The organism is Aurantiacibacter odishensis (assembly GCF_003605195.1).
GTDB classification, from domain to species: domain Bacteria; phylum Pseudomonadota; class Alphaproteobacteria; order Sphingomonadales; family Sphingomonadaceae; genus Alteraurantiacibacter; species Alteraurantiacibacter odishensis.
On the sequence record NZ_QYOS01000024.1, the window covers coordinates 273,858 to 327,283 of the forward strand.

Genomic DNA, 53,426 nt, shown 5'->3' on the forward strand with positions numbered 1-53,426 from the left:
CAAACGAATTCGCCATCGTCGCCCCCCAGGCTGATCTCGCCGTCGTCGGCCAGCTTGCGCGCGATCTTCACCACGGCGTCCTGCGCGGCGATAACCTCGCTCTTCTTCAGGCGGCCGCGTTCCTCGATCTCGTCCTTCACGCCGTCGGCGGCGCGGCTGGACATGGCGGCGAAGAACGGTTCGCGTTCGTTGTCGGGCAGCCCCTTCAGCGCATCCACCAGCACTTCGTTCTCCACCTCGCGCAGCAGCTTGCCCATCTCCATCGGCTCCAGCGTGAAGAGCATTTCGAAGGTGAACATCTCCGCCTCGATCGCGCGGGCGAGATCGGCGTCCTTCTGCGTTATGGCAGGCATGACGACGCCGCTGACCGGGCGCGCAGCCATGTTGATGAGCTCCGCTGCCTCGCGCGCGCCGCCCATCGACAGCGCGGCCTTGCCGAACCGGTGGGCGATCCGCTGCGAGAGCACGTCCTCCAGCATGTCCATCGCATGACCCGAAACCTGCCGCATCCGCGCGATCCGTTCCACCAGATCGGGCTGAAGCGAGGGCGGCAACAGCGATAGCAGTTCGGCGGCGGGCTCTGCGTCCAGCAGCAGCAGCAGCACGGCAATGGCTTGGGGATGCTCACCCTCCACCAGGGGCAGCAGCACGCCGGGGGCCAGCCAGCGGGCCAGTTCCAGCGACGGGGCAGGCCCTTCGGGGACGATGCGCTGCATGATGGAATCGGCCTTGATCTCGCCCAGTGCCTGCGTCATGCGCTGGCGCACCTGGCGGGGCCGGTCATGCGCGGGCAGGGTGCTGTCGTCGGCCAGTTTCACGAAGCCTTCGATGGCGCCGGCAATGCGCACCGGGTCCACATCGCCCAGCGCGATCATCTGTTCGCCCACCCGCTGCAATTCGTCGGGTTCCAGACTGCCGAGGAGCTTCGCCGCCTCGGCATCGTCCATCAGCATCAGGATGACGGCGGCGCGTTCGGCATTGTCGAACGATTCCAGTGCGGTCATTGGCTGGCTCCTGCTTCGGGGGTTGCCAGCATCCGGCGCAGCGCGACAACGGCGCGCTCGGGCTGTTCATTCGCCAGGCGGCGGGCCAGCGCCACCTGTTCCTGCAGGTCGTCACGTCCGCCAGCGGCTGGCACGGGATGCGGCGCGATGAGGATTTCCTCGCCCTCCTCGCCCGCCGGGAGTGCGGGAACATCGTCGCTCCCGGCCTCGTCCTGCTGGCCGCGCAGCGCCTTCAGGATCGGACGTACGCCCAACAGCAGGCCCAGGATCACCGCGATCAGCGCGGTGCCGTAACGCAGTACCATGGCGAACCAGCCGGTTTCGTGGAAGGGCGTTTCCACCGCCTCCACCGGCTCGAACGCGCCGGCGACAACCGTTACCTGATCGCCGCGCTGCGGGCTTGCGCCCACGGCGGCAGTGACAAGCTGCTGCACCTGCTGCGCGGTGGCAGGCGCGATGGCTTTCAGCGCCTCGTCACTCAGCGCCACGGCCACGGAAATGCGTTTCACCGTGCCGGGGCCGGAGGATGTGACGGATACCTCGCGCCCCACTTCGAACACGCGGCTGGCGCTGGTCTGTCCGCTTTGCGGCGTGGTGGCGGCATTGGCCGCGCCCCCTTGCGGAGCGCCCTCTTCCAGCTGCGCGGGATCGGGCGGAGTATTGGCCGTCACGCCGGGCACGCCGCCCGCCAGCATTTCGCCGCCGCGGGTGGATGTCGTCTCGCTGACGGAGCGGACGACGCCGTCATCGTCGTAACTTTCGCGGGCGCGGGTTTCTTCCGACAGGTCCAGTTCCACCTGCACCTGGCTGGAGAAATTGCCCTCGCCAATCATCGGCGTGAGCAGTTGCGCGACCTGCAATTGCAGCTTTTCCTCGAACTGGCGTTGCAGGTCGAGAGTGTCGGTGGGGCTGGCTCCGGTGGAAGACAGCAGGCGACCCGACTGATCGGCCACGCGCACAGCCTCCGCCGTCAGCCCCGGCACAGAGCCTGCGACGAGGTTCACGATGGCGCGCACCTGATCTTCCGAAAGACTGCGACCACGCGCGAGGCGAAGCATTACCGATGCACTGGGTGCCACGTTGTCGCGCACGAAGACGGAGCGTTCTGGCGCGGCGAGATGGACGCGGGCGCTCTCGACGCCGTCGATCTCCTCGATGGTGCGCACCAGCTCGCGCTCGCGCACGTTGCGCAGCCGTTCGCCTTCCAGCGTGCGGCTGGAGCCGAGCGGAATGGAATCGAGCAATTCGATGGTGTTATCGGGGCTTGCCAGCGAACCGTCGGACGCGACCAGCATCCGCGCGCGGTAGACATCGTCTTCCGCGACCGAAAGCATTCCGGTGGAATTGTCGATATCGTAGGCGATGCCAGCGCCGTCCAGCGTCTGCACCACGCTGGCGCGCTCCGCGTCGGAGAGTGTGGAATAGAGCACGCGTTGCGGTCCTTCGGCCAGCGCAAGGTAAAGCGCGCCGATGGCGGCCAGCGCAGCTACGCCGCCGATGGCGGGCAGGGCGCGGCGGACGGCAGGCTGGGCGATCAGGCCGCGTGCGCGTGTGGCAAGGTCCGTCCCGCCGGTGGCGGCGGGATCGAGGGGGAGGGCCGTTTCAGCCATCTATCAAACTCCCATCCGCATGATTTCCTGGTAGGCGCTCAAAAGCTTATTGCGCACCTGCAGGGTCGCCTCGAAAGCGACCGAGCTTTCCTGCCGCGCCATCATCACCTGCGCCACGTCGGTCACTTCGCCGCGCTCGTACGCCTCGGTGATCGCGCCGGAACGGGCCTGCGCCTCGTTCACCGCGTCGAGCGTGGACTTCAGCGTGTCGGCAAAGCCGCCGCCCTGCGCCTCGCCAGTCCGGGTGGGCGCGGCGGCGGCATCGGGGCCGCCCGCCGCGCCCGCCTCGCGCAGGGTGCGCAAGGCATCGGACTGTTGCATCACCTGCTGGCGGATCTGCATCACCTGGTGCAGCGCGCCTGCGCCGCCCGCGGGACCAATGGTGCTCATCGCGCACCGACCGCGGCCAGCAGGCCGGCTTCACGCATGGAGGCGAGGCGGTAGCGCAGCGTGCGCTCCGAAATGCCCAGCGCCTTTGCCGTGGCGAGGCGATTGCCGCCGTTGTCGTCCAGCACGTCGAGGATCACCTGCGCTTCGGACTGGCGGACGACGGCGGAAAGCTTGCGCTCGCCGCCGCGCGGAGGGGACAGGTTGGCGGGGGCTACAGTCGTGCCCACCACGGGCGTCGCCGCGTTGTCGAATATGATGTGCTCGGCGGTTATCACGGGCTCATCGCCAGCCAGAAGCAGCGCGCGTCGGATGACGTTTTCCAGTTCGCGCACGTTGCCGGGCCACTTGTGCGCCTCAAGCTTCGCCAGCGCCGCGTCGTCTATCCACAGGCCGCGCGCCGGGTCGGGCGCGTGGCGCAGCAGCATGGCAACGGCGAGCGGGGCAATGTCGTCGGTGCGCTCGCGCAGCGCTGTCAGGCGCAGGGGGAACACGTTGAGACGGTAATAGAGGTCTTCGCGAAAGCGGCCCTCGGCAATCTCGCGCGGCAGGTCGCGGTTGGTGGCGGCGATCACGCGCACGTCCACCTTCACCGGCTGTGTCGCGCCCAGCGGCACGACTCCGCCTTCCTGCAGGGCGCGCAGCAGCTTTGCCTGCAGGCCCAGCGGCATCTCGCCCAGCTCGTCCAGCAGCAGGGTGCCGCCGTCGGCCGCGCGGAAGAAGCCCTCGCTCGCCTCGGTCGCGCCGGTGAAGGCGCCCTTGCGGTGGCCGAACAGCAAGGCTTCCAGCATGGCTTCGGGCATGGCGGCGCAGTTGACGGCCACGAACGGGCCATCGGCGCGGGTGCTTGCGCGGTGGATGAAGCGGGAGAGCACTTCCTTGCCGGTTCCGGTCGGCCCCTCGATCAGCACGGGGATGGTGCTGGCAGCCACACGCTCTGCCAGCATCATCAGCGCCTGCGATCCGGCATCGGCCACGATCGGCCCGTCGGTCTCGGTTGCGGCAACCATCATGGCGGCGCGGGTCATGCGCGAATGGGCATCGGCGTAATCGAGGCGCAGCATGTTCGCACCCAACCGCGCCAGCGCCGGAGCGGCGCAGCGGCTGACGGCCAGCACGCGGTCGTCCCGGCGGCGGGCGGGAACGTCCGCCCCTGCCTCGCAAAGCTGAAGATCGGCCGCGCCCGGCACCCCGCACAGCCATGCCTCGGCTATGCCTGCCAGTTCAGGATGATTTTTTTGCAGCCCCTGCGTGCCGATTGCCCGTGCCATTTCGAAACCCCTGTTAACGCTGTTTGCAAGAGGGGAAATGGCCCGCCAACGGCCAAGGAACGCTGAACTTAATCCCTCGTGCAAACACCTATGTTTTCAGCGGTCTGAGGCAGATGGAGGCGCTTAAACATTCTCGCCGATGGCCGCTCTTGGTGCTGGCAGCCGCGCCAATTCCAACGAATGCGGGCTGCGGCTGACGAAACGAAGACCAGGAGAATTCAACATGGGTGTTATCAATACGAACATCAGCGCACTGCGCGCCACCAACGCCTCCTCGCAGGCAGACCGCATGCAAGGTCAGGCAATGGAACGCCTTTCCACCGGCAAGCGCATCAACGGCGCGAAGGACGATGCCGCCGGCCTCGCCATTTCCACCACCATGACGGCCGACATCCGCGCCATGAAGCAGGGCGTGCGGAACGCCAACGACGGTATCGCTCTGGCGCAGACCGCCGAAGGCGCGCTGGACGAGGTCAGCAACATGCTGCAGCGCGTTCGTGAACTGGCCGTGCAGTCGAAGACGGATACCTATTCGGACACCGATCGCGGCTACATGGATGCAGAAGTCGACGAACTGCAGGCGCAGATTAGCGACATCCTTGCCAACACCGAATTCAACGGCGTGTCGGTCTTCTCGACCACGTCGGGTTCGGACGTGACTTTCACCATCGCCACCGACGCTACGAACGAAGTAACGCTGACCAGCAAGGCCATCAGCGGCACCAACATCTCCGCCACCGCGCTGGACGTGACGACCTCGGCCAATGCCGACACCACGATCGGCAACGTCGATCTCGCTCTGGCTGACATCAGCTCCACCCGGGCTTCGCTGGGTGCAGGCCAGAACCGCCTGGAATCGGCGATCAACAACCTGAACACCAACTCCACCAACCTCTCCGATGCGCGTTCGCGGATCGTGGACACGGACTATTCGGAAGAAACGACCGCTCTCGCCAAGGCACAGATTTTGAGCCAGGCATCGACGGCGATGCTGGCCCAGGCGAACCAGAGCCAGCAGAACGTTCTCTCCCTGCTGCGTTAAACCCCAGACCCGTCCCACGGGCCACAAAGGAAGACGGCCCGGAGCATCCCCGCTCCGGGCCGTTTCTCTTTTCTGAAGGTGGATGCAATCAGGCCGAAAGTGCCTGCGTCAGGACCTTGCCTTTGCGGCGCCGGACCAGCGGGCGAAAGGTGCAGGCGAGCAGCAGCGCATTTTCGCCATCAATCTGAGGGGGCGGCACCAGCATTTGCGCGGCGGCATCGCGGCAATCGAGCAGGCGCCCGCCCTCGCTCGCCATCGCATCGTAGTGCGGGTGGGCCGGCCACTCGCAGCGCAGTTCCTCGTGCGTGCCGGAAATGAACTGCTTCACCGGCACGAAGGCGAGGCGTTCCAGCTCGACCCATTCGAACAGCTCGGCAAATTGTGGGGCGACGGCAAAGCGCGCCTGCCCCACGGGAATGGCGGCGGTGTAGTATCCGTCGTGCGTCGGGCGCGCCTCCACCAGGCGGCGCGAGGCATTCTGCCCGTCGTGAAACACCACCGGCAGTTGCAGCGCCTCGCCCGCGCAATCGGCAAAGGTGAAAGGCAGGTTGAACCGCCGCTGGGCGAGCAAAGCCAAACGCGTTTCCATCGCTTCCCCCGCCACTTCGGCGGGCAGGTACATGCGCTGCGAACCGTTCATGTAGAACAACCCGCGCTGCCGCAGCCCTTCACCGGCAATCGCCCTATCGAACAGCGGCACGACCCTGTCGGTGCCAAGGTTCACGTCATGCTGGAACTGGTCCACCACCTGCAACTCTGCGGGTGTCGGCAGGTACATCACGCGCATCAGTACCGATGCGGCGGCCTCGCGCCACATCTGCGCGGCATGCGGCGCGGCGGTGCGGATCGTGCTGGCCTCCGCCCATCGCTGGAACGCGAGCGCGCCTTGCTGGGCCGCCTCACGCACAGCGCTCTGGGCGTGATCGATGTCGTTCTCGCCGCGAATGGGGGTGCCGTCCTCAGCATAGTCCCTCACCGATCCACAATCCTTCGAACAAAGCTGTTCCAGCAGCGCTACATTGGCGCACATGGCCTCCAGCAGTTCGGGCGGATAATGGCGCGCGTCGATCAGGCCGGTCTTGTCGAGGCCGGGACAATCGCGCTCGCGCAGAAGCAGGTATCGGCCCGCGACATGCACGCCCAGCCGCTCCTCCAGCAGGGCGGCAACGCGGTTCTGCACCGTGCCGTTGTAGCCAAGGTCCACCAGCATCAGCACGTCGCCTTTCGCCGGATTGCAAAGCTGGCGCACGTGCGCCTCAAGCCGGTCCGCCATGGCGCGCGCCTTTCGCCGCGTGGCCTTGCGGAACGGGCCGGTGCGGCTCTCCTTCAGCAGCGCCCTGCTGCCTTCTTCCATATCGAGGCCGCCCAGGAGGCTCTCGATCCGCGCTTCGTCCATCAGCAATTGCCGGGCGAGGCTTTGCGGACGCTGGCCCAGTTCCTCGGCAAGGAAAGTCTCCAGCGCGCCATCCTGCGCAAGGTGCGCGGCGGTGGCAGTGAAGCGGCTGATCTCGGCGGCGTGGACGTTATCGCCAGCGCCGTTTTCCGTGTGCACGCGTTGCGGCAGGTGCCCGTCGCGCATCAGGAATAGCCAGTGAACCTTGCCGCCGTGCTTGGCCTTCAAAGCGTCTGCCTCGCCGCGCAGCCACATGTCATAGGCGTGCAGCACCGACCCCAGCACGCTCGCGCCCAGCCTTTGCGCGGGGCAGGCAAGCTGCGGCAGCCCGAAGCCCAGCGCCGCGCGGTGCGGCTGGTAGGGTCGCGGCAGCTTGTCGGAGCCGGTGTGCACCATGGCATCGACACCGGCTTCCAACCGCTGGGCGGCGCGCGCATCGTCGTCGAACTGCACCAGGTGCACGGCCTGTACGCCGAGAGGGGCGACCCCGCCTACGTCGGCCGTGAAATTGTCGCCCAGGTGCACGACCCCCTCCGGCGGATGGTCGAGCTTTTCGAGGACCGTGCGATAGAGTCCGCCCGCTTTCGAAACGCCGTGCGTGCTGGAAGCGAACAGCGCGTCGATCATGGCCGCAACGTCTTCACCGGCCGACAGGGCGATCAGGTTGCGCAGCTGCGTCTCGTCGAAATATGTGTCGGACACGATGATGATCTGCATCCCGCGCGCCCTGGCCGCGCGCATCAGGTCCACCGTGGGCGCAAAGGCTTGGCAATGGCGCGCCTCGGCGTCGAGTTCCGCCGCGATCGCAGCGTCGCGCTCGGCCGCGGAGGCGTTGGGCATGAGCGTGGCATAGATCTGGCCGATCGTTACCTCGGTCCCGCGCCCGGCCAGCGCCTGCGCCTTGCGCGCGCGCCGTTCCGCATCGGCGCGCTGGCCGCGATTGATGCCGGGGAGGGCAGCGAAAAGGTCCGCCGGGGCATGGCAATCGCGCCATAATAGCGTGTCGAAGCAGTCGAGCGACAGGCAGGTCGCCTGCGGGAAGCGGTCGAGCAACTGCCCGATTTCGTGCGGGTGGATGGCGATGGTCACGTGTCTTGTCCCCGTTCCTGGAAGTGATCGGGGTCAAGGCCTAGGCAATCGTGGTTAAGCGCGCCGTCCGGCTCGCCTAGGGGTTCGCCCCTAGGGAGCGCGCCCGTCCTTCCAGCAGCAGGATGGACATGCGGCGATTGCGCGGGTCCGCGGGGTTGTCACGAATCAGCAGTTCGCGGTCCGCCACGCCCTCGATCCGGTCGAACCGGCGCTCCGGCAATCCGGCGCGCAGCAGTTCCTGCCGCGTCGCTTCTGCCCGCCCTGTGGAGAGCGACCAGTTATTGGCGGCAACGCCCGAACGCCAAGGCAGCGCGTCGGTATGGCCGCGCACGATCAGCTGTCCGTCCTGCTCCGCCACGGCACCGCTGATCACGCCCAGCAGTTCGCGCGCATCGGGCGTCAGCACGGTGGAGGAGAGGTGGAACATCGAGAAATCGGCATCGTCCACCAGGTCTATCCGAATGCCTTCGGGCGTGTCGACGACGCGCACCTGTCGCACCAGCCTGGCCAGCCGGGCGCGCTGGGCCATGGCCTCGGCGATCTGTTCCGCGATCGCGGCGCGGCGGCGCTCGGTATCGGGCGCACCGCCTTCGGTGGGGCCGCCTTGCGTGTCACGCGGGATGGTGATGGCCTCGGTGCCGGTCTGACCGGCGGCGTGGGGGTAGTTGTCGGCGTCGACCAGAGACGAGCCACCGAGCAGCCCGTCTGCCCCGGCGCTTTGTTCACGCATCTTCACCAGCGTGGGGGTGAAGTAGTCCGCAAGCCCCTTGCGCTGGTCCTCAGTGGTGGAGCCGAGCAGCCAGAGCAGCAGAAAGAAGGCCATCATCGCAGTGACGAAGTCGGCATAGGCCACTTTCCACGCCCCGCCGTGGTGCCCGTCGCCGCCCTGGACGATCACCTTCTTCACGATGATCGGTGCCGGGGGAGGCGGCAGCGGTTCGGGCGCTGTCTCGACGGGTTTCAGCGCGGCGGAGCCCATGTCACTTGCCCCGCAGCGCGTCGAGCAGATCGGTCAGCGCCGGGCGATGCGCGGGCGGTAGGCCGGAGCGCGCGCTTTCCACTACCAGCGGCTGCGGATAGCCGTGCAGGGACGCAATCAGCACCTGTTTCACCGAGTGAAAAATCTGCGCGTCGTGCGCGTTCACCTGTTTGAGGCGCCCCGCCATCGGGCCGACGAAGCCATAGGCCAGCAGCACGCCGAGGAACGTGCCGACGAGGGCAGAGCCGATCATGCCGCCAAGCACGGATGGCGGCTCGTCGATGCTGCCCATGGTCTTGATCACGCCCAGCACGGCGGCGACGATGCCAAGTGCGGGCAGGGCATCGGCCAGCGATTGCAGCGCATGCTGCGGCTCTTCCATCTCGTACAGCTGGCTCTTGATGGCATTGTCCATCACGTCCTCCACCGCGTGGGTGTCCAGCGAGCCCGAGGATACGACGATCAGCGTCAGCGTGTCGCAGATGAGGCCGGTGAGCGCGGGATCGGCCAGCAGCGCCGGATACTCGGCGAACACGGTCGATTCTTTCGGGTTGGTAACGTGGCTTTCCAGTGCCACCGGCCCTTCGGTCTTCATCATCTTCATCAGCCTGGAGGTGAGCGCGATGGCATCGATGTGGTCCTGGTCCGAATAGCGCGGCCCGCCGAAAACCTTTTTCAGCCCGCTGCCCAGCAGCTTCAGCTCGTGCATGGAATTGCCGATCACGGTGGCGCCGATGGCGGCCCCGCCGATGATCATCATCTCCAGCGGCAGAGCGGCCAGCACCGGACCCAGCGAGCCGCCCGCGATCACGAAACCGCCGAACACCATGAGAAGCAGGATGATGATCCCGATGGCTGCAAACATTGTCGGTCCTTCGAAGGGGTCAGATCTGGTTGAACAGGCTGAGATTGGCGATGCGCGAGAAGCTGGCCTGGCTGGCCTCCAGCACGGTAAGAAGCTGCTGCAATTCTGCGATGGTGGAGGCGAAATCGACGCCGCCGGTATCGGCGATCTGCTGGGAGCGGGCGAACGACTGGTCCACCTGCCTGTCCTGCACCACGTCCAGCCACGCCACGCGCGCGCCGGTAACGGTCTGGGCACGGGTGACGCTCTCCAGCGCCTCGTCCAGCCCGCCCATCGCGTCGCGGGCGGCAGCGGCCGGATCGGCCGCACCGCCGCGAAGGGCGCTGGCCAATGCGGCGAGGTGGGCGAACACGTCGCTCGCCGTACCGCCGTCGTTGAGATCGAAGACTTCCGGCCCGGTGAACCCGCGGATCACGCTCTGGCCCTGGCCAAGATCGATGGTGCCGCTGGTGGCCGTGCCGACATAGGTGATCGCGCCCGTGCTATCGACGTCGTAAGCGCGCCCGCTGCCTTCGCCGCCGAACACGGCGTTGCCGCTGGAATCGAGCGCGTTGGCGGCAGCGAGCATTCGCAGCCGCAGTGAATCGATCTCGGTCGCGATGGCATCGCGCTCGGTCGCGCCGATAGTTTCGGTGGCTGCCCACACGGCCAGTTCGCGCACCCGCACGAGATCGTTGGCGACGGATTCCAGACTTCCGGCCGTCACCTGCAGGTCCTCGCTGGCGCGGCGGGCGTTGGCGGCGTCGACCTTGCCCAGTTGCTCGGCGCGCTGGAGCGTGCGCAGGCGCGATGCGGCAACCGGATCGTCGGAAGAGCGCGACAGCTTCTCGCCGGTCGAAAGCTGGCCCTGCAAGGTCTCCGCCTCCTGCCGCAGGCCGCCCATCTGCAGGCGGGAGCGGGCGTAGAAGGCGAGGGTGGAATTGGTGACAACGCTCATCAGCCGATCCCCAGGATAGTGTCGAAGATGTCGCTGGCGGCCTGGATCACGCGGCCATTGGCCTGGAATGCCTGCTGGTAGCGCAGCAGGTTCGTGGCTTCCTGGTCGAGATCGACGCCGGTCTCTGTGGCAAGGGCGACCTGGGCTGTATCGGCAATGGTCCGCAAGACGTCTCGCGTGACGGAGCGTGCATCGATGGCGCTGGAAAGGCCGAACAACAGGGTGTCGGCGCTTTGCGCGGGGCCGCCGTTGCTCAGCGCATCGCGCAAGGCCTGTAAGTTTCCGATATCGCGGCTTCCGGCAGGCGAACCCGCAGGCGCGGTGGCAATCTGGCTGCCGCTGGTGAGCGCCAATGCCATATCGGCAGCGCCGGTGCCGCTGAAGAATGGCTGGCCTGCAGAGCCATCGGGGGCGGTGCCATTAGCCTGCGCGGTGTTGAGCGTGTCCATCACCTGCACGGCGACGTCGTTCAGCTGCGTGCGAAGGCCGCCGATGGCCTGCATGGCTTGCGATCCGCCCAGCAAGCTGCCGGACCGCAGCGTCACCGCATTGCCGCCGACAGTGAAAGCAAGGCTGCCATCTGTATTGGCGCTGGCGGCGAGCGAGTTCGCCTGCGTGACCTGCACCAGAACTTCGCCGCCCAGCGTCACCGTGGCGCGGCCAAGGCTATCGAGGCTGGCGCTGCCGCCGGTCAGATCGGCAAGGTCGCGCAGCAGCGCATCGCGCCGGTCGTGCAGAACGGCCATGCCGCTGGTGCCCGGCTGGGCGCGGGCAATGCCGACATTGGTGCGCGCCAGTTCGGCGGCAAGCAGGTTGACCTGCTCCACGCCAGCCTCGGTCTTCAGCCGTGCATCGCTTTCCGCCACGTCCAGCGCATTGCTCGCGACGTGGAATGTCTCGGCCAGCCGCCGCCCGTCCTCCAGCGCGGCGGCGCGCAGCGCCCCGCCAAGCGGATCGGAGGCAAGGCGCGACAGGCTAGCCTCGAAATCGACGATCGCGCCGTAGATACCCGCCTGCTCGATCGCGCTTTCGGCGTGGGTGAGGCCCGCAAGTTCCGCATCGGCGCGGGCAAGGTCGCCCGAAGTGCGGCGCGCCTCGTTCTGCAGAAACAACGAGTCCGAACGCAACACCCGGTCCACCCGCACGCCCGAAAGCGCGGTGCCCGGCTCCACCCCGATGCCGCTGGTCGCGGCGACTTCGGCCATGGCCAGCGAGCGCCGGGCATAGTCCGGATTGCCCGCATTGGCGATGTTCTGCGCCGTCAGGTCCAGCGCGGCCCGCGCGGCCATCGCGCCGCTCTTCCCGATGTTGAGCAGGTTCGACATGGCCTAGCTGCCCCCGTTATCTACGAAAGCGGCCAGTTGCCGTTCGATGGAAGCCGCAAGGCCAAAGGTGCCCTGCTTCGATGCGATATCCGCGAAATGCTCGTCGCGCATGGCGGTGAACTGTTCGAGGCCGGGACCGCCGAACAGCTCGCTTCCGCCAAAGTCGCTGGCGCGGGCCGAGGCGAGCAACTGGCGCACGAAGATCGCCTCGAACGCCTGCGCCGCCTCGCGCAGGTCCTCCCGCGGCGTGGCCTGCACGCCGAGCGATTGCATGGGCGAGGTGGGCAGGATCGCGGTCACAGGATCACCATCTCGGCCTGCAAGGCGCCCGCCTGCTTCAGGGCTTCCAGGATCACGACGAGGTCCGACGCGCCCACGCCAAGCATGTTGAGCGCATCGACCACCTCGGAAAGGTTCGCCCCGCTATCGAGCATGGCAAGCCGCGTTTCCTCGGCCTCGAAGCTCACGTCGCTCGCCTGTTCGACGGCGGTCACGCCGCGGCTGAATGGCTCTGGCTGGATGATCCGCTCGTCCTCCTGAATGCGCACCACCAGCCGTCCGTGGCTGATCGCGGCGGGCGACAGGCGAACGGCGGAATTGATGACGACGGTGCCGGTGCGGCTGTTCACGATCACGCGAGCGGGCGTTTCGGCAGGCGTCACGTCGATCATCTCGATCGCTGCGATCATCTCCGCGCGGGCATCGCCCCCGAACGGCATGACGATGGAGAGCGTCACGCCGTCCACCACGCGGGTGGAGCCGGGGAAGCGATAGTTGATGGCATCGCGCATCCGGCTCGCCGTCTGGAAATCGGCGTTGTGAAGGTTGAAGCGCAGCTCGCCTTGGCTGTCGAAACCGGTGGCAACGGCGCGTTCCACGGTCGCGCCATCGGCGATGCGGCCCACGGTGGGTACGTTTACCGTCACCTGGCTGCCGTCGCGGCCCGATACGCCGAGGCCGCCCACGGCAAGGTTGCCCTGCGCCATGGCATAGACCTGCCCGTCCGCGCCGTAGAGGGGGGAGAGCACCAGCGATCCGCCGCGCAGCGAATCCGCGCGGCCGATGGTGGAAACGGTCACGTCGATGGTCTGCCCCGGCTTGGCAAAGGCGGGCAGTTCGGCGGTGACGATCACGGCGGCGGCGTTCTTCAGCCCCGGCGAAACGCCCGGCGGCAAGGTGAGGCCCAGCCGCCCGGAAACGCCGCGCATGGCCTGCGTCACATATTCGAAGTTGTCGTCGCCCGAACCGTCGAGGCCCACCACGATGCCGTAGCCCGTCAGCTGGTTGGGCCGCACGCCGTCGAACGTGCCGAGATCGCGCACGCGCTCGGCCTGGGCGGGCAAGGCGGCGAACATCGCCAGCGCCGCGAGAAGGAGAGTGAGAATACGCATCAGAACGGGCTCACCATGTTGAAGAACCGGCCCAGCCATCCGGGGCGGCTGGCCTGCTGGATCGCGCCCTGTCCGCCGTAGATGATCTGCGCATCGGCGATGCGGGTGGAGAGGATACGGTTGTCGACATCGATATCGGCCAGTCGCAGGATCCCTGCGAACTGCACCCATTCGTCGCCCTGGCTGAGTTGCATGTTGCGTTCTCCCACCACCAGCGCGGTGCCGTTGGGGCGGACTTCGGAAATCGTCACCGAAATCGCGCCGTTGAGCTGGCTGCGCTGGCTTGCAGTGCCCGAACCATTGAACGACGATTGCGACGATGCATTAAGGGCATCGGGGTTGAGGAAATCGAGCGGACCTGCACTGGGCGGGGTGATCGAGGCGCTGCCGTTGCGCCCAGTGGTGGCGCTGGTGGTCTTGTTGGTGCTGACGCTTTCGACAAGGATCACCGTGACAAGATCGCCCACCCGGCGCGCCCGCGTGCCTTCGTGCAGCGCGGCATAGCCGTTCGCCGCCTGGTAGATCGCGCCGTTGTGCGGGGTGGGCACCGCCGGGGGCAGCGGCAGGCTGGCGGAAAAGCCGGGAGCAGGCCGCCCGCCTTCCATGCCGCAGGCGGAAAGGGTGAGGGCGAGAAGACCCGCCGCAATTGCTCGGTTCATCGTGGTTCTCACAGCGTCTGGTTGGCGTTGCGCAGCATTTCGTCGACTGCGCTGATCATCTTGGAATTGATCTCGTAGGCGCGCTGTGCCTCGATCATCTCGACCAGTTCCTCCACAACGTTGACATTGGATGCTTCCAGCATTCCCTGCCGCAACTGCCCGCGCCCGTTCTCGCCCGGAACGCCCACCTCGGCAGCGCCACTGGCGCCCGTTTCTAGCAGCAGGTTGTTGCCGGTTGCCTGAAGGCCCGCCGGATTGACGAAGCTGGCAATGGTGATCTGGCCCAGTTCCGCAGGCGCGGCGTCGCCCGGCATTATCGCGGAAACGGTGCCGTCTGGCCCGACCGAGATCGACTGCGCGCCTTCGGGCACCTGGATCGCGGGTTGCAGGGCATAGCCTTGCGCGGTGACGAGCTGGCCCTCTGCCGACAGAGTGAAATTGCCCGCCCGGGTGTAGGCCGTCTGCCCGCCCGGTGTCTCGACCACGAAGAACCCGTCGCCGTCCAGCGCCAGGTCCAGCGAGTTGCCGGTGGTGGTCATGGTGCCCTGCGTGTCGATGCGGGTGGTGCCCTGCACCGAAACGCCGGTGCCAAGGTTCAGGCCCACGGCATAGGCTGTCTCTCCGGTGGAGCGCTGTCCGGCGACGCGGGCATCGTCATAGGCGAGCGTTTCGAAATTGGCGCGGTCGCGCTTGAAGCCGGTGGTGCCGATGTTGGCGAGATTGTTGGCGATCACCCGCATCCGGGTGTCCTGCGCCTCCAGCCCGGTGCGGGCGACGTGAAGTGCGGATGTAGGCATGGGTCTTGTCCTTTCAGGTCAGATATCAGCGCAGCGACATCAGGCTGGCGCTGGACTGGTCGAGCTGTTCGGCGGTGGAGATGATCTGCACGCGCCGTTCGAAACTGCGCTGCGCCTCGATCATCTCGACCAGGGTGCCGGAGGCATCGACATTGCTCGCCTCCAGTACGCCGGTAACGATCTGCGCTTCCGGATCGTTCGGCAAAACGCCGCCGCTACGCACGCGCAACTGGTTGTCGAGGTCCTTCACAACCGCGCTGCCCGCAGGGCTGACGAGGTTGAGACGGGCGACTTCCTCGCCTTGCGCATCGGGCGCGGCGGGGTCGGCGGCGAAGACGGTGCCGTCGCTGCCGAAGCTGACGCGCCAGCCGGGCGGCACGGTGATCGGGCCGTTGGTGCCCATCGCCTGCAAACCCTCGCCATTGATCAGGCGGCCCGTCGCATCAACTTCCATATCGCCGCGGCGGGAATAGACTTCCTCTCCCGCCGTGGTCTGGAAAGCGATCAGCGCTTCGCCGTTCACCGCCACGTCCAGCGTGCGGCCGGTGCGGGTGACTTCGCCCTGCGACAGGTCTGCCCCGCGCACCGCGCCTTGCGCATAGCCGCGCACGTCCATGCTCTCGGCCTTCAGGTGCCACGGGGTGGTGGCGAAGGTCTCGGCGCGGAAGCCCGGCGTGTTGGCATTGGCAAGGTTGCTGGCGACGGCGCGCTGGCGCGTCATCGCCGCATCCATCCCGGTCAGCGCGGTATAGATCATTCGGTCCATGACGAAGTGCTCCTGAACGGCCCGATTACGTGCGCAGGTTGATGATCGTCTGCGAGAACTGGGTGGCGGTATCGATGGCCTTGGCATTCGCCTGGAAATTGCGCTGGGCGGTGATCAGCCCCACCATTTCCTCGGCCAGATCGACGTTGGATTTTTCCAGCATTCCCGATAGCAGCTGCCCGTTGCGACCATTGGCAGGCACCTCGAAGGCGGGCGTGCCGGAAAAGCCGGTGGCTTCCCAGTTGGTGGAGCCGACCGACCGCAGGCCCGTGGGAGCGGCGAAACTGGCAAGGGCAACGCGGGCGATGGGTTCGCTGGTGCCGTCGGTGTAGGAGCCGTAGATCAGGCCGTTGCCCTCGATGGAAACGCTGGCGAGGTCTGCGCCTGCTCCGTTTGTCAGCGGAATTACGGCATCGATGGTGGCACCCGGATTCAGAACGTTGCCTGCGGCATCGATCTCGAAAACCTGCAGGGCCTTGCCCTTGAAGTCGGTGAGCGCGCCGGCGCCGTCCATCTGGAAGTTCCCGTTGCGGGTGAACAGCACCTGCCCGCTTTCCGGGTTGCGGGTGGCGAAGAAACCGTCGCCGTCGATCGCTATATCGAGGTTGCGCCCGGTCTGCTCGATCGCACCGAGGCCGAAGTTCTGGTTTACGCCTGCAACCGTAGCGCCAAGCCCCTGCGACATGCGCGGATTGGCGGCAGAGCCGTTGGCGACGAGATCGGCGAATTCCACGCTGCTCTTCTTGAAGCCGGTGGTTTCAGCGTTGGCGATGTTGTGGGCGATGGTGCCGAGATCGGTCTGCGAATTCTTCAGGCCGTTCAGCGAGGTGTAGAAGGACGTCATTGTTCGGGTACTCCTCAGGATTTGGCGGGGATGGCCGCGCGCTGCGCCTCGATCAGCGCGTCGAGCTTGGTGGAAATGTCGGTGAGCGTGGCGTTGGTTTCGGCAGAGCCGGCGAGGGCGGAAAACTGCGCCATCTGCGCCAGCATGTCCTTGTTATCGACCGGCGCGAGCGGGTCCTGCTGCTGCAACTGCACGGTCAGCAGGCGCAGGAAATCGCCCTGGTCCAGCGTGGAGATGCCGCTCGCCTTGGCGCTGGCCGCCGCCGCGATGGCGGGATCGCCGGCGTTGATATCCTTGATATTGACGGGCAGCGCCGTGGGGGCAGATAGCGTGGTCATCACTTGCTCCTGATCGTGTCGAGCATCAGCTGCTTGGCAGTCTGCATGGCTTCAACGAGGTTCTGGTACTGGCGGGCGCTTTCCATGATCTCGACCATCTCGGCGCTTTCATCGATGCCCGCTTCCCACACGTCGCCGTTCTCGTCGGCGAGGGGGTGGTCGGGGTCGTGGCGGCGGATCGCGGCGACATCGGACTGGCGCACTTCGGATACGCGCACGCTGGAGAGGCCCGATGCCTGGTCCAGCTCCTGCTGGAACACGGCGCGTACCGGTCGATAGGCTTCCGCCTCGCTGCCCGACACCGTGCCGGAATTGGCGATGTTGGAGGCGGCGGCATTCATGCGCACCATCTGCGCAGACATGCCGCGCTGCACGACCTGGAAGAGATTTACGGGTTCGGACATGACTTACTCTCCCTTCAGCGCGCGTTTCACGGTTTCGACGCGGCCGTTGAGGAAGGTGAGCGTGGCGGAATAGGCCACCGCGTTCTCGGCAAAGGCCATCTGCTCGTTCGCCAGTTCCACGGTGTTGCCGTCCATGCTGGCCATCGTCGGCACGCGGTAGCGGGTGGCGCTCTCGATGGCGGCATTGCGGTCGCCGCCGCCCATGCGCGCCTCCAGCGCGGAGGCGAAGTCGATATCACGGGCCTGGTATCCGGGCGTCGCCGCATTGGCGATGTTGGACGTCAGAAGCCCCATGCGGTGCGAGCGCAGTTCCAGCGCAGCGCCATGAATGCCGAATAGCCTGTCGCTCATCCTATTGGTCCTCACATTGCGGACGGGTGGGCCGTCCTCTCGCGGGCATGTTCAGCAAGCGGCGTGCCAGTTTCGCGTGTTGCCGGGGTTTACGGATGAAGCGGGCTGGCAGGCGGCAAGCGCTTGCCGGATGCGGCAATTTCGCGCCGCCCTAAATCCTCCGCCTTGCCGGTCGTCCTGTGTTTCGCAGGAAGGAGCAGGCGCGGCATGGATATCTCGGCATTGTGGGACGCAAACGGTGCGGGGATCGTGCTTGGCGGCACGCTGCTGGCGACGTTCCTCGCCTGCGGCAGGCGGGAAATCAGCGCCGCCATGCATTCGCTCGGTGCCCTCATGAAACCGCGTTTCGATTACGAGAAGGCCCGCGCCGAGATCGCCCGCGACGTGGAGGAAATCCGCCACGACGGGCTGCTGCGCGCACATCCGCTGCACACCTCGGACCGGGAGATCGCGCTCGTCTCCGATGCGCTGATCCACGACCGTTCGCTGCGCTCGCTGATCGCCACGCACGAACGGTGCCAGCGCCAGCGGCAGAGCAGTCGGTTGGCTGCGCTCGCCCCCATCCGGCAGGCCGCCGAGATGGCGCCTGTTTTCGGCATGGCAGGCACTCTGTTCTCGCTTTCGCAAATGCAGGTGGGTGATATGGGCGATGCGCAATTGCTGGCCAGCGTCGCCATGGCCATCGTCACCACGCTATACGGCCTGCTGCTGGCGAACCTTGGCTTCCATCCCCTTGCGCGGCTGATGGAACGCCGGATGCTGGCGGAGGACGAGGATCGTCAGCGCCTGATCGACTGGCTGGCGGCGCAACTGGCGCAGGGTACTCCCCACACGCGCACGAATGCGCCGCTGGAGCGGGCCGGATGATTGCCGGAACGCCGGGCAAGTGGCTGGTGCCGCTGGCCGACCTTTCGCTAATCCTGTTCATCGTGACTGGCAGTTCGCTTGCGGCCATTCTCGAGGGGAACAGGGAAGTCGCCCCGGCGCAGGGCGTGGCATCGGCGCTTTACGTTGACGGGCCGGGCGCTCCGCCGTTGCTGGACATGCTGGCGGTGCACGATCCGGCGGAAGGCGAGCAGTTGACCATCCACGCCTACTACGCGCCCGAAGAACGCGAGGCCGTGCATTCGCGGGCGGAGACGCTCGCCGAGCAGGCCATTGCTGCCGGGCTGCACCCGCGCGTGATCGTGCAACCGGCGGAGGAAACGCTGGTGATCGCGCGCTTCGCCCATGATGCTGACGCAGGCTTGGCACGCGCCTTGCAGCGCGAAGGGGAATGACAACCCACCGGAGCCACGGCCCATGAACCGCTTTCTGATCCTCACCGCCCTGATCGCCGCGCCAGTCACGGCGCAGCAGGGCGCTTTCGCCGACCCCTCCGCCATCGATGCGGAGGTCGCCGCGTTCACCGGGGCACCTATCGGCACACCGGGCGGCGCACGCCATCCGGTAGACCGTCGTCTGCGGCTGGCCGAGTGCCCGCAACCCCTGGCGCTGGCCTGGCACGGGCGCGGGGCGGACATGGTGCGGGTGGAATGCCCCTCCGGCGCGGGCTGGCGGGTGTTCGTGCCGGTCAATCGCGGCAGCACCACCGCGCCCGCAGCCGCCGTGCAGGCAGAGCCGCAGGTGGTGGTCGAGCGCGGACAGGTGATGACCGTGATCGTCGAAGGGCGCGGCTTTGCCGTCAGCCAGCAGGGCGAGGCGCTGGAGGACGGCGCGATCGGCCAGTGGATTCGCATCCGCCCCGAAGGCAACCGCGAAGTCATCCGCGCGCAGGTGCGCAACCCGCAGCGCGCGGTCATCCCTCTGGGATAAATTCCTGCCAGACCCTTAAACGCAGCATTCGTGTGCCGTTCTGCGCTTCAGGAATTATGACAGGAGCGACGACAATGTCCCTCTACGACGTATCGAAACTGAGCGGTATCGGCCCCTTGCGCCCGGCTGCGCGCGAGCTGGCGGGCGAGAAACCTGCCATGCGCGCCCAGGAAGCGAAAGGCGCAGTCGATCAGGGCGTGAGCGTGCAGACAGGCACGAAAGTGAGCGCGGGCGCGGCCCCGGTCGATGCAGAACGCGTGGCGGAAATCCGCCAGGCCCTGCGCGATGGCAATTATCCCCTTGTCCCCTCCAAAATCACCGACGCGATCATCGCCGCGCGCCACATGCTGAGCGACGCGAAATGAGCGGCGCTGCAAAATTGGCCGATGCCCTGCGGCAAATGCTTGCCGTGCTTGAGGCAGAGCGGCAGGCGCTTGCCGCTCTCGATATCGACGCGCTGATGCTCTCCACCAGTGACAAGCACGCCCTGTGCGCCGTGCTGGAAGCGCGGGACGCAGGCGGTCTCGATGCCGAGTGCCGCGCCTTGGCGGATGCCGCACGGCAGAAGAACGAGGTGAACCGCAAGGTCCGCAACCTGCTGGCGGCCAATGTTTCCGCCCGGCTCGACGCGCTGACGGCCTCGCCCGGCACCTACGCCGCTCCGCAGGCATACCGCGCATAGGTAAGACTACCTAGGCCCGTCCAGGTGGCACGCCCCTTGCTGATCTCTCCCGCAGAGAGAAACGGCAAGGAAGCCAAGGGCGGATGACCGACCGAATTTCAGCAACGATCCCGGCCAGCGCGCCGCACCCCCGGCACGCGATTGCCGACGCGGCAAGGCGCACGGGCGTCGATTTCGATTACCTGATGGCGCAGGCCCAGATCGAGAGCGGCATGAACCCGCGCGCAGAAGCACGCACGTCCAGCGCCAGCGGGCTCTACCAGTTCATCGACCAGACCTGGCTCACCACGCTGGACCGGCACGGCGAGCGGCTGGGCTACGGCGACATGGCCCGCGCCATCGAGACGCGCGGCGGGCGCGCCAGCGTGACCGATCCCGCGATGCGCGATGCGATCATGCAATTGCGTTTCGATCCGCAGGCGAGTTCGCTGATGGCGGGCGCACTGGCGACCGACAACCGCGCCGCGCTGCAAGGTGTGCTGGGGCGCGATCCCGATGCGAGCGAGCTTTACCTCGCGCATTTCCTGGGGGCGGGCGATGCTGCGCGCTTCCTCTCCGTCCTAACCACGGACCCGGACAAATCCGCCGTCGCCCTGCTGCCCCGCGCCGCCGCCGCCAACCGCGCGATCTTTCGCGAAGCATCGGGCGCGCCGCGTTCCGTGGGCGAGGTGATGGGCGTAATCCGCGAGAGGGTAGAGGGCGCAATGGTCACGGCATCGAACGCGCCGCCCGCCGCGCCGCCGCCGCGTCCAGCCAGCCCCGGCCTTGGCGCGCCTGCCTATCCCGACATGCCCACCCGCATCGAGCCTTCGCCGCAGATGCCCAGCATGGCCGATACCCTGCGCCACAGCTTCGCCGCGACAGGTGCCGAGCCGCCGGTCCATGTCCGTAACGCCTACGCCCGGCTGGAGGCCTTCGGACTGTGAGCGCGAAACTCCCATTCAACGCTGCATCGCTGGCGCTGCCCGCAGGCATTCTGGCGCTGATCGCCATGATGGTGCTGCCCATTCCCACGGTGATGCTGGACGTGTTCTTCGTCTTCAACATCGCGCTGTCCATCGGCGTGCTGATGGCGGCGCTGAACGCTACGAAGCCGCTCGATTTCAGTGCCTTTCCCACCGTCCTGCTGTTCGCCACGCTGCTGCGCCTCGCGCTCAACGTCGCTTCCACCCGCATCGTGCTGGTGAACGGGCACGAGGGGGAAGGCGCTGCCGGACAGGTGATCGAGAGCTTCGGCGCTTTCCTTGTCGGAGGCAATTTCGCCGTCGGGCTGTTCGTCTTCATCATCCTGCTGATCATCAACCTGGTGGTAATCACCAAGGGCGCGGGCCGCGTGTCGGAAGTGTCCGCCCGCTTCACGCTGGACGCCTTGCCCGGCAAGCAGATGGCGATCGATGCCGATATCGCCGCCGGGCTGATGACGGCAGAGGAAGCCAAGGCCCGCCGCGTGGAAGTGTCGACCGAGGCCGATTTCTACGGTTCGATGGATGGTGCCAGCAAGTTCGTGAAAGGCGATGCCATCGCCGCCATGCTGATTCTGGCGGTGAACATCATCGCCGGCACCGGCCTTGGCATGATCAGCCACGGCATGAGCGCGGGCGAAGCGGCGGAAACTTTCATCACGCTGGCCGTGGGCGATGCACTGGTGGCGCAGGTGCCCGCGCTGCTGCTCTCCATCGCCGCTGCCGCCATCGTGACCCGCGTCACCGATGCCAGCGACCTTGTCGGACAGATCGGGCGGCAGTTCTCCAATCCTGCAAGCTGGCTGCCGGTGGCGCTGGTGCTGGGCGCGATCGGGATGATCCCGGCCATGCCGCAGATGGTGTTCCTGCCCGCCGCCGCGCTGGCCTTCTGGCTCTACCGCACGCTGAAACGCAAGCTGGATGCGCCGCTGGTCGAGCCGGTGGAAGACGTACCTGACGAGCCGCAGCGCATCGAAATCGCCGATGTCAGCGACCATACGCTGGTGACGCTGGAGATGGGCTACGGCCTCGTCCACCTCGTCGACGAGGGGAAAGGCGCGCCGCTCGTCACCCGCGTTACCGGGGTGCGCAAGCAGCTGAGCCAGGCCTTTGGCTTCGTCGTGCCGCAGTTCCGCATCCGGGACTCGCTCGATCTGCCCGCAAACGATTATCGCGTGGTGCTGGGCGGGGTGGAACTGGCGCGGGCAGAGGCGCGGCCCGATGCCATTCTCGCCATCGATACAGGCGAGGTGAGCCGGAACCACGGTCTTGCGGGGCAGCCCACCACCGATCCCAGCTTCGGCTGCCCGGCGCTGTGGATTTCCCCTGCCGAGCGCGACCATGCCGTGGCCGAGGGTTTCCTCACCGTTGCCGCCGACACCGTGATCGCCACGCACCTCAACCAATTGTTGCAGGAACGCGGGGCGCAACTGCTGGGGCCGGAGGAAGTGCGCAGCCTGCTGGATGCCGCAAAGGACCGGGCGCCGGGGCTGGTGGAGGCCATTCACCCGGACCCGCTCTCCCTCGCTGCGATCACCCGGATGCTGCGCGCGTTGCTGGCCGATGGCATCAGCCTCGCCCACCCGGTGCCGATCCTTTCCAGCCTCGCGTTGGGGTTGCAAGTCACCAAGGATTTCGACGCGCTGGTGGACCATATCCGCGCCGACCTTGGCGGCTGGCTGGTGGGGCAGGTGTGCCCGCCGACGCAGGCGCTGGGCGTGCTGACGCTGGATGCCGAACTGGAAAGCGCCATCCTTGGCGGGATGCGCGATCCGGCGACGGGGCAGCCGGTGATCGAACCCGATTGCGCGCGGATGATCGGCGATGCCGTGACCGCGAACATGGCCGAGCATTCCTCCCGCGGTCTTGCCCTGATCGTGCAGCCACCCGCCCGCCGCGCGCTGGCCGCGCTGCTGCGCCAGCGTGCGCCCGGCTGTCTTGTCCTTTCCATTGCCGAATTGCCGCCCAGCCAGCCGGTGGAAGTGATTGCCGTGATCGGCGGCCGCGCTTCGCCGCCTGCTCCCCCACAATTGCCTGACGCATCACAAGAGGTGCTTGCCGCATGAAACACGATCCATCTGCCTTTGCCGCCGCCTACCAGGGGGCCGACGTGGTGAGCGACCGCGTGCGCCGCTTCGTGCCGATGGTGCGCAAGGCCGCCTGGCACATCAACGGCGCGGGCCGAGAGGGGCTGGAGATAGAGGACCTGATGCAGGCCGGCTTCATCGCCCTGACAGAAGCCGCCCGCAACCACGAGGGGCCAGGCGAGGACGGCTTCGCCGCATACGCCAAGCTGCGCGTGCGCGGGGCCATGTTCGACCTCGTGCGCAAGACCATGCCGGGCAGCCGGGGCGCAGCGAAAAGACGGCGCGAGATCGAGGAGGCGCGGCGCGAATTCGCGCAGCTTTCGGGCCGCGAACCGGGGCACGACGAACTGGCCGCGCTGGTGGACATGACGCCCGCCGAGCTCTCGCAGCACTTGGGCGACGAAGTGCACCTCGTCTCGATGGACTCGGCCTACGACGATGCCAGCGATGTCTTCGCCAGCGACCTGCCCGATCCCTTCGCGCTGGTCAGTGAGATGCAGGACAACGCGCGGCTGGGCGATGCGATGGTCAGGCTGCCCGATCGGCTGCAACTGGTGCTGCAACTCTATTTCGTGGAGGAATTGAACCTCACCGAGATTGCGCAGGTGCTGGAGATCAGCGTGCCGCGCGTCCACCAGTTGAAGGCGCAGGCGCTGGTGAAGATCCGGCAACTGATGGCGGACGAGGAGTAGCTGGCGCGCGGGTTGGCCGCTGCTATAGCCCGTCCATGCCCGCCTTCTTCCTCACGTTCATCGCGGTGGTCGCTGCCATGGTGGCAGGGCGCGATGCCATGCGGGTGGCGCGCCTGCGCTCGACACTGGGGTGGACCGGGCCGCTGCTCGTAACCGCAGTGCTGGCGGCGCTGGCAGGCGCTGCCCTTGCCGCGTGGATCGCAAGCGGGCTCGCCCACTTGATTCCGGCAAGTTTCAAGCCTGTCGTCGTAGCCGTGGCGCTGCTGCTGGCAGGGCTGGAAGTGCTGCTGAGGACACCGCCCGCCAAGCCGCGCGAGCCGACCCGCTCAATGGGCGCGATCACGCTGGTCCTGCTCCTTGGTATGGTGACTGATGCCAGCGGCTTCATCATTCTCTCGCTGGCCATCGCGACGGGCGAGATGCTGCTGGCGGCGGCGGGCGGCGCCATGGGCGCGCTGGTGGTGCTGGTAGGAGCAATTGTGGCGGCGGAGGACTGGCAGGCGCTGCCCCTGGACCTATTGCGCCGCATTGTCGGGGCGGGCCTGATACTCGCAGCGGTAGTAATCGCCTTTCTTTTCTGAAGCTTGGGCGATCATCGGTTCAGCCGATCACCGTATCCGGTCAAAATCCTGAAACCGAGGGCGAGTAAGGCCGTTGGTTAGGCAAACAGACAATCGAAAGGACGAGAGTTACATGGCATCCGCTGGAGACAATTCGAAAACCGCGCTGATCGAAGGGCTGAACGGCCTGCTGGCCGATCACATGGCGCTGTATTTCAAGACCAAGAATTTCCACTGGCACGTAAAGGGTCCGCGTTTCCGCGACCTGCACCTGCTGTTCGACGAACAGGCGGTGGAAATCCGCGACCAGATCGACGACATCGGAGAGCGGGTTCGCAAGAACGGCGAACTCACGCTGACCTCCATCGGCTCGGTCGCGAAGCATACCCAGATCAAGGATCAGGACGACACCTCGCTCGCCGCCGAGGACATGGTTCGCGAACTGCGCGACGATAATCAGAAGATGGTCGAGCGCCTGAAGGAACTGAAAAAGCATGCCGAAGCGGCAGGCGACAACGCCACCGACGGCCTGCTGGACGACTGGACCGACATGGCCGAGGAACGCGTCTGGTTCCTCGATTCCACGCTCGGGTAAATTTGCCCCACCGCACTACCACAACCGCCGCGCAGCACTCGCTACGCGGCGGTTTTGCGTCTAGGAGACTGCCATGGCCGACATCGACATCATTGAGAACGCAGGCGACGACACCATCGCCACTTTCATCGAAGCAATCCTGCGCAGCAAGCTGATCGAAAGCGACGCGCCCGTTGCCATCAGCGTGCCGGGCGGTTCCACGCCGTTCCCGATCATGCGCGAACTGGTGAAAGCCGATCTCGAATGGAGCCGCGTGACCGTCTGGCCGGGCGACGACCGAGTGGTGCCCGAAGATCACGAGGCCAGCAACACCGGCAAGATCCGCGCGTTGTTCGAGCCTGTCGGCGCACATGTCGCCACACTCACGGTAATGGAGCAGGTGCCCCATTTCGCGCTGGTGTGGCTGGGCATGGGCGCGGACGGCCATATTGCCAGCCTGTTTCCCAACACCGATCCGAAAGCGGACGACGACGCTCCGATCCGGCGCCTCACGCCCGATCCGCTCCCTCCCGAAGCGCCGTTCGACCGGGTGACGCTGACCATCCCTTCGCTGCTCGACAGCGACGCGCTGATGTTCGTGATCCGCGGCGACGACAAGCGCGCGGTCTTCGATGCCGCAGCCGAGGGCGAGAGCGACCTGCCGGTGGCGCGCCTGCTGGGCGCGGCGCGCCAGCAGGTGACATGCTTCACCTAATCCCCGCGCCGTTGCACCGCGCGGTCCTGCCGCTCGGCCATGCGCTGCGCAAGACCTACCTCCGCCTGTTCAAGCCCCGCATCGCCGGGGTGGCGGTGTTCATCCGTGACGAGCACGAGCGCGTGCTGCTGATCCGACAGTCCTACGGCTCCGGCCACTGGACCACGCCTGCGGGCGGTGCGCGCCTCAGCGAAGACCCCGAACTGGCCATCCGCCGCGAAGTTCGCGAGGAGCTTTCCTGCGAGCTTGTCGAACTGGTGCTGCTGCACGAGGGTGAGGACACCATGCACGGCGCGCCGCACCGGCACTGGATATTCCACGCCCGCGCCGATGGAGAGCCAAGGCCCGATCTTCGCGAAGTGATCGAGGCGCGGTGGTTCGCGCTCGATGACCTACCGCAACCGTTGACCCACTCGACTGAAAAGCGGCTGGAGGTTCTAAAGCAGCGATAGCTGGGCGTCGTCGCGCGGTTTCTGCTCTGGGCCGTCCCGGTCCAGATTGCTGAGTGTCAGTCCCATCAGCCGGATCGGCATGGGCAGCGGCAACTCGTCTTCCAGTATGGCGCGCGCGGTAGCGGCGAACTGCGCCTTGTCCGCCACCGGCTGGGCCTGGCTGCGGGAGCGGGTGGCGATCTGGAAATCGTTGAACTTCAGTTTCAGCGTGACGGTGCGCCCCTTCGCCTGCTTGGCGGCGATCCGCTCCCACACGATGTCTATGATCCGCTCCAGTGTGTCGCGCAGCTCGTCCTCGGCGGAGATATCCTCGCTGAAGGTGCGCTCCCCGCCGATGGACTTGCGAATGCGGTTGGCGCGCACGGGCCTGAGGTCGATCCCACGCGCCGCGCGGTAGAGGTAATCTCCGAAACTTCCGAAGTTCGCCGCCAGCCACTCGCGGTCCTTTTGGGCGAGGTCCGCGCCTGTCTCGATGCCGAGCCTCGCCATCTTCTCCGCGCCCTTGGGGCCGACCCCGTGGAAGCGGCGGATGGGCAGGCTCTGCACGAAAGCCGCGCCTTCGCCGGGGCGGATCACGCACAGGCCATCGGGCTTGTTCTGGTCGCTCGCCAGCTTGGCCAGGAACTTGTTGTACGAAACGCCCGCGCTCGCCGTCAGCTGCGTGACTTCGCGGATCTGCCGCCGGATGGCCTGCGCGATGGCGGTGGCCGAGCCGAGGCCGTGGCGATCCTCGGTCACGTCGAGGTAGGCCTCGTCGAGGCTCAGCGGCTCCACGTGCGGAGTGTAGTGATGGAAGATCGCACGGATCTGTTCCGAGACTTCGCGATAGACGTCGAAGCGGCTCTTGCAGAAGATCAGGTCCGGGCACTTTCGCTTCGCCGTGACGGAGGGCATTGCGCTCTTCACGCCGTACTTGCGCGCTTCGTAACTGGCGGCGGCCACCACGCCGCGTCCGCTCGATCCGCCAACGGCCACCGGCTTGCCGCGCAACTCCGGGTTGTCGCGCTGCTCCACGCTGGCGAAGAAGGCGTCCATGTCGACGTGGATGATCTTGCGCAGGCCATCGGCCTCGGGCGGCGCGTCGTCGCCGTCGCATTCCTGGATGTCGTCGGGATTCGCCATCACGAGGGCTCTATAGCCTTTTGGCACGAAGTTGACTTAATCCTTTTCTCGCCCGCCAAACTTGGCCAAAGGGACTGCGTGACGAGCCTTACCATCACCGCTGCAGACGGATCCGGCCGCAAGGTCGGGCAACGCGAGTTCATCGTGCTGATGGCCACGTTGATGAGCCTGAACGCGCTCGCCATCGATGCCATGCTGCCCGCGCTGGACGAAATCGCCAGCACCTTCTCGGTGGACGATCCCAACCGTCGCCAGCTGGTGGTGGGCGTATACCTGCTGGCTACCGGCTTCGGCAGCCTGGTGCCCGGCCTGTTCGCAGACAGGTTCGGCAGGCGACCTGTGCTGTTCGTCAGCCTCGCCATCTACCTTGTCGCATCGCTGCTTTGCATGTTCGCCCCCAGTTTCGAGATACTGCTGGCGCTTCGTGCGGCACAGGGGTTCGGCACGGCAGGACTGATGGTGCTGCCCGCCGCGATCATCCGCGACCGGTTCGACGGGGATGCCATGGCGCGGCTGATCTCGATGATCTTCATCGTTTTCATGGCCGTACCCGTGCTGGCCCCAACGCTCGGGCAGATCGTGCTGACTTTCGCCAGCTGGGAATGGATATTCTTCGCCCTCGCCCTGTTCGGCATCGGCGCGGCGGCCTGGGCGGCAAAGCGCCTGCCCGAAACGCTGGACCCGCGCCACCGGCAGAAGATCGACCCGCGCACCATCGTCCACAACCTGCCGCTCACCTTCCGCACGCGCGAGGCGGTGGGATATGTGCTGGCAGCCGGCCTCACGTTCGGCGCGGTGTTCGGCTACATCAATTCCGCGCAGCAATTGATCGGCGAGCATTTCGGGGCGGAGGAGCAGTTCCCGCTGATCTTCGGCGCATCGGCGGCGACGCTGGCCTTCTCCAGCTTTGCCAATTCGCGCATTGTCGAGCGGTTCGGCGCGCGGCGCGTATCGCACACTGCGCTGATCGCCTTCATCCTCGTCAGCGTGGTGCAGGTCTATGCTGCCGAAGTTCACGCGGATTCGCTGGCGTGGTTCTTCCCGCTGATCAGCATCAACCTTTGCCTGCTGGGTTTCCTCGGCGCGAATTTCGGTTCCATCGCCATGCAGCCCTTCTTCGACAGCGCGGGCGCGGCAAGCTCGGTGCAGTCCGCCATCCGCATGCTGCTGGGCGCTGTCATGGGCATTGCCATCGGCCAGGCCTACGACGGCACGGCGCTGCCGCTGGCCATCGCGCTGCTGGGCAGCAGCCTGATCGCGCTGGCCCTTGTGCTGTTCAGCGAACGTGGCAAGCTGTTCACCCGCCCGCGCAAGCCGCGCTACATCACGGAGAGCCCGCACTGATGCCCGAAACGTCCGCCACACAGCCGTTCGACCTGATCGTGATCGGCGGCGGCGTGAACGGTGCGGGCGTGGCGCGCGATGCGGCGGGCAGGGGCGCCAGCGTGCTTCTGCTGGAAAAGGGCGACCTTGCCAGCGGCACCTCGTCCAAGAGCACGAAGCTGGTGCACGGCGGGCTGCGCTACCTCGAATATTACGAATTCGCCCTGGTGCGCGAAGCACTGGGAGAACGCGAAACGCTGTGGTCCATCGCGCCGCACATCATCTGGCCGATGCGCTTCGTGCTGCCGGTGACGAAGAACATGCGCCCGAAATGGATGCTGCGCGCGGGGCTGTTCCTCTACGATCACATCGGAGGGAAGGGGGCGCTGAAGAAGACGCGCAGCGTGGACCTGCGCAAGCATCCCGCCGGCGCTTCGCTGGAAGGGCAATACACCCACGCATTCGAATACTCGGACGGGTGGGTGGACGATGCCCGGCTGGTGGTGCTGAACGCGCTGGATGCCGCCGAATGCGGCGCACAGATCCGCGCCCGCACGCCCGTCACCGCCGCGCGGCGGGAGGGTGAGCTGTGGCACGTTGAAGCGGGCGGCGAGACGTTCCGGGCCCGCGCGCTGGTGAACGCCGCCGGGCCGGGCGCGGACGAAGTGGCGCGGCTGGTGGGAGAGAACCCCGCCTACGGCATTCGCCGCGTGCGCGGATCGCATCTCGTAGTGCCGAAGCTGTTCGAGCACGACTGCGCTTACATCCTGCAACAGCCGGACACGCGCATCTGCTTCGCGATCCCGTGGGAGGACGACTACACGCTGGTGGGCACGACCGATGCTGACCATCCCGGTTCGCTGGACGACGTAAAGGCGAGCGCGGACGAAATTCGCTACCTGTGCGACGCGGTGAACCGATATTTCAAACACGACGTGACGCCCGATGACGTGGTGCACACCTACGCAGGTGTGCGCGCGCTCGTGGACGATGGCTCGGGCCGCCCCGAAGCGGCGTCGCGCGGATACGAACTGGCGCTGAGCGATGCCGGGCGCGGCGCTCCGGTGCTCGGCATATACGGCGGCAAGATCACCTCCTACCGCCACGTGGCGGAAGACGCGCTGGACAGGCTGGCCGAACGCCTGCCGGTGCTGAAGGGCAAGCACTGGACGGATACGGCTCCGCTGCCCGGCGGCGACATCGACAAGCACGCGCAGCCCTATCTGTTCCAAGTGCTAAGCGAAGACTTTCCTTTCCTGTCGGAGCGGGACGTGGTGCGCATAGGCCGCGCCTACGGCACCCGTGCGTGGGACTGGCTGGGCGAGGCGAAAGGGTGGGACGACCTTGGCCACGCGTTCGGTGGCGGGCTTTCGGAGACCGAAGTCACCTACCTGCGCGATCACGAATGGGCGCAGACGGCGGACGACATTCTCTGGCGGCGCACCAAGCTGGGAATGCACACGAGCGCAGCGGAGCAGGCGGCTCTGGCGGAATACCTAGGGGGTTAGCCCTCCGCAGTTTCCACCACGGCCAACACTGCCTCCACCTGCACCTGCGCGCCTTCGCTGGCGGAGAGCTGCGTCACCGTGCCGTCGAACGGCGCGGTGAGCGAGTGCTCCATCTTCATCGCTTCCAGCACCATCAGCCGCTGACCTGCTGTAACGCTGTCGCCCTCGGCCACATCGAGCGTGATGACCTTGCCCGGCATGGGCGCGAGGATCGCGCCGTCGGCGGCTGCGGCTGCGCCCGTGCCGCGAGCGTCGCGGGCGAACTCGAAGCTCTGCCCGTCGGCGAAGACTACTGTGCGCGCTTCCTCGACAAAGCCGGTGGCGTGGGCCGCGTGCTGCTTGCCGCTGGCGATCACGGTGCGCGTCTCACCCTTGAATCCCAGCGTCGCGGCGATGCGGGGCGGGGCGTTGAGGCGGAAGCCCAGTGCGCTGGGCACCTGGTCGTCCATTGCCGCCATCAGTGTAAAGTCGGCAGCCGCCTGCCAGATCGTATCGTCCGGTTTCTCGTCGGCGACGAGGGTTTCCAGCTTGCGCTCGATAAAGCCTGTATCGAGGTTTCCTTCGCCGAAATCGTCGTCCAGCAAGGCGTTGGCGAGGAAAGCCGCGTTGGTCTTCACCGGCCAGATTTCCACGCTCTCGGTAATCGCAGCGAGCTCGTCGATCGCCTCGTCGCGCGTTTCGCCCCACGTAACCAGCTTGGCGACCATCGGATCGTAGTGCGGGGAGATAACGTCGCCCTCTTCCACGCCGGTTTCGATGCGGCCTGCCGTGCCAAGATCGAAATGATCGAGCGGGCCGGTCGAGGGCAGGAATCCGCTGGACGGATCCTCCGCATAAAGCCGCGCCTCGATGGCATGGCCGTTGATCGAAAGCTCGTCCTGTTTCAGCGGAATCGCCTCGCCCGCCGCCACGCGCAATTGCCATTCGACCAAGTCGACGCCGGTGATCTCCTCGGTGACGGGATGCTCCACCTGCAGGCGGGTGTTCATCTCCATGAAGAAGATGCGGTCAGCTCGCAGCCCTTCGCTGGCATCGGCGATGAATTCGATGGTGCCCGCGCCTTCGTAGTCCACCGCTTTTGCCGCGCGCACGGCGGCGGCGCAGATTTCCTCGCGCGTCGCCTCGTCCATGCCCGGCGCAGGGGCTTCCTCGATCACCTTCTGGTGACGGCGCTGGAGCGAGCAGTCGCGTTCGAACAGGTGGACGACATTGCCGTGGCTGTCGCCGAACACCTGCACCTCGATATGACGGGGCGAGGTGATCCACTTTTCCAGCAGCACTTCATCGTTGGAAAAGCTGGCCTTGGCCTCGCGGCGGCAGCTTTGCAGCATGGCCTCGAAGTCCTCGGCGCTATCGACCTTGCGCATCCCCTTGCCGCCGCCGCCAGCCACGGCCTTGATGAGGACGGGATAGCCGATGGCATCGGCCTCTTTCTTCAGGCGCTCAACCGACTGGTCCTTGCCCAGATAGCCCGGCGTCACCGGCACGCCTGCCTCCTGCATCAGCGTTTTCGCGGCATCCTTCAGGCCCATCGCCTCGATGCTGGAGGGTTTCGGGCCGACCCAGATCAGCCCCGCATCGATCACGGCCTGCGCGAAGCCGGCGTTTTCCGACAGGAAGCCGTAGCCCGGATGGATCGCCTCCGCGCCCGTCTCCTTTGCCGCCGCGATAATCTTCTCGCCGACGAGGTAGCTTTCGGCAGCCGGCGAGGGGCCGATGTGCACAGCCTCGTCCGCTTGGCGAACGTGCAGCGCCTTGGCATCGGCATCGGAGTAGACCGCCACGGTGGCGATCCCCATGTCGCGGGCGGTGCGGATGATGCGGCAGGCGATCTCGCCGCGGTTGGCTATGAGCAGCTTTGAAATCATGCCCCTGCTTCTCCGCATATCGTTACAATTGCAACCTGAAACCCGGTCAATCGTCCTTGCGCCTTATGCCTTCATCGCGCAGCGGCGTGTCGGGCACGCCCGCCACCGGGCCAGCCATGCGCGCCGCGACCAGCAGTTGCCCACGGGTCCATTTCGGCTCGAACTGAGGCGGGTAGGAGCCGCGTACGGTCTCCTTCAGTGCCCTGGCGACATGGCCCAGCTTTGCCGGGAAACTGACGCGCACGCGGTGGTCCCACGCCGCATCGCCGCGCGCCACCACCTTTTCGCCGATCGCGCCGTATATGTTTGCGGCAGACAGCACGGCCCAGCGCTGGCGGAACTTCAGCCGCCCGGCACCGATGCGCGCCTGTGCATCGTGCACCCGCGCAATGCCCACCAGCCGCCCGGCCAGTTGCACCAGTTCCTCGCGGTAGGCGGGTTTCATCAACTGGCCCGGCGGAATGTCCATTTCCACCAGCCATTCCTCGGGGATGTAGCAGCGCCCGGCAGCGTCATCGTCCCAGATGTCGCGCGCAATGTTGTTGAGCTGGAAGGCAAGTCCGAGGTCGCAGGCGCGATCGAGCGTTTCGGTCGCATCGCTGGGAACGCCCATCACTTTCGCCATCATCACGCCGACAGCGCCCGCCACATGATAGCAGTAGCGCATCAGGTCGCCCTCGGTGCGCGGCCGCCAGCCGTCGGCGTCGAGTGCGAAGCCGTCGATCACATCGTCGCACATTTCGCGGGTAATGCCGGTTTCGGCAGCGACGAGGCCCAGCGCATCGAACGCGAGGTCCGCCGTGGGCTGACCGTCCAGCGCGCGGTGGGTGAGAATGCGGATCGCCTCGACCCGGTCCTTCGCGCTCGCCTGGTCCAGCTTCAGGTCGCGGGCACCGTCTTTGAAGCCGTATTCCTGCCCATCGGCTATGTCGTCACACCGTCGGCACCAGGCGTAAAGCAGGTGGGCGCGTTCCCGCGTTGCCTTGTCGAACAGCCAGCTTGCCACGGTGAAACTCTTCGAGCCTTCCGCGATGCTTTCGCTGGCCCGGGCCACCAATGCCGCGCGCGAACGGCCACCGCCCGCTTGGCGCGGCGTAGCCCTTACCAGCTGGCTGGAGACCAGCGGGCGCGGCCTGATGCGCTTGGTGCTCAAAGGTCCTCCGCGCGCATCTGCACGATGGTCTTGATGGGCTCGTAACTCGCCATTTTTCCGAGCAATTCCTCCAGCGTTTCGCCCACGATCAGGATATCGCGGTGCATTTCCCGGACAAAGCCGACATCGGCCATTTCACGGTTAAACGCTATTAGCCCGTCATAGTATCCGAATGCGTTAAGAAGGCCGACCGGGCTCTGGTGATAGCCCAGTTGCGCCCAGCTTACCGCTTCCCACAATTCGTCCAGCGTGCCCACGCCGCCCGGGAGGGTGACGAAGCCATCGGAGAGGTCGGTGAAGGCCTGTTTGCGCTGGTGCATGGTGTCGACCACGTGCAATTCGGTGCAATCGGTATTGGCCACTTCCATATCAACCAGCGCCTGAGGGATCACGCCGATCACTTCGCCGCCTGCTTCCAGTGCGGCATAGGCGACAGCGCCCATCAGCCCAGCCTTGCCGCCGCCGTAGACGACGCCCACGCCCTGCTGGGCCAGCGTGGTGCCGACATGGCGGGCGAGTTCGATAAAGCGCGGATCGGCAGGCGTGGCGGAGCCGCAATAGACGGCGAGGCGTTTGAAATTCTGAGACATGATTTCAGCCCGTAACCGCAGCGGTCAGGATGACAAGTCCTCGATCATCAATCCCGCCGTCGCCTTGGCGCTGCCGACCACGCCGGGAATCCCTGCGCCGGGGTGCGTGCCTGCGCCCACGAGATAGAAGTTCTCGATCACGTCGTCGCGGTTGTGGCCGCGGAAGAAGGCGCTCTGCCACAGCACCGGCTCGAGGCTGAAGGCGCTGCCCTGATGGGCGTTCAGGTCCACCGCGAAATCGAGCGGGGAATAGCTGAACTTGGTCACGATGCGGTCGTGGATATCGGGGATCAGGCGGCGGCCGACTTCATCGAGGATACGCTTCTCTAGTTCCGGCCCCACCTTGTCCCAGTCGATCGGCATCTTGCCGAGGTGTGCGACCGGCACCAGCGCGTAGAACGTGCTCATGCCCTCGGGCGCCATACTGGGATCGGTGACGGTGGGGTGGTGCAGGTAAATCGAGAAATCCGCCGGAAGAATGCCCTTGGAATAGATATCGTCCAGCAGGCCGTGATAGCGCGGGCCGAACAGGATCATGTGGTGCGGAATGCCCGGCCAGGTGCCCTCGATGCCGAAGTGGACGACGAATAGCGAAGGCGAGAAGCTTTTCTTCTTCAATGACTTGGCCTGCGCTTTGCCGCGCTGGCTGTCGCCCAGCAGGTCCTTGTAGGAATGCATGATGTCGGCGTTGCTGGCCACGGCATCGAACTGCTGGCTCCACCCGCTGGCGGTGTGGACCGCCTTGGCACGGGTGCCCACGGTTTCCACGCGGGTGACGGCATCGCCCACGCGCATGGTGCCGCCCAGCCGTTCGAAATGGCGGACCATCCCTGCGATCAGGCGGTTGGTGCCGCCGCGCGTCCACCACACGCCGCCGTCTTTCTCCAACTTGTGGATCAGGGCGTAGATGCTGCTCGTCTTCATCGGGCTGCCGCCCACCAGCAGGGTGTGGAACGAGAGCGCCTCGCGCAGTTTCTCGTTCTTGATATACTTCGCCACCATCGAATAGACGCTGCGCCACGCCTGCTTCTTCATCAGCGCGGGCGCGGCCTTGATCATGGACTTGAAATCGAGGAACGGCACGGTGCCGAGCTTGACGTAGCCTTCCTCGTAGACGCCCGCGGCATAGTCCAGGAAGCGGTCGTAACCCTGCACGTCGGCCGGCTCCAGCTTCATGATCTCCTTGCGCAGGTCCTCCTCGTCATTGGAATAGTCGAAGTTGGTGCCGTCGGGCCAGTTGAGCCGGTAGAAGGGCATCACCTTCATCAGCTCCAGGTCCTCGTCCATGTCGTGGCCGGTGATTTCCCACAGCTCGCGCAGGCAATCCGGATCGGTCACGACGGTGGGGCCGGCGTCGAAGGTGAAGCCGTCCTTTTCCCAGTAGTAGGCGCGGCCACCGGGCTTGTCGCGGCCCTCCACAACGGTGGTGGCGATACCGGCGCTCTGCAGACGGATGGCGAGCGCCATGCCGCCGAAACCGGCGCCTATCACGCATGCAGTCTTGCCTTCTGGGGTCGTCATCAGGTGTCCTTCCGGGAGGGGTCAGTCAGGGGCGGGGCCTTCGACATGAGGGCGCCGATGCCACGAGTAATGGGTATGGGCGGCTTTCCCGCCAGCACGCGCAGCTTGTCGAGCAGGGTGGAGCGGCCTGCGTAGAACCGCTCGATCAGCGGCTCTCGCAAGCGATAGAAGCGTTCGAACACGCGGTAGCGTTCCCGCGGGCGCGCGCCGCAGAACAGCATCGTGCCCAGCATCCGGTAATGGCCCATGCGGGACCAGTGCCGCCGCGCCCGCGCCTCCAGCTTGGCGGCCATCTGGTCGCCCGGCAGGTCCGCATCCGCCGCCACGGCCAACGCCACTTCGACGGCGATAGGCAGGGTGTAGCTGGTGAGCGGGTGGACGAAGCCGCCGCGCGCGCCGGCCTGCGCCACGCCTTCGACGCGGTGCTGGCGCTGGAACGCGGAGAAATCCCCGCCGGTGATGACGGGCAGCACGCCGGTTTCGAAGCCAACCGGATCGCCGGTCCAGCCCATCTGTCGCTGGTATTCGTCAATCCGCGCTGAAAGGGCCGAGCGATCGAGCTGCGGCTTGTCGGCGTAATAGGTGTCCTCGATGAACAGGTCGTGCGAACCCAGCGGCAGGACGTAGACGAAGCGGTAGGCCCCGCCGTTGCCGTGCGGCGCACGCTGGTCGACATGCGCGTCCATGATCGTAGGGCGGGCCACGCCATGCGGCTCGGGCGTGCGCAGGTGGCGGCCCATGAACACCTGCCAGCCGCCCTCCAGTGTATTCGTGGGCGTGAAACCGCGGCAATCGATGACGCTGCGCGCGGTGATGCGCCTGCCGTCCGCCAGTTCCACACCGGCCGTATCTACGGCAGAAACCTCAGTCCCTGTGATTACGGTGCCCGCGGGCAGGTCGCGTTCCAGCCGGGCGGCGAAATCCGGACTGGCGAGCGAGACGTAGGACGATTTCAGGTGGCGCAGGTATTTGGGGAAGCGGACGTGGTAGCCGTCGTTCCACTCGGTAGTGCGGAAACCATCCATCAGCGCTGCGCCTTCGGCCGAAAGGTCGGTGCCGAACCAGCTCCAGCGGTGGTTGCCGCCGAGAGCATCGCCCGCTTCCATTAGTTTCACGGATACGTCGGGCCGGTGCACGGCCAGCGCCAGCGCAATCAGCCCGCCGGACAGGCCGCCACCTACAATGGCAATATCGCAATCGCGCCCGCTCATTTCGCCAACTGCCTTAGCGGAATGGCGAGGCCGTGCAATCACAGCCCTTGGTCCCGCGTCGATTTGCCGAGGGGGCGGCGAAGGAACCGCGCGGGGAACCGCCCGTTCATGTTGCAAACAAGACGGGAAAATCCATGAAGACACGCTTTCTTTCGCCTGCCGCCATCGCCTGCGGCACCTTGCTTTCCGCCCTCTCCGCCAGCCCGGCGCTGGCGCAGGACGATGTGGAGGTGCAGGGCCCGCCCGATATAAGCATGGAAGATACCGTCTTCGCTGGAGACTACCTCTCGGTAGGCGCGGGCGTGGCGCTCAATCCGTCCTACTCAGGTTCCGACGATTACGTGTTCACTGTGCTGCCGATCGTGCAAGGCTCGCTGGGCGGCGTCGACATCAATCCGCGCGCAGGCGGCGTAACGCTGGACTTCGTGCAGGACCCCGCTGAAGGCGTGGGGCTGGACCTTGGCGTCGCGGGACGGCTGCGCGCGAATCGCGCCAGCCAGATCGAGGACGAGGTCGTCATCGACTACGGAGAGCTGGACCGCGCCATCGAAGTCGGCCCCAGCGTGGGCGTGAACTTCCCTGCCGTGCTCAATCCTTATGACAACATCCGCGTGGGCGTGGATGCCATGTGGGATATAAACGGCGCGCACGGCGGCATGACCGTGTCACCTTCCGTAAGCTATTCCACCCCGCTCAGCCGCTCGCTTTTTGCCAACCTCTCGGTTTCGACCGAATGGGCGGACGCGGATTTCCAGGATTACTATTTCCGCGTGGACGATGCCGCCTTCATCGGTGACGGCGTTGCCCCGCTGCCGGAATTCGAACCGCGCGGGGGCGGCTTCACCAGCGCGGGCGTAAACCTGCTGCTGGGGATCGACCTCGATGGCGATATCGCCAACGGCGGCCTCGGGCTGGTGGTGATCGGCGGCTATTCCCGCGTGCTGGGCGATGCCGCCGATACCCCGTTCACCGATATTCGCGGCAGCAAGAACCAGTTCCTAGGCGCTGTCGGCATCGGTTACACCTTCTAGGCTTTCTGCCTCTCTCCTATTGCGCCGCCACGGCCTGCTCGGCTGCGGCGGCGAGTTCATGCAAGGCGCGCATGTGGCGGGCAAAGGCCTTGCGGCCCTTTGGCGTCAACTGCGCCCAGGTGCGCTGCCGACCGTCGCGCGCGGCCTTGCTGATCTTCACATAGCCCGCATCCGACAGGGCCGAGAGGTGTTTCGACAGCACAGAATCGCTTACCTCCACAAGCTCGCGGATCGTGGCGAATTCGGCTTCCTCCACCTTGCCCAGCATGGCCGCGATCTGCAGCCGGGCGGGTGCGTGCAGGGCGGGGTCGATATCGCCTGCAGCGCTCATGCCGCGCCCCCATCGGACAGTTCCTGGCGATAGAGCTTTTGCCACCACAGGCTGCCCAGTGTGCAGGCCACGAAGGTAACAGATGCCGCAAGTAGGGCTGTAGGCGAGGGGGCCGGTTCGCCGCGCGCGGTGAAAGACACTACGGCCATTGCACCCGCCACGGCGACAAGGCCGAACAGCACGAGCTTGGGACGGGTTCCCTGCCAGCCGGACACGAACATGCCATAGCGCTTTTTGTCGTCATGGATGATCCACGCCATCGTGGCAGCGGCGATCATCACGCACACGATCATGCCCGCGAAGGGCAGGGATACGCCGAAGATGAAGGTGGCCTCGAGCAAGCCGAAAAGGGCGTGCCGCCACAATGGCCATTGCGACCGCTGTGCCAGCTTGCCGCGGGTGTGACGCACCGCATCCAGCGAGGCGAGAGCTTCATTCCTGTCCATGATCGGGAACTCCTTAACTTTCCAATGTGGAAAGCGATAGGCGTAACTTTCCGATTTGGCAAGTCAAAACTTTCCAGCGTGGAAAGTGAACCACGAAAAAGGGGGAGCAACCCTGCGGCTGCTCCCCCGTTATTAGTCTGTTTGTCAAAGAAATCAGTCTTCCTCGATCATCAGATCCGGGCGGCTGGGCGGCAGTTCCGCGTCGCGATCACCCGTTTCCAGGTAGGTGTCGAACCATTCCATCATGCGCAGGTTGTAGTCATAGCGCGAAGCGGCACGGGCGTTGCCGTGGCCTTCGCCGGGATAGAACACCAGGCGCAATGGCGTGTCGGGACGGCGCAGGCTGATGTAGCGGTAAAGCTCCAGGCTCTGGCCGGGGTTCACGCGCGTGTCGGAATCGCCGTGCATGATCAGCAGCGGGGTATCGGCCCGGTCGGTGTAGTAGATCGGGCTGACTTCGAGGTAGTTCTGCCAGTCTTCCCACGGCCACTGGCGCGCGTGGACGAGATACATCTCGTTCGGGATGTCGCCGGTGCCGACCTTGCTGATCTGGTTGGAAATGCCCACGAACATCACGCCCGCTGCAAACTCTTCGGAGTTGTAGGTGGAAGACCATGCCGTGGCATAGCCGCCGTAGGAACCGCCGGTGATGCCGGTGCGGTCCGCATCGGCGATGCCTTCTGCCGCCAGCGCGGCCTTGGCATCCACCAGGTCACGGAATTCGGGATCGGTGTAGTTGCCCGAGTGCGCCTTGGAGAACGCCGTGCCGTAGGCGGTGGAGCCACGGTAGTTCGGCAGGAACACGGCATAGCCTTGTCCGGCGGCAACCTGCCCCGGATTGGAATAGCTCGTCACCCAGCCGTTGCTCTCGTGCGCTTCCGGGCCGCCGTGCACGTCCAGGATCAGCGGCGCGCCGCCGGCGGGAACGCCGTCCACCGGCAGCACCAGCACGCCTTCGATCTCGGTCCCATCAGTGGCGGTGTAGGTGTAGGCGCGCTGTTCGCCGAAATCGATTTCCGACAGCCACGGGTTGTGGTTCGTCCAGCGGGTGAACTGGCCGTTGCTGAAGGCGAACAGCTCGTTGGGGTGGGTGGGGGAAGTGGCTTCCACCATCAGGCGGTTGCCGCCCTGCTGAAGGCTGGTGAGGATCAATTCGCCCGGATCGTATTCGCGCTCTTCCTCGCCATCGGCGGAGTAGAAGCGCAGCACGCTCTGCACGCCCACGTGGACCAGCGCGGCGAGGCGGCCGTCGGCCATCCACTCTGTATCCATCACGGCTTCCGCCGCGCCTTCGTTCACGGCGGTGTAGCTGCCGGTCATCACGTCGACGATGTGCAGCGTGGTGGCGGCGGGATCGTTCTCGTCCACGCCTGCGACCATGGAAAGGTTCATGGAATCGGGCGAGAACTCGACGTCGCCGATCTTGCCCGGCGTTTCCACCACCGTCACCGCGCCGGTGGCGAGGTTGACGAGGTTCACGCGCTGCGAGGTGAGCGAATCGTCCACCAGCGGCGTCGGCGCGGTAAGGATCATCGCGGTCTGGCCGTCGGGCGAAATGTCAAAGCCGCTGACGTAGCCGGGCACTTCGATCTGCGTGGGCTCGGCGTCTGCCTCGGTGCCGGTCGCATCGGCCACGAACATGCGGTTCAGGCGGAACTCTTCTTCGTAGACGACGGCGTTGAAGCCATCCTCGGATTCGCTCTCGCGATCCTCGTCGGGGGCGGCGGAAACCAGCATGTAGACGCGGCTGCCGTCGGGCGAGAAGGCGTAGTCGCCCACGCGAGCGTCTTCGACACCGGCAATCTTGCGATAGGCACCGCCATTGACGGGGATGCCCCAGACGGAGCGGTCATCATCGCCGTCGGCCCACAGGAAGGTGATCATGCTGCCATCGGGTGTGAAGTCGATGGAGGATACGCTCATGTCTTCCGGCAGGTAGGCGCGCACGTCATTCGCGCCATCGGCCATGAACAGTTGCTGCTTCGCCGTGCCGTCGTCCTCGCCTTGCGTCACGTCGGGCCAGTAGACGCGGGTATAGGCAACGTGGTTGCCATCCTGCGAGACGGCAACGGTACCGGTATATTCGATCTTTGCCACGTCCTGCGGCGTCATGTCGCGGGCAAGGGCAGGGGCGGCGGGAAGGGTAAGCGCTGTGGCCAGCAAGGCCGAACGAAGCAGGGTCATGGGCAGTATTGTCCTCTGGTGGTCTGTTTCAGTTGAAACCGCTAATAGCGTTTATGGTGCCGAGCGCAAATCTCGGCATGTTTCGGGCAAAACGCTGCTATTACAGCAAGCTCGTTGGAGGGGAGGAAATAGTAATGGCAGAAGGACAGGATATACCCGCATGGATCGCGCTGTTCATGGGGCTCTACGCCCTGGGCGCGGCGATCGGCGAATTGCGCAGCCCCGGAAGCTGGGCCGCGATGCTGGACGGGTTCGAGAACAACGAGGCGCTGCGCTTTCTCACCGGCATCGTGGTGCTGGCGCTGGGCGCGGCGATCTATCTCGTCAATCCCTATGATCCGGCTGACTGGCTATCCATCGTCATCACGGTGATGGGTGCAGGGATGGTGCTGGAAGGCATGGTGATCCTTGGTTTCGGAAGGCCCTTCCTGCATTTCGCCAGCGCGATGATGGGCGCGGTCAACCGTGCCTGGGCGCTGCTGTCGGCGGGGCTGGGCATCGTGCTGATTTGCGTGGCGATGTTGCGCTTCTAACGCTCCGCCTGCTGCATCAGGGAAGAGGAATAGGGCTGGAGCAGGGCGCTTGCGCTGCCCCACCCGGCGCGCAGCCACGTATCGTGTGCCCTGGGGTCGGGCGGCAGGATGACCGGCATCGCCTCGCGGCCCGCGCGCTTCAGCTCGGCATTGGGCGCGCAGGTGAGGAGGGCGAAGCCGGGCACCTCGCTATCCTTCCACACGCCCGCCATGGCGAACACCGGCTGGTCCGCACAGGCGAACCAGTGCTGGCGGCGCTTGCCGTCTGTGCCGATGCGGCCCCATTCCATGAAGGCGGTGGCAGGCACGATGCAGCGGAACTCCGGATTGCGCAGGTTGCCGATCCAGAACGGGCTGTCTGGATTACGCACGCTCAGCACCGGGCGCGCGGCGTCGTGCGCGCTGGGTGGCGGCGGCACACCCCATAGGCGCGGCACCATGCGGCGCGGCTGGTTCGGCTCACCCGGTCCGGCAATGAACTCACGCCCCGTGGTGATGACGGGCGCGAATTCGCCCGGCGCCACATGGCCGCCCGGCCACGGATCGTCGCCCGTGCGCAGGCCGAAAGCACGCCGGATGGCCGCAGCATCGGCATCGAGACGGTAGAGCATGGTCACGCAGGCACCACCCCTACGGTGCGTAGTAGGTCGGCGAGCCCGGCCCCACCGGCAGGCCGAACACGAAGGTCCACAGGTAGAAGAACGCACTCCACGCGGTGATGAAGAAAATCGTGTAGGGCAGCATCATCGCGATCAGCGTGCCCACGCCAAGGTCCTTCTGGTAGCGCGTCGCCCAGGCGAGGATCAGCCCGAAATAGCTCATCATCGGCGTGATGATGTTGGTGGTGCTATCGCCGATGCGATAGGCCGCCTGGATCGCCTCGGGCGCGTAACCGATCAGCATCAGCATTGGCACGAAGATGGGCGCGGTGACGGCCCACTGCGCCGATGCAGAGCCCAATGAGAGGTTGATGATCGCGCAGATCAGGATGAAGGCGAAGAACACGACAGGCCCCGTCATCCCGCTTTCCACCAGGAAATTCGCGCCCGTTACCGCGGTGATCGCGCCAAGATTGGTCCAGCCGAAGAAGGCCACGAACTGCGCGGCGAAGAACACCAGCACGATGTAGAGACCGAGCGCGGAGAGCGCTTCGGACATGGCATCGATCACGTCGCGGTCGCTCTTCATGGAGCCCGTCACGCGGCCGTAGGTGTAGCCGATGGTGATGAAGAAGATAAGGATCCACACCACGAACCCGTCGAAGAAGGGCGAATCCATCCGGTCGCCCGTTTCCGCGTTGCGCAGCACGCCCCATTCGGGAACCAGCGTCAGCGCCATGAAGGCGAGCACGCCAAGCAGCGCCACGCCCGACCAGCGCAGGCCCTTGCGCTCGGTATCGGTGAGCGGCTGCATCATGCCTTCGTCCAGCACGTCCGGATCGGCCTTGCTGGCATCGTACGGCCCCAGCTTGGGCTCCACGATGTAGATCGACACCAGCGAGCCGATGATGGTGACAAGGAAGGTGCTGGCGAACATGAAATACCAGTTGGCCGTGGCAAGCACGGTGTAATCGGGATCGATCAGCTGTGCGGCTTCCTGCGTGATGCCCGCCAGCAGCGGGTCGATCGTGCCGATCAGCAGGTTGGCGCTGTAGCCGCCCGAAACGCCTGCAAAGGCCGCCGCCATGCCAGCCAATGGGTGCCTGCCCAGCGCATAGTAGATCGCGCCGCCCAGCGGAATCAGCACCACGTAGCCTACTTCGCTGGCGGTGTTGGAGATGATGCCGGCGAACACGATGGCCACCGTCACCAGTTTGGGCGGCGCGCCCAGAACCATGCTCCGCACGGCAGCGGAGAGCAGCCCCGATTTCTCCGCCACGCCCACGCCCAGCATCGCCACCAGCACCACGCCCAAGGGCGCGAAGCTGGTGAAGTTGTCGACAAGGCCGGTAAATATGCGCCGCACCCCGTCGCCGTTCATCAGGCTGACCGCGCGGATCATGCCATCCTCCGCCACGTTCGGCGCGCCGGCGGGCCGAGGGTCTTCCACCGCCACGCCTAGCCAGCCGAACAGGCCGGAGACGAGCACGATGCCCACCGCCAGCAGGGCGAACAGCGTGACCGGGTGCGGCAGCAGGTTGCCCAGCCACTCCACCCCGTCGAGGAAGCGAGTGAAGGCGTTGCGCTTGCCTTGCTTGTATTCGTGCGTGGGAGTGGGAAGTTCTGTCATCGAATGGCCTTTGGCAGGGTCAGGGGATGGCGGGCAATCATGCCTAGCGGCATTGCCGACATACTCAATACGGGCAGATTGACCTCGCCTGACTGGCCAGTGGACGAACGTCAGCCGGCGGGTAACGAATTATGCTTATGGCAGTTCGCGCGTTTCGTGTGCAGACCGCGTGTGATGCGAACTGGGGGAACTATTCGGAGATGGGTAAGCTGATCCCGAACCGGCTGACGATAATTGTCTCGCTCGCTATCGCGATAGTCGCCGTCGCCGTGCTGCTGGCGATGGGACGCCCGCCGATCTGCGAGTGCGGATACGTGAAGCTGTGGCACGGCCAGATCAACGATGCGGGCAACAGCCAGCACATCGCCGACTGGTACACGCCCAGCCACATCATTCACGGGATGATCTTCTACGCGCTGGGCTGGTGGTTGTTCGTGCGCCGAGGCTGGGCAGGCGCCAACGGGGCTCGCTGGGGATTGCCGCTTGCGGTCTTCCTGGAGGCAGCGTGGGAAGTGCTGGAAAATACCGAAATGGTCATCAACCGCTTCCGCGCTGTCACCGCCAATTTCGGTTATTCGGGCGACAGCGTGCTGAATTCCGCCGCCGATATCGGCTGGATGGCATTCGGCTTCTGGCTCGCCCTGCGCCTGCCGGTGAAGTGGACCGTGGCTCTGGCCGTGTTCGGTGAACTGCTGGCGGGATACGTGGTGCGTGACGGCCTGACGCTCAACGTCATCATGCTGCTGTTCCCGATAGAGGCGATTGCCGAATGGCAGGCGGCGGGCGGGGTGGCCTAGACGCGGCCTAGACTCAGGCGTCTGCGACGCGTAACACGGCGTCATCCCCGGGGAGCCAGTGCTGGCTGAGAGGGGCGTGTCACGCCGCCCGACCCGTTGAACCTGAACCCGTTAGCACGGGCGGAGGGAAGGGCCGGCACTTTCGCCCGAAGTCCTTTTCCCGCCCTTGAGGAGAGACTTAGCATGGCCGACATCAATTCCCCCGTAGAAATCGGCGTCACCACCGGCCCCATTCGCGGCAGCCGCAAGGTCTATATCGGTGATCGCAAGGTGGCCATGCGCGAGATCGATCTTGAACCCTCCAGCGGCGAACCGCCGGTGCGCGTCTACGACACCTCCGGCCCCTACACCGACCCCGAAGCGAAGATCGACATCAACACCGGCCTGCCGCAGCTGCGCCGCCAGTGGCAGCTCGATCGCGGCGACATCGAGGAATATACAGGCCGCGAAGTGAAGCCGGAAGACAACGGCCAGCTGGGGCCGGACCGCAGCGGCGGCGTGCCCGCTTTCCCCAACGTCGCGAAAACGGTCTACCGCGCGAAGCCCGGCAAGAACCTCTCACAGATGCACTACGCGAAGCAGGGCATCATCACGCCGGAAATGGAATACGTGGCGGAGCGCGAGAACCTTGGCCGTGCCGCGCTGAAGGAAGTTGACCGCGACGGTGGCCAGTCGTGGGGCGCCGAGATCCCCGACTACGTGACGCCCGAATTCGTGCGCAGCGAAGTGGCGCGGGGCCGGGCGATCATCCCCTCCAACGTCAACCATCCCGAGGCAGAGCCGATGGCCATCGGGCGCAACTTCCTCGTCAAGATCAACGCCAACATCGGCAACTCCGCCGTGGCATCGGACGTCGCATCAGAGGTGGACAAGATGGTCTGGTCCATCCGCTGGGGCGCGGACACCGTGATGGACCTCTCCACGGGTCGCAACATCCACGATACCCGCGAATGGATCATCCGCAACAGCCCCGTGCCCATCGGCACCGTGCCCATCTACCAGGCGCTGGAAAAGGTCGGCGGCGTGGCAGAGGACCTGACCTGGGAAGTGTTCCGCGACACGCTGATCGAGCAGGCCGAGCAGGGCGTCGACTACTTCACCATCCACGCGGGCGTGCGCCTGCCCTACGTGCCGCTGGCGGCGAAGCGCGTGACCGGGATCGTGTCGCGCGGCGGATCGATCATGGCGAAATGGTGCCTTGCGCACCACAAGGAGAGCTTCCTCTACGAGAAGTTCGACGAGATCACCGAGATCATGAAGGCCTACGACGTCGCCTACTCGCTGGGCGACGGCCTGCGCCCCGGCTCCATCGCCGACGCGAATGACGAGGCGCAATTCGCCGAGCTCTACACGCTGGGCGAGCTGACCAAGCGCGCATGGGAGCAGGACGTGCAGGTGATGATCGAGGGGCCGGGCCACGTGCCCATGCACAAGATCAAGGAGAACATGGACAAGCAGCTGGAAGCCTGCGGCGAAGCCCCGTTCTACACCCTCGGGCCGCTCGTCACCGACATTGCGCCGGGGTACGACCACATCACCAGCGGCATCGGGGCTGCCCAGATCGGCTGGTACGGCACGGCGATGCTCTGCTACGTCACGCCCAAGGAACACCTGGGCCTGCCCGACCGGGACGACGTGAAAGTCGGCGTGGTGACATACAAGCTGGCCGCCCACGCGGCGGACCTTGCCAAGGGCCACCCCGCCGCCAAGGTGCGCGACGACGCGTTGAGCAAGGCGCGCTTCGAATTCCGCTGGCGCGACCAGTTCAACCTCTCGCTGGACCCGGACACGGCGGAAGCCTTCCACGACCAGACCCTGCCCGCAGAAGGCGCGAAAACCGCCCACTTCTGCTCCATGTGTGGGCCCAAGTTCTGCTCGATGAAGATCAGCCAGGAAGTGCGCGAGTTTGCCGCGAAGCAGAACTCCGACAGCTACCTCGCGACCGAGAACGTGGCCGCCGAAACCCCGCCCGAAGCGAAAGCCAACGCCGAGGAAGGCATGGAGGAAATGTCGCGGCGGTATAAGGAGGGCGGGGACTTGTATGTGCCGAAGGGGTGAAGAATTTTTTAGGTTCCTCAAGCATCTCCGTGCAAACGATGTATCGAATGGACTAGGGCATATCGTAGGTTCGATTTGTGCGATCAAAAGAGGAACGTCAGTGGAAAAATTGAGTTTGATTGCTGCATGATATTGTGCGATTCAGAAGTCCCACCACCGAGGAGAACCGCCATGGCTGAACGAAAGCAGTTCGTTAAGCGGCCGCCAGAAAATGCTGAACTAAACGAACTTCTGGAGGCGGCGAAGGGCAGAGAAGTTAGCGAAGAAGAGTTGGAAGAACAGCGTGTAAGCTTCGCTTTCGGCAATGCCGGTGATGCGGAAAACATAACTAAAGATAGTATGCGCGCCGCCTCACGTCAGATTCGCCTTTACGCTTAAGGAAAAATGGAGAAGGGCTCGCGAAAGCGGGCCCTTTTTGTGTATGGCTTTACGTAAAAATGATGATCCTGATCTCTATGCGCGCGTAGAGGAAAAGAATCTACTTAGGCAATATGACCTCCTGACAAACTGCATCGAGATCGGTCTCCGCAGAGGCATCGATTGCTTCGACAAGTATGTACTGTGGAGTTTGAATTCCGCAGCTACTGCAAACATCGCACAGCACGGAGGTCGGTACCGCGAGCAGCCGATTTATGTGGGAAACCACATCCCCCCTCATTTCGACCGTGTGCCGAGTTTGATGGATCAGTTCATATCGGACGTTCATGAGAATTGGGACATCTTGACCGGTCCAACAGAAATGGGCGCGTACGCCTTGTGGCGAATGAATTGGATTCATCCTTTTGTCGAGGGAAATGGGCGCACTGCAAGAGCTGCTTGCTACTACCTAATCTGCCTACGCGCAGGTCGTCTGCTCCCTGGTGCGAAGATTGTACCAGAACGGATAAGGGAGAACAGGCCAGCTTATTATGCTGCCTTGCAGGAGGCCGATAAAGCATGGGCTGCCGGGCATTTCGACGTCTCTGTGTTGTCGAACTATCTGAATGGCTTGCTAGCGGACCAACTGGCAAATCGCTGATATCGTTATAGAATAAAATCAGAATGCGGTTTTGGAGAACGCTTACAGCCGCGGCTAATGAAGCTGAGCGCAAGCGAAAGAATTTGATGATACAGTCAGATTAAAAGCAATCGTTAGCCAACCCCGCCCAACCCTGCTACAGCGCCCCCGCTTACGTCGATAACCCGCGACGGACTTCTAGATTTGCCTACCGCCGCTTGCCCACAGGCTTCCATGCCAGGGCCCCGGCGTTAAACAGACTACGACTTCCTTTTCGATGGCGATTTGCATTTGCCGTGTCCGCACTTCCGTGGACGCGGTCACACACATACGTTCTCGAAAGGAACACATCATGGCCAAGACCGGCACCGTAAAATTCTTCAACGCAGACAAGGGCTATGGCTTCATCCAGCCCGACGATGGCTCGCCCGACAGCTTCGTTCACATCACCGCCGTGCAGGCGGCCGGCATGCAGACGCTCGATAAGGAGCAGCGCCTCAACTACGAAGTCGAAACCGGCCGCAACGGCAAGGAAAGCGCCGTGAACCTCTCGGCCGCCGACTGATCTGAACTCCTGTTTCCGCCTACGGTCGTGGGCGGACAGGAGGGCGAAACGCGAGGGGGCCACGTGCCCCCTCGTCTTCGCTCTCCTGATTTCACCCCCAGTCAGCGAGGCCGAACGATGTCGCAGAACTACCATTTCTACAAACAGCGCGCCGACGAAGCCGCTGCCGATGCCGATTCCGCCGAGCTTGAGAACGTGCGCCAGCGATACCTCGACGCCGAGAAGACCTGGCGCGGGCTGGCAGAACAGGCCCGCAAGGTGGAGGACGACCGCGCCACCGCCAAGCAGGAGCGCCTGCAACGCATCGCCGCCGAGGAAGCGGCTGCCGAAGCCGCGGGACACGAAGGCGAGTAACTCTTCCGCACGCTCCGGGTGAGCGAGCTTTCGACAAGCAAGGCACGAAAAAAGCCCGCCCCGGATGCTCGCCGGCGCGGGCTTTTTCGTATGGCCTGTGGGAGTGGCCTGTATCGGCGGGGGTTACATCGCGCCGTTGGTGACGGGCATCTCCGCATCGGGCAGCGCGGCAAGCTCCTCAGCGGTCATGCCGGTCTGGATGTCCATGTCGTCGCCGTTGGTAACGGCGGTCAGGCCGTCCATCGGCACTTCCACCCAGCGATCGGGTTCGGTGTCTTCCAGTTCGATCACCAGCCCGCTCACCGCGCCATCCGCGCCGCGACGTACCATTTCCACGTCGCCGAGGTCGGTGCCGTCGGCCGTCATCAGGTCGGCATCGAGAAGCTGCGTCTCCGTCATGCCCAGCGCGGCCTCGTCCATCCCGGCGGCAGCGGCGCTCTGGTCCGCCTGCATTTCCATCTGGTCTTCCATGCGCTCTGCCTCCTGCTCGGCAGCGGAATCGCCGCAGGCGGCCAGCAGGGCGCAGCTTGCGGCAAGGGTGGCCATGGTCAGCTTGTTGGTGGTCATCGGTCTTTCCTTCTGAAACTGTTGGACAATAACGGGGCGGGCGGCGGCTCGTTCCGATTATGGCGACATCGGGGCAAGCGCCTTTCGGGGGATGCAAGGCCGGACCCTCGGTGCAGGTTCTTTCCTACATCTGGCCGGGCGTGCTCCGCCCGCGCGCATGAGCATTACCGCCGTCTCCCCGTCCGCCCGCAAGCATCGCCGAAAGGGGCGCGCGCCCGGAGTGCTTTTTCGTTCCAGGACACTGTTCCAGGTGTTCCAGGTTGCCTCCCCCGCCGGGCCTGCCATAATCGCGTCAGGGCTTGTCGGACGCATAAGGGGGCGACGATGGATGTGCTGCTTGAAGGACTGCTGTGGTTCGCCGCCGTATCGGCGGGCGTGATGGCCGGGGTCTACTTTACCTTCTCCGCCTTCGCCATGCGCTCCTTCGCGGCGCTGGGGGAAGTGGCGGGAGCGCGGGCCATGCAGTCGATCAACCGGGTGATCCTGCAAAGCAGCTTCCTGCCGCTGTTCATGCTCTCCAGCCTGGTCTGCGCCGCGCTGGTCGTGCTGGCCCTGCTGGGTCTGGCAGGCGCTGCGATGGTGGAAGTCCTGGCGGGCGCGGCGATCTATGTCGTCGGCATGTTCGTGGTGACGGCGGCAGGCAACGTGCCGCTCAACAACCGGCTGGACGCTGCGGACGCCGCGAGCGCTGAAGGGCGCGCGGTGTGGGCGGACTACCTGCGCCGCTGGACCCGGCTGAACCACGTGCGCACCGTGGCCTGCACGCTGTCATGCGTGCTGCTGATGCGCGCGCTGGTGGTGATCTGAGGGAGATCAGGCAATGAGCGACACCGAGACGAACCGCGCGCTGCTGACTGAGGCTTTCGCGAAGCTGGAACACGGCGACCCCAGCGCCTTTCTGCCGCTGTTCGATGATAGCATCACCTGGCGGGTGATGGGATCGAGCAACTGGTCGAAGGTAGTCAGCGGCCTTGCCAATGTGGAAGCCGAGCTGATGGGTCCGCTGTTCGCGAGCTTCGCCGGACCATATCGCAATATCCCGGAACTGGTACTGGCCGACGGGGGCCACGTGGTCGTGCTGGCGAAGGGGCACGCGGATACGGTGGACGGCAAGATCTACGCCAACGACTACTGCTTCGTCTTCAGGCTGGCAGGCGGGAAGATCGTGGAGGTGCGCGAATATCTCGACACCAAGCTGGCGGATGCCGTGCTGGGATAGGCGCACGCGAATGGACTCGCGGCGCCGGGCGGCGTAAAACGACTGGCACGGGTCGGCCTCCACTTCGGGAGAGAGGACCCATGACACACATTTCACGCCTGTCGCGCCGCGCATTTACAGCCGGTGCCCTGACCACCGCAGCGTCCACCGCAGTGCTCGGCAAGGGGGCGCTGGCGCAGGTGGCGGAGACGCCGGAATCGCCCATCGGTCCGTTCTACCCCAGCAGCTATCGCGGGGAGACCGACGCTGACTTCACGCGCCTTGCCGGCCATGCCGAGCGTGCTGCGGGGCAGGTGATCGAGGTGATGGGCCGGGTGCTCGATGCACGCGGCAACCCCATCGTCGGTGCGCAACTGGATATCTGGCAGGCCAACACGCACGGGCGCTACGCGCATCCGCAGGACCCGGCTGTGATGCCGCTCGATCCCCATTTCCAGGGCTTCGGCCGGATCACGACCGGTAGCGACGGCAGCTGGCATCTCACGACGGTGAAGCCGGGTAGCTACGATAGCCCCATCGGCTGGCGCACACCGCATATCCACATGGATGTGACGGGCGTCGATTCGCGCAAGATCGTCCAGATGTACTTTCCCGAGGATGAGAAAATGAACGCCCGCGACGAGCTGCTGCGCGCTCTGGGCGGCGCTGCTCCGGCGTCAGTCGCCTCGGCCTTGGGAGACCATCGCTACAAATGGGACATCGTTCTGATCGAAAGCTAGCGCCTTACTGTTCGGACTTGCCTACACCGGCGCGGTCCAGTTCCGGCTGGAGGCGGCCGCTGAGCCATAACCCCCACATTAGGAAATCCGCCGCCAGGCTCCAGAGCGGGTAGGTGAATGTCGCCGGGCGGTTTTTCTCTACCGTGAAGTGGGCGAGCCAGGCGAAGAAATATCCCGCCACCGGGAAGGCGATCAGCCACAGCCAGCGGCCCGTCACCACGGCAAAAAGCAACACGGCCAGCGCCAGTGTCGTGCCGATGTAATGCAGGGCGCGGGTGCGTGGCTGCGAATGCTCTCGCAGGTAGAAGGGCCAGAACTCGGCAAAGGTGGTGTACTGCCGCGACATGGCGGGGATTGTGATGGATATACGGGGGCATGGCAAGCGCGGTCCAAACGAGGCCCAAACGAGGATCGCACCAACTCCGGGTGGAAGCTGGTGCGATCGGCCGCCATGCCTGGCGTTACCCGCTGTCCGGCGGGCTCGAGGACCGTGCGCGAGGCAGCGGTCCGTTGCATTCGCTGTACCTTCGGATGGTGCGCCTGCCTGTACCGCAAGGCCAGCATCTTGGTGCAGGCCGTGCCGCGCTTGCGCCAAGTCGCATCCGCCTCGGAACATGCCCGCGTCCCTGTGAGTTTCAAGCAATGAGGAGAAGGACCATGAATCGTCTGAAAACCGCCGCCGCCATCGTCATCTGCGCCGGTCTTGCCGCCTGCGCGCCGGTGGAAGAGCCTGCCGCCGACGGATACGACACCGCGCTGGCAAACCTCGACACGACCAGGGCCTGCTTCTTTACGCGCGAGATCAACGGCTATTCCGACGCGCCTTCGTCCTCGGCCCGGAACGACAGGCTATACATCTCGACAGGCGTGAACGAGCGCTGGCTGCTCGAAACCTACGGCTCCTGCCCGGATCTCGATTTCGCCAATGCCGTCGGCCTCGATGTGCGTGGTTCTGTCAGTGTGTGCACGGGACAGAGGGAAACGCTGCTGGTGCCCTCCACCATTCCGGGCGAGGTCGATCGTTGCCCCGTCCGCGTGCTCGGAAGGGTCATCGAGGACGACTGATCCCAGCGATATCCTGACACACTACGTGCTTTGGGCCAGTCTCGGAACAGGTGTGCCTTGCAGTCATTCTAGGCGTTGACCGGATGGCCCGGGTGGGTCTGTACGACGCCAGCCATTCGACTGACTGCAATGCAAGGAAGCCGAAAATGAAGACGTTTCACATTCTTACCGCATCCGCCGCTGCCCTGGCGCTCGCTGCCTGTGGTGGCACCGCCGAAGAGGCGCCGATGGAAGACGATACGATGATGGCCGATGAAATGGCCAATGCCGAGGCCGACATGCCAGGCACCATCGTCGAAGTGGCGCAGGGCAATCCCGATTTCTCCACGCTCGTTTCCGCGGTGACGGCCGCCGAACTGGGCGAGACGCTGTCCGGCGACGGTCCGTTCACGGTCTTCGCGCCCACCAACGCCGCATTCGACGCGCTGCCCGATGGCACCGTGGAAATGCTGACGACCGAAGATACCGAACAACTCGGCAGCATCCTCACCTACCACGTGGTGCCGAGCGAAGTGATGGCCGCTGACCTTACCGCCGCCATCGAAAGCGCGGGCGAGGGTGGTTACACCATCGAAACCGTCAACGGCGGCACGCTGACCGCGATGCTGGACGGCGGCAATGTCATGCTGCAGGACGCGCAGGGCAACACCGCAACTGTCACCTCCACCGATGTGGATGCCTCGAACGGCGTCATCCACGTCATCGACACCGTGCTGATGCCGTAATCGGATCATCGCATTACATTGAGAAGGCGGGCCCTTGCGCGGGTCCGCCTTTTCTGTTTCCGGCTCAGATACATCAGAGGGATAAGCCATGCGAACAATGCCACCTGCCGCACGCTTCCTCGGCTTTGCCGGGCTGTTGCCGCAGCTCGCATGCCTCGCCGCCGCATGGTTCGGTGCGCCGGAGTGGCGATGGAGCGCGCTGGCGATAGGTTGGGGTTATGCCGCGCTGATCCTCAGCTTTCTCGGCGGATTGTGGTGGGGAATGGCCGCCGGGTCACCGGACGAGGGACGGCGAGCGCCTGCGTGGCTCTGGCTTGCTGCCGTCGCGCCGAGCCTGCTTGCCTTGGCGACCTACCTGCCGTGGGTCTTCGGCGCGCCGTGGCCCGGCCCGTCTCTTTACGTGCTGGGAGGCGCGATAATCCTGAGCATTCTCGTTGACAGGCGGCTGGTTACGATCAGGCCGGGCTGGTGGATGGCGCTGCGCGTGCCGCTGTCGCTTGGACTTGGCACCGCAACCATTCTGCTGGGGGCCGCGGCCTGACGGATCAGCGCTGGTTGGCCAAGGCATCAGCCACGTTGATGACACGCATCTTGGCGATGCGCGGCTCGGCTGCTGCCACGACCGGCGGCGAACCTTGTTCAGCCTTGGGCGCTTCACCGGTGCGGGCTTCCTGGAGGCCGGAGTAGTTGGCTACCGTGCGGGGGCGATAGGCAGGGTCGGTTCCCACGGGTGCGTATTGCTCGCCCTGATCCACGTCTTCACGTTCCAGTGCTGCGGCAGCGCGGGCATCGAGGTCGGCATCATCCCACTCGGCTTCCAGCATCGCGAGGTTCTCGTCCACGTCCGGACGCCAGGTTTCGTACTGGTGATAACGATCGGCATAGCGGCCCCGCATCGCGAGTTCGTGCACTTCCACGCGGCCTTCGGGCGTTTCCATGGCGTAGTGATCGGGCAGTCTCTCCCTCGTGTGGGGAACTGCATCGTTGCTGGCGATAACGGGGCGATCGGGCAAGGTTGCCGAAACGTCGCTTATCGGCTTGATCGGTTCGGCACTCATGTTCTGCCCGGCCACTGCCCCGATCACGGGGGCGAGCAGAAACGCGCCCACAATCAGGGGCTTGATCTTCATCGGGATAACTCCGGCTTGAAACTTTCCTTTGCCCGATCAACGTTCGATTCGCGCGTGATGTTCCCCGCCGCAGGTTGTAGGGGGCAGGCACCGTCAACGGGTGCCGCCACAGGGAGAACGACGATGGAGATCTTGAGGACAATGACCTGCGCGGGAGCGGTGCTGTTGCTTGGCGCGTGCGGTAGCGGA

General features: G+C 65.4%; 63 protein-coding genes and 1 riboswitch (3 of these 64 running past the window's edge). Of the genes, 30 read left to right on the forward strand and 33 right to left on the reverse strand.

From position 1 onward, the window contains the following. Positions 1-16, reverse strand: the 5' end (the start) of a protein-coding gene (locus D4Q51_RS10545; protein ID WP_120077711.1) for a FliH/SctL family protein. Its footprint begins 602 nt before the window's first position; only the first 16 of its 618 coding nucleotides appear in the window; the start codon lies at positions 14-16; its stop codon lies off the left edge, out of view. Further along, on the reverse strand, positions 1-1,004 hold the 5' portion of the coding sequence (locus tag D4Q51_RS10550; protein ID WP_120077712.1) for a flagellar motor switch protein FliG. It extends 1 nt beyond the left edge of the window; only the first 1,004 of its 1,005 coding nucleotides appear in the window; it begins with the start codon at positions 1,002-1,004; only part of the stop codon is in view: it crosses the left edge, with 2 bases visible at positions 1-2. Before D4Q51_RS10550 ends, D4Q51_RS10545 begins: the two co-directional genes overlap by 17 nt. After that, a complete protein-coding gene (fliF, locus tag D4Q51_RS10555) occupies positions 1,001-2,614 on the reverse strand; it encodes a flagellar basal-body MS-ring/collar protein FliF (protein WP_120077713.1) in 1,614 nt (537 codons plus the stop codon). The genes D4Q51_RS10550 and fliF overlap by 4 nt, the downstream gene beginning before the upstream one ends. 3 nt (positions 2,615-2,617) lie before the next feature. Further along, positions 2,618-3,004, reverse strand: a complete 387-nt coding sequence (gene fliE / locus D4Q51_RS10560; protein ID WP_120077714.1) for a flagellar hook-basal body complex protein FliE — start codon at positions 3,002-3,004, stop codon at positions 2,618-2,620. Next, on the reverse strand, positions 3,001-4,272 hold the full coding sequence (locus D4Q51_RS10565) for a sigma-54 interaction domain-containing protein (protein ID WP_120077715.1): 1,272 nt from the start codon (positions 4,270-4,272) through the stop codon (positions 3,001-3,003). The genes fliE and D4Q51_RS10565 overlap by 4 nt, the downstream gene beginning before the upstream one ends. 223 nt (positions 4,273-4,495) lie before the next feature. On the opposite strand from D4Q51_RS10565, the gene D4Q51_RS10570 reads away from it, so the two are divergent. Next, complete coding sequence (locus D4Q51_RS10570; RefSeq protein ID WP_120077716.1) at positions 4,496-5,314, forward strand: flagellin N-terminal helical domain-containing protein; 819 nt, start codon at positions 4,496-4,498, stop codon at positions 5,312-5,314. Between the two features lie 88 nt (positions 5,315-5,402). Here the strand turns inward: D4Q51_RS10570 and D4Q51_RS10575 are convergent, their stop codons facing one another. The 14 genes from D4Q51_RS10575 to flgB all read right to left on the reverse strand — a co-directional run bounded on the left by D4Q51_RS10575 (position 5,403) and on the right by flgB (position 17,452). Next, positions 5,403-7,796 carry an HAD family hydrolase gene (locus D4Q51_RS10575; RefSeq protein ID WP_120077717.1) on the reverse strand — a complete coding sequence of 798 codons (2,394 nt, stop codon included), beginning with the start codon at positions 7,794-7,796 and terminating at the stop codon, positions 5,403-5,405. 76 nt (positions 7,797-7,872) lie between these two features. Next, the gene (locus D4Q51_RS10580; protein WP_120077718.1) at positions 7,873-8,775 is read right to left on the reverse strand and encodes a flagellar motor protein MotB; all 903 of its coding nucleotides are present in this window, start codon (positions 8,773-8,775) and stop codon (positions 7,873-7,875) included. A 1-nt stretch (position 8,776) separates the two neighbouring features. Further along, entirely contained in the window at positions 8,777-9,640 is an 864-nt protein-coding gene (motA, locus tag D4Q51_RS10585) for a flagellar motor stator protein MotA (RefSeq protein WP_120077719.1), read from the reverse strand. 19 nt (positions 9,641-9,659) lie between these two features. Continuing rightward, positions 9,660-10,577, reverse strand: a complete 918-nt coding sequence (locus D4Q51_RS10590; protein ID WP_120077720.1) for a flagellin N-terminal helical domain-containing protein — start codon at positions 10,575-10,577, stop codon at positions 9,660-9,662. Continuing rightward, positions 10,577-11,902 (reverse strand): flagellar hook-associated protein FlgK, encoded by a 1,326-nt coding sequence (gene flgK, locus D4Q51_RS10595; protein ID WP_120077721.1) that lies wholly within the window; start codon positions 11,900-11,902, stop codon positions 10,577-10,579. Before flgK ends, D4Q51_RS10590 begins: the two co-directional genes overlap by 1 nt. 3 nt (positions 11,903-11,905) lie before the next feature. Beyond that, positions 11,906-12,202 carry a rod-binding protein gene (locus D4Q51_RS10600; protein WP_240624679.1) on the reverse strand — a complete coding sequence of 99 codons (297 nt, stop codon included), beginning with the start codon at positions 12,200-12,202 and terminating at the stop codon, positions 11,906-11,908. Continuing rightward, positions 12,199-13,293: a flagellar basal body P-ring protein FlgI gene (locus D4Q51_RS10605; RefSeq protein WP_240624680.1), complete on the reverse strand. Its 1,095-nt coding sequence runs from the start codon at positions 13,291-13,293 to the stop codon at positions 12,199-12,201. Before D4Q51_RS10605 ends, D4Q51_RS10600 begins: the two co-directional genes overlap by 4 nt. After that, positions 13,293-13,952, reverse strand: a complete 660-nt coding sequence (locus tag D4Q51_RS10610; RefSeq protein WP_120077723.1) for a flagellar basal body L-ring protein FlgH — start codon at positions 13,950-13,952, stop codon at positions 13,293-13,295. The genes D4Q51_RS10605 and D4Q51_RS10610 overlap by 1 nt, the downstream gene beginning before the upstream one ends. Before the next feature lie 8 nt (positions 13,953-13,960). Further along, positions 13,961-14,749 carry a flagellar basal-body rod protein FlgG gene (flgG, locus tag D4Q51_RS10615; RefSeq protein ID WP_120077724.1) on the reverse strand — a complete coding sequence of 263 codons (789 nt, stop codon included), beginning with the start codon at positions 14,747-14,749 and terminating at the stop codon, positions 13,961-13,963. 25 nt (positions 14,750-14,774) lie between these two features. Continuing rightward, the gene (locus D4Q51_RS10620) at positions 14,775-15,515 is read right to left on the reverse strand and encodes a flagellar basal body rod protein FlgF (protein ID WP_120077725.1); all 741 of its coding nucleotides are present in this window, start codon (positions 15,513-15,515) and stop codon (positions 14,775-14,777) included. Between the two features lie 25 nt (positions 15,516-15,540). Further along, entirely contained in the window at positions 15,541-16,359 is an 819-nt protein-coding gene (locus D4Q51_RS10625) for a flagellar hook-basal body complex protein (protein WP_120077726.1), read from the reverse strand. Between the two features lie 14 nt (positions 16,360-16,373). Beyond that, positions 16,374-16,697, reverse strand: a complete 324-nt coding sequence (locus D4Q51_RS10630; RefSeq protein ID WP_120077727.1) for a flagellar hook assembly protein FlgD — start codon at positions 16,695-16,697, stop codon at positions 16,374-16,376. Beyond that, positions 16,697-17,101 (reverse strand): flagellar basal body rod protein FlgC, encoded by a 405-nt coding sequence (gene flgC, locus D4Q51_RS10635; protein ID WP_120077728.1) that lies wholly within the window; start codon positions 17,099-17,101, stop codon positions 16,697-16,699. The genes D4Q51_RS10630 and flgC overlap by 1 nt, the downstream gene beginning before the upstream one ends. Before the next feature lie 3 nt (positions 17,102-17,104). Further along, positions 17,105-17,452: a flagellar basal body rod protein FlgB gene (flgB, locus tag D4Q51_RS10640; RefSeq protein WP_120077729.1), complete on the reverse strand. Its 348-nt coding sequence runs from the start codon at positions 17,450-17,452 to the stop codon at positions 17,105-17,107. Between the two features lie 207 nt (positions 17,453-17,659). On the opposite strand from flgB, the gene D4Q51_RS10645 reads away from it, so the two are divergent. The 12 genes from D4Q51_RS10645 to D4Q51_RS10700 all read left to right on the forward strand — a co-directional run bounded on the left by D4Q51_RS10645 (position 17,660) and on the right by D4Q51_RS10700 (position 25,991). Then, positions 17,660-18,319: a MotA/TolQ/ExbB proton channel family protein gene (locus D4Q51_RS10645; RefSeq protein WP_120077730.1), complete on the forward strand. Its 660-nt coding sequence runs from the start codon at positions 17,660-17,662 to the stop codon at positions 18,317-18,319. Then, positions 18,316-18,732, forward strand: coding sequence for a hypothetical protein (locus D4Q51_RS10650; protein ID WP_120077731.1), 417 nt, complete (start codon positions 18,316-18,318; stop codon positions 18,730-18,732). Before D4Q51_RS10645 ends, D4Q51_RS10650 begins: the two co-directional genes overlap by 4 nt. Before the next feature lie 22 nt (positions 18,733-18,754). Next, positions 18,755-19,267, forward strand: coding sequence for a flagella basal body P-ring formation protein FlgA (locus tag D4Q51_RS10655; protein ID WP_162925297.1), 513 nt, complete (start codon positions 18,755-18,757; stop codon positions 19,265-19,267). Positions 19,268-19,341: 74 nt separating this feature from the next. Continuing rightward, positions 19,342-19,632, forward strand: coding sequence for a flagellar biosynthesis anti-sigma factor FlgM (locus D4Q51_RS10660; protein WP_162925298.1), 291 nt, complete (start codon positions 19,342-19,344; stop codon positions 19,630-19,632). Next, a complete protein-coding gene (locus tag D4Q51_RS10665) occupies positions 19,629-19,949 on the forward strand; it encodes a flagellar protein FlgN (protein ID WP_240624681.1) in 321 nt (106 codons plus the stop codon). Before D4Q51_RS10660 ends, D4Q51_RS10665 begins: the two co-directional genes overlap by 4 nt. A gap of 83 nt (positions 19,950-20,032) precedes the next feature. Next, positions 20,033-20,875: a transglycosylase SLT domain-containing protein gene (locus tag D4Q51_RS10670; RefSeq protein WP_120077734.1), complete on the forward strand. Its 843-nt coding sequence runs from the start codon at positions 20,033-20,035 to the stop codon at positions 20,873-20,875. A 65-nt stretch (positions 20,876-20,940) separates the two neighbouring features. Continuing rightward, positions 20,941-22,977, forward strand: coding sequence for a flagellar biosynthesis protein FlhA (locus D4Q51_RS10675; RefSeq protein ID WP_240624701.1), 2,037 nt, complete (start codon positions 20,941-20,943; stop codon positions 22,975-22,977). Next, complete coding sequence (locus D4Q51_RS10680; protein WP_120077736.1) at positions 22,974-23,690, forward strand: sigma-70 family RNA polymerase sigma factor; 717 nt, start codon at positions 22,974-22,976, stop codon at positions 23,688-23,690. Before D4Q51_RS10675 ends, D4Q51_RS10680 begins: the two co-directional genes overlap by 4 nt. 35 nt (positions 23,691-23,725) lie before the next feature. Then, the gene (locus D4Q51_RS10685) at positions 23,726-24,271 is read left to right on the forward strand and encodes a hypothetical protein (RefSeq protein ID WP_120077737.1); all 546 of its coding nucleotides are present in this window, start codon (positions 23,726-23,728) and stop codon (positions 24,269-24,271) included. A gap of 112 nt (positions 24,272-24,383) precedes the next feature. Then, complete coding sequence (locus tag D4Q51_RS10690; protein WP_120077738.1) at positions 24,384-24,845, forward strand: Dps family protein; 462 nt, start codon at positions 24,384-24,386, stop codon at positions 24,843-24,845. A gap of 73 nt (positions 24,846-24,918) precedes the next feature. After that, entirely contained in the window at positions 24,919-25,539 is a 621-nt protein-coding gene (locus D4Q51_RS10695) for a 6-phosphogluconolactonase (protein ID WP_120077739.1), read from the forward strand. Continuing rightward, positions 25,527-25,991 carry an NUDIX hydrolase gene (locus D4Q51_RS10700; RefSeq protein WP_120077740.1) on the forward strand — a complete coding sequence of 155 codons (465 nt, stop codon included), beginning with the start codon at positions 25,527-25,529 and terminating at the stop codon, positions 25,989-25,991. Before D4Q51_RS10695 ends, D4Q51_RS10700 begins: the two co-directional genes overlap by 13 nt. On the opposite strand, the gene dinB is transcribed toward D4Q51_RS10700, so the two are convergent. After that, entirely contained in the window at positions 25,977-27,113 is a 1,137-nt protein-coding gene (gene dinB, locus D4Q51_RS10705; RefSeq protein ID WP_120077741.1) for a DNA polymerase IV, read from the reverse strand. The genes D4Q51_RS10700 and dinB overlap by 15 nt on opposite strands. 78 nt (positions 27,114-27,191) lie before the next feature. On the opposite strand from dinB, the gene D4Q51_RS10710 reads away from it, so the two are divergent. Together D4Q51_RS10710 and D4Q51_RS10715 are read left to right on the forward strand one after the other, a co-directional pair. Beyond that, positions 27,192-28,457 carry a multidrug effflux MFS transporter gene (locus D4Q51_RS10710; protein WP_240624682.1) on the forward strand — a complete coding sequence of 422 codons (1,266 nt, stop codon included), beginning with the start codon at positions 27,192-27,194 and terminating at the stop codon, positions 28,455-28,457. Continuing rightward, a complete protein-coding gene (locus D4Q51_RS10715) occupies positions 28,457-29,944 on the forward strand; it encodes a glycerol-3-phosphate dehydrogenase (RefSeq protein WP_120077742.1) in 1,488 nt (495 codons plus the stop codon). Before D4Q51_RS10710 ends, D4Q51_RS10715 begins: the two co-directional genes overlap by 1 nt. On the opposite strand, the gene D4Q51_RS10720 is transcribed toward D4Q51_RS10715, so the two are convergent. Genes D4Q51_RS10720 through crtY form a run of 5 tightly spaced genes read right to left on the reverse strand, consistent with a single transcriptional unit; the run spans position 29,941 to position 36,287 of the window. Further along, positions 29,941-31,812 carry an acetyl/propionyl/methylcrotonyl-CoA carboxylase subunit alpha gene (locus tag D4Q51_RS10720; protein WP_120077743.1) on the reverse strand — a complete coding sequence of 624 codons (1,872 nt, stop codon included), beginning with the start codon at positions 31,810-31,812 and terminating at the stop codon, positions 29,941-29,943. The two genes, D4Q51_RS10715 and D4Q51_RS10720, sit on opposite strands and share 4 nt — an antisense overlap. Before the next feature lie 46 nt (positions 31,813-31,858). Then, positions 31,859-32,965, reverse strand: coding sequence for a phytoene/squalene synthase family protein (locus D4Q51_RS10725; RefSeq protein WP_338068470.1), 1,107 nt, complete (start codon positions 32,963-32,965; stop codon positions 31,859-31,861). Continuing rightward, positions 32,962-33,555: an LOG family protein gene (locus D4Q51_RS10730; protein WP_120077744.1), complete on the reverse strand. Its 594-nt coding sequence runs from the start codon at positions 33,553-33,555 to the stop codon at positions 32,962-32,964. The genes D4Q51_RS10725 and D4Q51_RS10730 overlap by 4 nt, the downstream gene beginning before the upstream one ends. 24 nt (positions 33,556-33,579) lie before the next feature. Continuing rightward, positions 33,580-35,076: a phytoene desaturase gene (locus tag D4Q51_RS10735; protein ID WP_120077745.1), complete on the reverse strand. Its 1,497-nt coding sequence runs from the start codon at positions 35,074-35,076 to the stop codon at positions 33,580-33,582. Then, entirely contained in the window at positions 35,076-36,287 is a 1,212-nt protein-coding gene (crtY, locus tag D4Q51_RS10740; protein WP_120077746.1) for a lycopene beta-cyclase CrtY, read from the reverse strand. Before crtY ends, D4Q51_RS10735 begins: the two co-directional genes overlap by 1 nt. Positions 36,288-36,421: 134 nt before the next feature. On the opposite strand from crtY, the gene D4Q51_RS10745 reads away from it, so the two are divergent. Beyond that, positions 36,422-37,318 (forward strand): MipA/OmpV family protein, encoded by an 897-nt coding sequence (locus D4Q51_RS10745; protein ID WP_120077747.1) that lies wholly within the window; start codon positions 36,422-36,424, stop codon positions 37,316-37,318. 16 nt (positions 37,319-37,334) lie between these two features. On the opposite strand, the gene D4Q51_RS10750 is transcribed toward D4Q51_RS10745, so the two are convergent. From D4Q51_RS10750 to D4Q51_RS10760, 3 genes are all read right to left on the reverse strand, one after another. Further along, entirely contained in the window at positions 37,335-37,649 is a 315-nt protein-coding gene (locus tag D4Q51_RS10750; protein ID WP_120077748.1) for a transcriptional regulator, read from the reverse strand. After that, on the reverse strand, positions 37,646-38,095 hold the full coding sequence (locus D4Q51_RS10755) for a hypothetical protein (protein ID WP_120077749.1): 450 nt from the start codon (positions 38,093-38,095) through the stop codon (positions 37,646-37,648). The genes D4Q51_RS10750 and D4Q51_RS10755 overlap by 4 nt, the downstream gene beginning before the upstream one ends. Positions 38,096-38,248: 153 nt before the next feature. Further along, positions 38,249-40,279, reverse strand: a complete 2,031-nt coding sequence (locus D4Q51_RS10760) for a S9 family peptidase (protein ID WP_120077750.1) — start codon at positions 40,277-40,279, stop codon at positions 38,249-38,251. A gap of 134 nt (positions 40,280-40,413) precedes the next feature. Between D4Q51_RS10760 and D4Q51_RS10765 the strand changes: the two genes are divergently transcribed. Further along, complete coding sequence (locus tag D4Q51_RS10765) at positions 40,414-40,812, forward strand: hypothetical protein (RefSeq protein ID WP_120077751.1); 399 nt, start codon at positions 40,414-40,416, stop codon at positions 40,810-40,812. On the opposite strand, the gene D4Q51_RS10770 is transcribed toward D4Q51_RS10765, so the two are convergent. Next, positions 40,809-41,423, reverse strand: coding sequence for an SOS response-associated peptidase family protein (locus D4Q51_RS10770; RefSeq protein ID WP_120077752.1), 615 nt, complete (start codon positions 41,421-41,423; stop codon positions 40,809-40,811). The two genes, D4Q51_RS10765 and D4Q51_RS10770, sit on opposite strands and share 4 nt — an antisense overlap. 19 nt (positions 41,424-41,442) lie before the next feature. Then, positions 41,443-43,041, reverse strand: a complete 1,599-nt coding sequence (locus D4Q51_RS10775) for an AbgT family transporter (RefSeq protein WP_120077753.1) — start codon at positions 43,039-43,041, stop codon at positions 41,443-41,445. A gap of 200 nt (positions 43,042-43,241) precedes the next feature. Here D4Q51_RS10775 and D4Q51_RS10780 point away from each other — a divergent pair, with 200 nt between their 5' ends. From D4Q51_RS10780 to D4Q51_RS10805, 6 genes are all read left to right on the forward strand, one after another. Further along, positions 43,242-43,838: a DUF2585 family protein gene (locus tag D4Q51_RS10780; RefSeq protein ID WP_120077754.1), complete on the forward strand. Its 597-nt coding sequence runs from the start codon at positions 43,242-43,244 to the stop codon at positions 43,836-43,838. A 38-nt stretch (positions 43,839-43,876) separates the two neighbouring features. Then, positions 43,877-43,984, forward strand: a riboswitch (TPP riboswitch). A gap of 37 nt (positions 43,985-44,021) precedes the next feature. Continuing rightward, complete coding sequence (gene thiC, locus D4Q51_RS10785) at positions 44,022-45,896, forward strand: phosphomethylpyrimidine synthase ThiC (protein ID WP_120077755.1); 1,875 nt, start codon at positions 44,022-44,024, stop codon at positions 45,894-45,896. A 171-nt stretch (positions 45,897-46,067) separates the two neighbouring features. Continuing rightward, a complete protein-coding gene (locus D4Q51_RS10790; RefSeq protein WP_120077756.1) occupies positions 46,068-46,274 on the forward strand; it encodes a hypothetical protein in 207 nt (68 codons plus the stop codon). Between the two features lie 43 nt (positions 46,275-46,317). Continuing rightward, positions 46,318-46,914, forward strand: a complete 597-nt coding sequence (locus D4Q51_RS10795) for a Fic family protein (protein ID WP_120077757.1) — start codon at positions 46,318-46,320, stop codon at positions 46,912-46,914. Between the two features lie 331 nt (positions 46,915-47,245). Further along, positions 47,246-47,458: a cold-shock protein gene (locus D4Q51_RS10800; RefSeq protein WP_120077758.1), complete on the forward strand. Its 213-nt coding sequence runs from the start codon at positions 47,246-47,248 to the stop codon at positions 47,456-47,458. A 117-nt stretch (positions 47,459-47,575) separates the two neighbouring features. Further along, the gene (locus tag D4Q51_RS10805; protein ID WP_120077759.1) at positions 47,576-47,812 is read left to right on the forward strand and encodes a hypothetical protein; all 237 of its coding nucleotides are present in this window, start codon (positions 47,576-47,578) and stop codon (positions 47,810-47,812) included. A 123-nt stretch (positions 47,813-47,935) separates the two neighbouring features. On the opposite strand, the gene D4Q51_RS10810 is transcribed toward D4Q51_RS10805, so the two are convergent. Beyond that, positions 47,936-48,379, reverse strand: a complete 444-nt coding sequence (locus D4Q51_RS10810) for a PRC-barrel domain containing protein (RefSeq protein ID WP_120077760.1) — start codon at positions 48,377-48,379, stop codon at positions 47,936-47,938. A gap of 324 nt (positions 48,380-48,703) precedes the next feature. Here D4Q51_RS10810 and D4Q51_RS10815 point away from each other — a divergent pair, with 324 nt between their 5' ends. From D4Q51_RS10815 to D4Q51_RS10825, 3 genes are all read left to right on the forward strand, one after another. After that, positions 48,704-49,186: an anthrone oxygenase family protein gene (locus D4Q51_RS10815; protein WP_120077761.1), complete on the forward strand. Its 483-nt coding sequence runs from the start codon at positions 48,704-48,706 to the stop codon at positions 49,184-49,186. Positions 49,187-49,199: 13 nt separating this feature from the next. Further along, entirely contained in the window at positions 49,200-49,598 is a 399-nt protein-coding gene (locus tag D4Q51_RS10820; RefSeq protein ID WP_120077762.1) for a nuclear transport factor 2 family protein, read from the forward strand. An 80-nt stretch (positions 49,599-49,678) separates the two neighbouring features. Further along, on the forward strand, positions 49,679-50,317 hold the full coding sequence (locus D4Q51_RS10825; protein WP_120077763.1) for a dioxygenase family protein: 639 nt from the start codon (positions 49,679-49,681) through the stop codon (positions 50,315-50,317). Positions 50,318-50,321: 4 nt separating this feature from the next. Here the strand turns inward: D4Q51_RS10825 and D4Q51_RS10830 are convergent, their stop codons facing one another. After that, entirely contained in the window at positions 50,322-50,663 is a 342-nt protein-coding gene (locus tag D4Q51_RS10830) for an Mpo1-like protein (RefSeq protein ID WP_120077764.1), read from the reverse strand. A gap of 311 nt (positions 50,664-50,974) precedes the next feature. Here D4Q51_RS10830 and D4Q51_RS10835 point away from each other — a divergent pair, with 311 nt between their 5' ends. The 3 genes from D4Q51_RS10835 to D4Q51_RS10845 all read left to right on the forward strand — a co-directional run bounded on the left by D4Q51_RS10835 (position 50,975) and on the right by D4Q51_RS10845 (position 52,648). Then, positions 50,975-51,382: a DUF6491 family protein gene (locus D4Q51_RS10835; protein ID WP_120077765.1), complete on the forward strand. Its 408-nt coding sequence runs from the start codon at positions 50,975-50,977 to the stop codon at positions 51,380-51,382. A gap of 146 nt (positions 51,383-51,528) precedes the next feature. Continuing rightward, on the forward strand, positions 51,529-52,107 hold the full coding sequence (locus D4Q51_RS10840) for a fasciclin domain-containing protein (protein ID WP_120077766.1): 579 nt from the start codon (positions 51,529-51,531) through the stop codon (positions 52,105-52,107). An 88-nt stretch (positions 52,108-52,195) separates the two neighbouring features. Further along, complete coding sequence (locus D4Q51_RS10845) at positions 52,196-52,648, forward strand: DUF3429 domain-containing protein (protein WP_120077767.1); 453 nt, start codon at positions 52,196-52,198, stop codon at positions 52,646-52,648. A gap of 4 nt (positions 52,649-52,652) precedes the next feature. On the opposite strand, the gene D4Q51_RS10850 is transcribed toward D4Q51_RS10845, so the two are convergent. Then, on the reverse strand, positions 52,653-53,237 hold the full coding sequence (locus tag D4Q51_RS10850) for a hypothetical protein (protein ID WP_120077768.1): 585 nt from the start codon (positions 53,235-53,237) through the stop codon (positions 52,653-52,655). 141 nt (positions 53,238-53,378) lie between these two features. Between D4Q51_RS10850 and D4Q51_RS10855 the strand changes: the two genes are divergently transcribed. Continuing rightward, positions 53,379-53,426, forward strand: the 5' end (the start) of a protein-coding gene (locus tag D4Q51_RS10855; protein ID WP_240624683.1) for a COG3650 family protein. It continues 378 nt past the right edge of the window; only the first 48 of its 426 coding nucleotides appear in the window; its start codon is at positions 53,379-53,381; its stop codon lies off the right edge, out of view.

Bases quoted from the DNA above. Each gene is read 5' to 3' on its own strand.
- fliF (WP_120077713.1), bottom strand. From the start codon at position 2,614: ATGGCTGAAACGGCCCTCCCCCTCGATCCCGCCGCCACCGGCGGGACG.
- fliE (WP_120077714.1), bottom strand. From the start codon at position 3,004: ATGAGCACCATTGGTCCCGCGGGCGGCGCAGGCGCGCTGCACCAGGTG.
- D4Q51_RS10565 (WP_120077715.1), bottom strand. From the start codon at position 4,272: ATGGCACGGGCAATCGGCACGCAGGGGCTGCAAAAAAATCATCCTGAA.
- D4Q51_RS10570 (WP_120077716.1), top strand. From the start codon at position 4,496: ATGGGTGTTATCAATACGAACATCAGCGCACTGCGCGCCACCAACGCC.
- D4Q51_RS10580 (WP_120077718.1), bottom strand. From the start codon at position 8,775: ATGGGCTCCGCCGCGCTGAAACCCGTCGAGACAGCGCCCGAACCGCTG.
- motA (WP_120077719.1), bottom strand. From the start codon at position 9,640: ATGTTTGCAGCCATCGGGATCATCATCCTGCTTCTCATGGTGTTCGGC.
- D4Q51_RS10590 (WP_120077720.1), bottom strand. From the start codon at position 10,577: ATGAGCGTTGTCACCAATTCCACCCTCGCCTTCTACGCCCGCTCCCGC.
- flgK (WP_120077721.1), bottom strand. From the start codon at position 11,902: ATGTCGAACCTGCTCAACATCGGGAAGAGCGGCGCGATGGCCGCGCGG.
- D4Q51_RS10605 (WP_240624680.1), bottom strand. From the start codon at position 13,293: ATGCGTATTCTCACTCTCCTTCTCGCGGCGCTGGCGATGTTCGCCGCC.
- D4Q51_RS10610 (WP_120077723.1), bottom strand. From the start codon at position 13,952: ATGAACCGAGCAATTGCGGCGGGTCTTCTCGCCCTCACCCTTTCCGCC.
- flgG (WP_120077724.1), bottom strand. From the start codon at position 14,749: ATGCCTACATCCGCACTTCACGTCGCCCGCACCGGGCTGGAGGCGCAG.
- D4Q51_RS10620 (WP_120077725.1), bottom strand. From the start codon at position 15,515: ATGGACCGAATGATCTATACCGCGCTGACCGGGATGGATGCGGCGATG.
- D4Q51_RS10625 (WP_120077726.1), bottom strand. From the start codon at position 16,359: ATGACGTCCTTCTACACCTCGCTGAACGGCCTGAAGAATTCGCAGACC.
- D4Q51_RS10630 (WP_120077727.1), bottom strand. From the start codon at position 16,697: ATGACCACGCTATCTGCCCCCACGGCGCTGCCCGTCAATATCAAGGAT.
- flgC (WP_120077728.1), bottom strand. From the start codon at position 17,101: ATGTCCGAACCCGTAAATCTCTTCCAGGTCGTGCAGCGCGGCATGTCT.
- flgB (WP_120077729.1), bottom strand. From the start codon at position 17,452: ATGAGCGACAGGCTATTCGGCATTCATGGCGCTGCGCTGGAACTGCGC.
- D4Q51_RS10645 (WP_120077730.1), top strand. From the start codon at position 17,660: ATGGATATCTCGGCATTGTGGGACGCAAACGGTGCGGGGATCGTGCTT.
- D4Q51_RS10650 (WP_120077731.1), top strand. From the start codon at position 18,316: ATGATTGCCGGAACGCCGGGCAAGTGGCTGGTGCCGCTGGCCGACCTT.
- D4Q51_RS10655 (WP_162925297.1), top strand. From the start codon at position 18,755: ATGAACCGCTTTCTGATCCTCACCGCCCTGATCGCCGCGCCAGTCACG.
- D4Q51_RS10660 (WP_162925298.1), top strand. From the start codon at position 19,342: ATGTCCCTCTACGACGTATCGAAACTGAGCGGTATCGGCCCCTTGCGC.
- D4Q51_RS10665 (WP_240624681.1), top strand. From the start codon at position 19,629: ATGAGCGGCGCTGCAAAATTGGCCGATGCCCTGCGGCAAATGCTTGCC.
- D4Q51_RS10670 (WP_120077734.1), top strand. From the start codon at position 20,033: ATGACCGACCGAATTTCAGCAACGATCCCGGCCAGCGCGCCGCACCCC.
- D4Q51_RS10675 (WP_240624701.1), top strand. From the start codon at position 20,941: ATGATGGTGCTGCCCATTCCCACGGTGATGCTGGACGTGTTCTTCGTC.
- D4Q51_RS10680 (WP_120077736.1), top strand. From the start codon at position 22,974: ATGAAACACGATCCATCTGCCTTTGCCGCCGCCTACCAGGGGGCCGAC.
- D4Q51_RS10685 (WP_120077737.1), top strand. From the start codon at position 23,726: ATGCCCGCCTTCTTCCTCACGTTCATCGCGGTGGTCGCTGCCATGGTG.
- D4Q51_RS10690 (WP_120077738.1), top strand. From the start codon at position 24,384: ATGGCATCCGCTGGAGACAATTCGAAAACCGCGCTGATCGAAGGGCTG.
- D4Q51_RS10695 (WP_120077739.1), top strand. From the start codon at position 24,919: ATGGCCGACATCGACATCATTGAGAACGCAGGCGACGACACCATCGCC.
- D4Q51_RS10700 (WP_120077740.1), top strand. From the start codon at position 25,527: ATGCTTCACCTAATCCCCGCGCCGTTGCACCGCGCGGTCCTGCCGCTC.
- dinB (WP_120077741.1), bottom strand. From the start codon at position 27,113: ATGGCGAATCCCGACGACATCCAGGAATGCGACGGCGACGACGCGCCG.
- D4Q51_RS10715 (WP_120077742.1), top strand. From the start codon at position 28,457: ATGCCCGAAACGTCCGCCACACAGCCGTTCGACCTGATCGTGATCGGC.
- D4Q51_RS10720 (WP_120077743.1), bottom strand. From the start codon at position 31,812: ATGATTTCAAAGCTGCTCATAGCCAACCGCGGCGAGATCGCCTGCCGC.
- D4Q51_RS10730 (WP_120077744.1), bottom strand. From the start codon at position 33,555: ATGTCTCAGAATTTCAAACGCCTCGCCGTCTATTGCGGCTCCGCCACG.
- D4Q51_RS10735 (WP_120077745.1), bottom strand. From the start codon at position 35,076: ATGACGACCCCAGAAGGCAAGACTGCATGCGTGATAGGCGCCGGTTTC.
- crtY (WP_120077746.1), bottom strand. From the start codon at position 36,287: ATGAGCGGGCGCGATTGCGATATTGCCATTGTAGGTGGCGGCCTGTCC.
- D4Q51_RS10745 (WP_120077747.1), top strand. From the start codon at position 36,422: ATGAAGACACGCTTTCTTTCGCCTGCCGCCATCGCCTGCGGCACCTTG.
- D4Q51_RS10750 (WP_120077748.1), bottom strand. From the start codon at position 37,649: ATGAGCGCTGCAGGCGATATCGACCCCGCCCTGCACGCACCCGCCCGG.
- D4Q51_RS10755 (WP_120077749.1), bottom strand. From the start codon at position 38,095: ATGGACAGGAATGAAGCTCTCGCCTCGCTGGATGCGGTGCGTCACACC.
- D4Q51_RS10760 (WP_120077750.1), bottom strand. From the start codon at position 40,279: ATGACCCTGCTTCGTTCGGCCTTGCTGGCCACAGCGCTTACCCTTCCC.
- D4Q51_RS10765 (WP_120077751.1), top strand. From the start codon at position 40,414: ATGGCAGAAGGACAGGATATACCCGCATGGATCGCGCTGTTCATGGGG.
- D4Q51_RS10770 (WP_120077752.1), bottom strand. From the start codon at position 41,423: ATGCTCTACCGTCTCGATGCCGATGCTGCGGCCATCCGGCGTGCTTTC.
- D4Q51_RS10775 (WP_120077753.1), bottom strand. From the start codon at position 43,041: ATGACAGAACTTCCCACTCCCACGCACGAATACAAGCAAGGCAAGCGC.
- D4Q51_RS10780 (WP_120077754.1), top strand. From the start codon at position 43,242: ATGGGTAAGCTGATCCCGAACCGGCTGACGATAATTGTCTCGCTCGCT.
- thiC (WP_120077755.1), top strand. From the start codon at position 44,022: ATGGCCGACATCAATTCCCCCGTAGAAATCGGCGTCACCACCGGCCCC.
- D4Q51_RS10790 (WP_120077756.1), top strand. From the start codon at position 46,068: ATGGCTGAACGAAAGCAGTTCGTTAAGCGGCCGCCAGAAAATGCTGAA.
- D4Q51_RS10795 (WP_120077757.1), top strand. From the start codon at position 46,318: ATGGCTTTACGTAAAAATGATGATCCTGATCTCTATGCGCGCGTAGAG.
- D4Q51_RS10800 (WP_120077758.1), top strand. From the start codon at position 47,246: ATGGCCAAGACCGGCACCGTAAAATTCTTCAACGCAGACAAGGGCTAT.
- D4Q51_RS10805 (WP_120077759.1), top strand. From the start codon at position 47,576: ATGTCGCAGAACTACCATTTCTACAAACAGCGCGCCGACGAAGCCGCT.
- D4Q51_RS10810 (WP_120077760.1), bottom strand. From the start codon at position 48,379: ATGACCACCAACAAGCTGACCATGGCCACCCTTGCCGCAAGCTGCGCC.
- D4Q51_RS10815 (WP_120077761.1), top strand. From the start codon at position 48,704: ATGGATGTGCTGCTTGAAGGACTGCTGTGGTTCGCCGCCGTATCGGCG.
- D4Q51_RS10820 (WP_120077762.1), top strand. From the start codon at position 49,200: ATGAGCGACACCGAGACGAACCGCGCGCTGCTGACTGAGGCTTTCGCG.
- D4Q51_RS10825 (WP_120077763.1), top strand. From the start codon at position 49,679: ATGACACACATTTCACGCCTGTCGCGCCGCGCATTTACAGCCGGTGCC.
- D4Q51_RS10830 (WP_120077764.1), bottom strand. From the start codon at position 50,663: ATGTCGCGGCAGTACACCACCTTTGCCGAGTTCTGGCCCTTCTACCTG.
- D4Q51_RS10835 (WP_120077765.1), top strand. From the start codon at position 50,975: ATGAATCGTCTGAAAACCGCCGCCGCCATCGTCATCTGCGCCGGTCTT.
- D4Q51_RS10840 (WP_120077766.1), top strand. From the start codon at position 51,529: ATGAAGACGTTTCACATTCTTACCGCATCCGCCGCTGCCCTGGCGCTC.
- D4Q51_RS10845 (WP_120077767.1), top strand. From the start codon at position 52,196: ATGCGAACAATGCCACCTGCCGCACGCTTCCTCGGCTTTGCCGGGCTG.
- D4Q51_RS10850 (WP_120077768.1), bottom strand. From the start codon at position 53,237: ATGAAGATCAAGCCCCTGATTGTGGGCGCGTTTCTGCTCGCCCCCGTG.